The sequence below is a fragment of the Cryobacterium sp. TMT1-19 genome, from assembly GCF_004403055.1.
In the GTDB taxonomy this organism is placed as follows: Bacteria; Actinomycetota; Actinomycetes; order Actinomycetales; family Microbacteriaceae; genus Cryobacterium; species Cryobacterium sandaracinum.
On record NZ_SOHB01000042.1, the window covers coordinates 1 to 55886 of the forward strand.

Sequence of the window (55886 nt, forward strand, 5' to 3'; positions counted from 1 at the left end):
GAGTTCGTGCTCTCCACCTTCGACTCCATCACCGGACCCCGCCGCGGCGGAGTGCGCTTCGTCGACCCGGAACGCGCCGCCTGGGCCCAGAAAATGCAGGACGACCCGCGCAGCACCGAGCAGATCAACGCGGACTCCCTCGTGCAGCTGCTGAAGATCGCCGGCGAAGCCGACCCCGGCCGGGTCTTCGGCGGACGCCGCCCGGCGGTGCGCGTGATCGTGACCGAGAAGGCGCTCACGGCTGAGACCGGCGAGCCGGGTCCCGCCGAACCCGCCGCTCACGGGCAGATCGAGGGCAACCCGGTCCCGATCTCGCAGGAAACCATCGACCGGTTGCTCTGCGAGACCGGCACCCGCGGCATCAAATTCGACGACATCGGCCAGATCATCGACGTCGGCCGTGACGAACGACTCTTCACGGAGGCACAGCGCGCCGCGATGGGAGTGCGCGATGGTGGATGCCTCTGGGTCGGCTGCGACCGATCACCGGCCTGGAGCGAAGCCCACCACATCAACGAATGGCTCACAGACAGTGGAGACACCAACCTCGCCGACGGAGTGCTGCTCTGCCACCCGCACCATCTGCTGCTGCACAACCAGCACTGGAAGATCACCCGCACGAGAACGCAATACTGGCTGCGGCCACCGGTGGAAAACGATCCGGAGCAGACACTGATCGCACTATCGAGCAAGGCGGTGGGGCTGTAGGGCGTGGCTCTGGTCCCGGGTCTTGACAGGCTCGACCACCGGCAGGGAACCTCCGAGGGGCGGGTCGCCGGGACTGGGCAGGCTCGACCCCCCCCCCCCCCCCCCCCCCCCCCCCCCCCNCCCCCCCCCCCCCCCCCCGCGGGCTTGACCGTTGGGGGCGGGAAAGAGGCACTCCGTGGAGGGCGATGGGGTTTGGCTCGGGGGAGCAGACCCCAGCCAGATGCGAATCCGACTGGGGTTGCGTTGGTCCCCGGGTCCCCCTGAATCCTCCCGGTCAGTCGAGAACTGAATCTCACCCGGGGACTTGTACGATCGTACAGCACTCTCAGGTGAAGGCGTCCCGGCCCGATGGTTAGGCTGGTATATCGCACCATTCGGTCGAACGGTGACGATTCCCGGAGGTGCTGGTGGCTGGAAGTGATGCTCGCAGGATCGAGGCGCGTGAACGCATCCTGGCAGCGGCGGCAATCGAATTCGCCGACCGCGGCTACGCGGGCACCTCGATCGGCCTGGTTGCCGAGAAGTCGGGCACCGGCAAGGGGTTGGTACAGTACCACTTCAAAGCCAAGTCGGATATGGCGCTCGCGCTCGTGCATTCCTCGTTTTCGCGGGCTCCGTTCGCCAACGTACTGGGCGATGCGTCACCCATGCGCGGGATCGAGGCCATCGTGGCGTCGATCCGCGGGGTTGCCGGCGCTTTCCGGAACGACGTGCGCGTGCGGGCCTCGGTGCGGCTCGTGCGGGAATATCACCTGATCCCGGCAATCCTGCCGACCCCGTACGTGGGCTGGGTCGCGCGCATCGCGATGCTGCTTCGCGAGGCCGAGGCAGCGGGGGAGATCCCGTCCGGACTCGACCACGACCGCGAGGCCTGGCATCTGGTGGCGTACTTCAGCGGCGTTCAGGAGGTATCGAACCGGCTTGCCGAACGGGAGGACCTACCAGAACGGATCGAGGAGATGCTTGCACGGTCCCTGGCTACGCTGGGTGTGGTGGACCTCGACCGGTTCCTTTGAGAGCCTGGCCCCGCGCTGCCGTTGCGACAATCAGTCAGATCTCGTGTCTCACCGTCTCTCACAGACGGGCACCACCGCCGTTCACCCGCCCGCCGGCACGGGGTGACCCGCCGCGGGATACAACAACCGTTCCGGCGCTGGTTTCGGTTGCGCCTGAGGATCCTCCTTCGGTGCTGCGGTCCGCGCCGGTGGTCACGTCCGCCCCGACCCGCTGCCGGCTTCGCCCGTCGCGGCGTAAATTCGGCGGCCACTCGGTCTACTCTGTCTCCGACCGATCGGGGCCCACCGAAGGTTCGCCGGCTCACGACCAGACGAGAGACAACGAATGCTGTCGAGCTACCTGATTCGCCGAATCGTACGGGCGCGTCCGCGGAGTCGTGCACGCCGTGCTCAAGGATGCCGGTGCGGAGCTGCTGAACCTCCGGCCCGTCCCGGAGGCGAACAGCATCGCGTCGCTGATCCGGCATCTGACCCGGGCGCAGGACGACCACCTGTCCGAGATCATGAAGGAGGAGCTCTGAAACAGCTACCCGAACGGTTCACCGGCGCCAGACGTATTCGTTCTCTGGCCGCCCCGGCGTGCCGTAGCGCGGCGACCGCTCGAGCGAGCCGGTGTCGGCCAGATGCTCAAGGTAGCGCCGGGCGGTCACCCGCGAAATGCCGAGCTGCTCCATGACCTCGCTGGAGGAGACCGGAACGGTCTGCAGCTTCAGGAACTCGATCACCGCGCCCAGGGTGCCCTCGGACAGGCCCTTTGGCCGCGGCAGCTCGGTGGGCGTGCGCAGGCTCGCGAACGCCAGGTCCACGTCGGTCTGGCTGGTCATCGCGGACAGGCCGCCCAGCTGAAGCCGAAAGTGCCGATACTGCACCAGCTTCTGCGCGAAGGTCGAATAGGTGAACGGCTTGATCAGGTATTGAACAATGCCGGCCGCCACGGCGCCGCGCACGATGTGCAGTTCGCGCACCGCCGTGATGGCGATGATGTCCGTGGTCAGGCCGGCCGCGCGCATCCGTCGGCTCACGTCGAGGCCGTGCAGGTCGGGCAGGGTCATATCCATCAGCACCAGATCGATGGGCTGCCCGGCGGTGACGGCCGTAGCCAGGGCGCGCAGGGCGGAATGGCCGTCGCCGACGGTGCCCGCGTGCACGAAACCGGTCAGACGCCCGAGGTAGGCGGCGTGCGCCTCGGCCGCAATGGCTTCGTCTTCGACGACGAGCACCCGGATGTCCCGGTCAGTCATGCGATCCGCCCATCATCGCCGCGAGGTCGCGTTCGATGCCCGCGGCGGGCTGCTCCGGCTGCCGGGGGAGGGTGACCGTGAACACGGCCCCCTCGCGGCGGGTGATGCTGAGGCTGCCGCCGAGCCGGTTGACCGTCTGCCGCACCAACGCCAGTCCGAGGCCGCGGCCGAAACTGCCGGGCTCCTTGGTGCTGTAACCGCGGCGGAGGATGTCCGTCACGGCGTCCGGGTCGACGCCGGGCCCGGTGTCGGCCACCTCGATCGCCACCGACGAGGGCGTGGAGCCGACTGAGAGGTGCACCCGGCGGGGTGCCTCGCCGCCGGCGGCCGCGTCGAGCGCGTTATCGACCAGGTTGCCCACGACCGTGACCAGGTCCTGCGCCGTCAGGCCGGAATCGGCGAGGGTTCCGGCCGCCTCAACCGTGAGCAGCACGCCCAGCTCGCTGGCTTGGGCGAACTTGCCCATCAGCAGGGCGCTGAGCACCGGTTCGTCCACCGAGTCGAGCATGTCATCGGTGAGTTGCTGGCTGAGCTCCAGGTCTTTGGTGGCGAAATCGAGGGCCTCGGCGCTGCGCCCGAGTTCCATCAGGGACACGATGGTGTGAAGCCGGTTGGCGTGCTCATGGGTCTGGGCGTGCAGGGCATCCGAGAGGGTGCGCATCGACCGGAGCTCGCTGCCCATCGATTGCAGGTCGGTGTGGTCGCGGATGGTCGCAACCCAGCCCATCGGCGCGGGTTTGGTGCGGCCGCTGCCCGGTTTCAGTGCCGGCAGCTGGCTGACGACCAGCACGCGCGTGTCGGTGACGTGGATCTCGTCGGTGGCGGGGCGGCCGCTCTTCAGTAGCTCGGCGAGCGCCGGGGGAAGGTCGAGACGGTCAAGGCTCTGCGTGGCGGCGGAGGATGCCCGGCCCTCAGTCGGTGAGCGCGGCGGCAGGCCCAGCAGCCGGGCAGCCTGATCGTTGTAGAGCACGACCTCGCCCGTGAGAGTGACGAGCACGAGACCCTCCCGCACCGAATGCAGCACCGAGTCGTAGTAGACGAAGAGCTGGGCGAGCTGCTCCGGTCCCCAGCCGAGCGTGACCCGGCTCAGATAGCGACCGAGCAGCCAGGCGGCGAGGGTGCCCGTGGCTAGCAGCATCAGGGCCACCCCCAGCACGGCCGGCAGCCGCGCGCTCAGCGCGATGGAGAGGTTGCTCGTCTTCACCCCCGCAGCCACCAGGCCCTGAACGGCTCCCTGCTCGTCGGTGATCGGAACGACGGCCCGCACCGAGGGTCCGAGCGTGCCCGTGGTCACCTCGGTGAACGGTTCCCCGGCCAGGGCGGGCGTGACGGTACCGATGTAGGGGCGGCCGATCTCCAACTCGGTCGGGTGGGTCCAGCGGGTGCGGTCGGGCGCCATGATCGTGATGAAGTCGAGGGTGGCGTCGGCGGTGACCCGCTCGGCGTACGGCTGGAGCACCGCGCTGGGATCGGCTGAGCGGCTGGCCTCCAGTACGAGCGGGTTGTCGGCGATGGCGCTGGCGACGGACAGCATCCGTTCCTCGGCGGCGACGAAACCGCGGTCGCGGGCGTCCACGAAGGCCGCGGTGCCCGCGAACACGGTTATCGCCATGATGACCAGGGCGTTCGCCAGGAACAGGCGGCGCGCAATGCTCCAGCCTTGCCCCATCGCATCCTTCTTCCATTTGCGCGACCGTGACCAATATGACCGCAACAGTGACGCGGGCGCCTCGGTCGTCCAGTGTGAAACACACCACGGATGGTCCGGGCGCACCAGCGCCTCACCCCAGCCTAGTTACTAGACAAAGGAGTCTTTTATGGCATCACTGCCTCGCGCTCGCGCTGCACAGCCCGCGAAGAAGTTTGACAAGTCCCACTACCTGTACATGGCGGTCATCGTCGCGGTGATCCTCGGCGTCATCGTCGGCCTGCTCTTCGGCGGCACAGGCGGATTCGCCGTCTCGCTCAAACCGCTCGGGGACATCTTCATCGCCCTGATCAAGATGATGATCTCGCCGATCATCTTCTGCACGATCATCCTCGGCATCGGGTCCATCGCGAAGGCCGCCACGGTCGGCAAGATCGGCGGACTGGCCCTCGGCTACTTCCTGACCATGTCCACCTTCGCCCTGGCGATCGGCCTCGTCGTGGGCAACGTGATCAAGCCCGGCTCAGGGCTCGATCTCACCGCGACCACCTTCGTGCCGCCGGAAGCCGCCGAATCGAACTTCTTCCTCGGCATCATCCCGACCACACTGTTCTCCGCACTGACCGCCGGCAACATCCTGCAGACCCTGCTGGTGGCCCTCATCGCCGGCTTCGCGCTGCAGAAGATGGGAGCCGCCGGCAAGCCGATCCTCGAGGGCATCGCGCACGTGCAGGCCCTGGTCTTTCGCATCCTGATCATGGTCATGTGGCTCGCGCCGATCGGCGCCTTCGGTGCGATCGCCGCCGTCGTCGGTGCCACCGGCTTCCAGGCCGTTATCAGCCTCTTCACCCTGATGGGCGCCTTCTACCTGACCTGTGTGCTCTTCATCGTCGTCATCCTCGGCGGGTTGCTCAAGATCGTCACCGGCATCAGCATCTTCAAGCTGATGCGCTATCTCGGCCGAGAGTACCTGCTGATCTTCTCTACCTCCTCCTCCGAGGCGGCGCTGCCGCGCCTGATCGCCAAGATGGAGCACCTCGGCGTCTCCAAGCCGGTCGTGGGCGTCACGGTTCCCACCGGATACTCCTTCAACCTCGACGGCACCGCGATCTACCTGACCATGGCGTCGCTCTTCATCGCCACGGCCATGGGTCAGCCGCTCGCCCTGGGCGAGCAGATCGGGCTCCTCGCCTTCATGATCATCGCCTCCAAGGGTGCCGCCGGAGTGTCCGGTGCCGGGATCGCGACCCTGGCCGCCGGCTTGCAGGCCCACGCCCCGCAGCTGCTTGAAGGAGTCGGCTTCATCGTGGGCATCGACCGCTTCATGTCCGAGGCCCGCGCGCTCACGAACTTTACCGGCAACGCCGTCGCCACCGTGCTGATCGGATCCTGGACCAAGGAGATCGATCGTGCCCAGGTCGACCGGGTGCTCGACCGTCACGAGCCGTTCGACGAGACCACGATGATCGCCCACCACGGTGTGCCCAGCGCCGCCGAAACGGCCGCCGCGACCGAGAAGTCCGCGCAGATCGCGGCGCTCAAGGCCTGAGTCCGGCCCGGGTCGTCGAACGCGACCCGGCACGGATGCTCCGCGGCGACTGTCTCGCGGCCTGCGGTAGGGCTGGTTCTCCCCGCTACCCGAAACCGTCGAAATCGCTGCTTCTGCGACGCAAATACCCCCGTGTTAGGGTAGCTGCTGGTCTTACGACCCTTCACCAGGACGCGAATGTACAGCCACGGCCCCATCGGTACGGCGCTTCGTATGGTGAGGCCATGACGGATGCGATCCCCATGATCGTTCCAGCCCACGCTTTCCATCGCGTCGAGGCCGGTCACGGCCTACCCGTCCGACACAGCGTGCATCCGTTCCGTCGGCCGTGATTCGGCCCCGCCCGGCGTGCACCGGGAGAATCCGTGACCGACACTATTGCCGTGAAGGCAGATCGACTGTACAAAGCGTTCGGGCGTCGTCCGCACGAGCTCGTCAAGAAGCTGACCGCGGGAGCCAGCCGCGATGAGGTGTCCTCGCTGGGCACCGCCGCCGTTATCGACGCCTCATTCGAGGTTCACCGCGGCGAAATCTTCGTGGTGATGGGGTTGTCCGGTTCGGGCAAATCCACCCTGATCCGCATGCTCAACGGGCTACTGGACGCCACCTCCGGCAGCGCGACGGTGGCCGGCCAGGCCATCACCGGCATCTCCGCCGCCGCGCTGCGCGAGGTGCGCCGCACCAATATTTCCATGGTGTTCCAGCACTTTGCCCTGCTACCGCATCGCACCGTGATCGACAACGTCGCCTACGGACTCGAGGTGCAGGGCATGGGCCGCGAGGAGCGGCTCGCCAAGGCGCGCACCATCATCCGCCTCGTCGGGCTCGACGGCTGGGCCGACAGCCTGCCGTCCGAGCTTTCCGGCGGAATGCAGCAGCGAGTCGGCCTCGGCCGGGCCCTCGCCGCCGACACCGACGTACTCCTGATGGACGAGGCGTTCTCGGCCCTTGACCCGCTGATCCGCCGCGAAATGCAGGAGCAGCTGATCGAGCTGCAGGCCGAGCTCGGCAAAACCATCATCTTCATCACCCACGACCTCAACGAGGCCATGTTCCTCGGCGACCGCATCGCGGTCATGCGCGACGGTCGCATCGTTCAGATCGGCACCCCCGAGGAGATCCTGACCGACCCGGCGAACGACTACGTCGCTCAGTTCGTGCAGGATGTCGACCGCGCCCGGGTGCTGACCGCGGCCAGCGTGATGGAGCCCGTGCGCTCCGTGGTCACGATCACCGGCGGTCCCCGAGCTGCGCTCCGCACCATGCGCGACCTGCAGACCTCCGCCACCTTCGTGCTCAACCGCGACCGCACCTTCGCCGGTGTGGTGCGCGATCGCGACGTGCTGGGGCAGGTCAAGGCCGGCGAGACCGATCTGCGCGCGATAGTGCGCACGGATGCGATCTCCGTCAACCCGGACACCCCGCTGGTCGACCTGGTCGAACCCTCGGTCGGCAGTGACCTGGCCATCGCCGTGGTCGATGAGAAGAACCGTCTGCTCGGCGTCATCCCGCGGGTGACCCTGCTGGCCGCGCTCGGCAACGTGAGCACGAATACGGGGGACGTGCCCGTGATCGAGCCCGCGGCCACGATTTCCATCAGCGTGATCACCGAAACCCTCCGCGACACCGCTCTGGAAGGAGCCGACCTGTGAACGACTTCCGACTTCCTCTGGGTACCCTCGTGGAGGGGTTCATCGACTGGATCACCGACACGTTCGGGTTCTTATTCGACTTCATCCGGGCCGTCTTCGACGGTGCCTACGAACTGGTCGACTTCCTCCTGGTGGCGCCGCCCTTCTGGGTGATCATCGTGCTCTCGGCGGGGCTGGCCCTGGCCACCCGCGGTTGGAAATTCATGGTCGGTACCGTCCTCGGTCTGATCGTCGTCGTCGGCGTCGACCAGTGGGAGAACGCCATGGACACCCTCGCACTGGTGTTGGTCGCCAGTGTGCTCGCGATCGCCCTCAGCCTGCCGCTCGGCATCCTGGCGGCGAAGTCCGCGGTGGCGTCCAACATCATCCGGCCGATTCTCGACTTCATGCAAACCATGCCGGCCTTCGTGTACCTGATTCCCGCGCTGATCCTGTTCCGCGTGGGCGTCGTGCCCGGAATCGTGGCCACCATCATCTTCGCGATGGCTCCGGGAGTCCGCCTCACCGAGCTGGGCATCCGCGGGGTCGACCGAGAAGTGGTTGAGGCCGGACAGGCCTTCGGCGCCTCGCCCTGGCGCATCCTCCGGCAGATCCAGCTTCCGCTGGCGATGCCGACGATCATGGCGGGTATCAACCAGGTCATCATGCTCTCCCTGTCGATGGTCGTCATCGCCGGTATGGTCGGTGCCGGGGGGCTGGGAGCGGATGTCGTCGCCAGCCTGAACCGCATCGACGTCGCACTCGGTTTCGAAGCCGGCCTCGCCGTGGTGATCCTCGCCATCTTCCTTGACCGCCTGACCGCCGCACTCGGCACCGGCGACACCCCGCTCGGTCGAATCATGTCGGCCCGCAAGCGCCGCGCCCAGCAAGCCCTGGCCGCCTGAGTCAGTGCGCCGCGCACACGACCTCCTGATTTCTGATTCTGCCCCGGTCGCCCACCAGGCGACACGAAAGGAAACAATATGAAAAACCGATCACTGTCCCTCATCGCCCTCGGAGCCGTTGGGCTCCTCGCACTCAGCGGCTGCGCCTCGGCCGAGGCCGCCGTCGTCGGCGACGGGAACAAGGACCAGAAAGACATCACCATCGCCGTGTTCAACGGCTGGGATGAAGGCGTCGCGGTCTCCGAACTGTGGAAGGCCATCCTCGACGAGAAGGGCTACAACGCGGAGTTGGAATACGCCGACGTTGCCCCCGTCTACTCGGGTCTCTCCACCGGAGACTACGACATCAACATGGATGTCTGGATGCCACAGACCCACGCGTCCTACGTGAAGGAGTACGGCGATGACATCGTCGACCTCGGCGCATGGAACGAGGAATCCCGCCTGACCATCGCCGTCAACAAGGATGCCCCCATCGATTCCCTCGACGAGCTGGCCAGGAACGCCGACAAGTTCGGCAACCGCATCGTCGGAATCGAACCCGGAGCCGGCCTGACCAAGGCCACCACTGAGAAGGTCATCCCGGCCTACGGCCTCGACGACATGGAATACCTGACCTCATCGACCGCAGCCATGCTCACCGAGCTGACCGCGGCCACCAAGGCCGGCGAGAACATCGTCGTCACCCTGTGGGAGCCGCACTGGGCCTACGGTTCGCTGCCGATCAAGACCCTCGAGGACCCCAAGGGAACCCTGAAGAACACCGAGTCGCTCCACAGCTACGCCAAGTCCGACTTCGCCGAGGACTTTCCGCAGGCCACCGAGTGGATCAAGGGCTTCGACATGGACCTCAACAAGCTGTACTCGCTTGAGAAGGCCATGTTCGTCGACTACGACGGCAAGGACTACGAGCCGATCGTGGCGAAGTGGATCTCCGAGAACCAGGAGTACGTGGACTCTCTGACCACCACGTAACACAGAACACAACACGAGAGCGGCAGGAGAGGCCCCGGTCAAGGAGACCCGGGCCTTTCTTGCACCTCAGCGGGGCAGCACGGATGTGCGCCCCCGGGTGTCGAAGGCGGCCGACCGCGCCCCGCAGGGTGCCGGGGCGACGCTGGGCGAGGAAGGCCTGCAGGCGCGGCGAAGGTTTCCAGCCCACGACCGCGCTGTCGACGGGAACTGCCCTGGTGCCGTCGCCGAGCTCGACGGCGATTGTCTGGGCAATGGTTGCCCTGGTTTTGGAGGTCGAATCGAAGATGACCAGGGTGCTCACGCCGTGCTCCAACGATCGGGTTCGTCAGGTGCCGGCCGCTTCAGTGCACCGCAACCGCGGACCGGGGAAGGTTGCCGACTACGGGGTTGTCTGTGTCAGGAATTCAGTGAGCTCGCGAGTGATTTCGGCGGCAACGGCATCCGTTGACATGGTGGCAACACCGTCGCCGTTCTCGACGCCGTAGTCGCCGAACCGCGCATGGTTGGCTCCTTCGATTTCGACGAAACGGGTGTCGGGCACAAGTAGATCTGCGCTGTCGGTGATCTTCTCCGGGGTGCTGAGGCCGTCGGCGCTCCCGCTGAGGCTGAGGGCCCGCAGATCGGTGCGCTCCGGCGCGGCCGCACAGTAGCTGCCGAACAGCACCAGCCCGGCCACCGCGGGATCGTCCGCCAGCATGCAGGCTCGCACGCCGCCGATCGAGTGGCCGCCCACGAACCAGGTGGAGACGTTGCGGACGGCGTCGGTGAAAGTGGACAACGTCCGGCGGTCGAAGATGGCGAGGTTGAGCACCGGCTTGGTGATCACAACGGTCACCCCGGTGTCTTCGACCGTGCCCGCCAGCTTGTAGAGGTAGGCATAGGGGTCAACCCGGGCACCGGGAACGAAGACCAGGCCGATGTCGCCGGCGTCGTCGGCGGGCGCGAGGACGACCGACGTGGGGGTGTCGGTGACGGTCACGTTCGGGTTGGCGAAGACCTCGTCCGCCGCGGCCCGATCGGCCACGCGCACCGTGTTCGCCCAGGCCAGGAACACGATCACGACGAGTGCGAACGCGGTCAGGCTCCACCAGCCGCCGGCCCGGATGCCGCGCCGCAGCCGTCCTCGTCGCCGTGCCTCGGTCGTGCCGCCGGGCTGGGTCATCGCGCTCCGCTCCTCGCCTGTCCGGTCGGGGTGAGACCGGAAACCGCTGGTGGTCTCAACCTAGCCGCAACCGACCTGCCGGGGCCGAACCGCTCCGGCCTCAGTCGTCGAGACCGCGGGCGGCCAGAGCCTCGCCGATCGCATCCGCGGCGTAGAGCGAGCGCACGACCACCGGCACGGCCAGGGCGAGCAGCGAACCCTGGGTGCCGCGCGCCCGACGGGCCTCGATCACCTCGGACACGATCTCGGTGACGAGCGGGATGCACCGCAGGGTGAGGGCGAGGAGGAGGCCGACCCGGTCGGCGTCGACCCAGCGACGGAACGGTCGCAGAAGCTTCTGAAAGCCCTCGAGCACGGCCGTGACCGTGGTCGTCACGGTGAACAGCGCCGCCAGCGCCACGGCGATCAGCAGCCGCCCGGCCATCAGGCCGGCCGTGGTCCAGCCGGCGAACAGCGCCTGAAGTGGAACGGCGATCACCAAAATCCACAGGAGCGGGCCGATCTGCTGCCACGCCGCGCCCAGCGGCACCCGCGCCGCCAGGAACAGTGCGGCGACCCCGAGAAGGCAGGCGCCCAGCTGCCAGAGCTCGCCGAGCGAGCCGACGAGCAGCACGGCGAGCGAGAGAAGCACGAGCTTGAGCAGCATCGGCGTGCGGTGGATCAGCGAGTGGCCGGGGTGATAGAGCCCGATCATGCCGGCCCGATCATGCCAGCAGCTCCCGGTACGCGCCGAGCGCGGCATCCGGTGCACCGTCGGCGACCACCCGGCCGTCCTCGATCACAATCACGCGGTCGAAGGCGGCGAGCAGGTCCAGCTGGTGGGTGACCACGATGACCTGCTGGCTCAGGCCGAGCAGAAGTTCGGTGATGCGCCGGGCATTGCGTGCGTCGAGCAGGGTGGTCGGCTCGTCGGCGACCACGATCTCAGGCTCCGCCACGAGCACGGCCGCCAGCGCCAGCAACTGCTTTTGGCCGCCGGACAGCCGGTGCGCCGGATGGTCGGCGTGCTGCTCGAGCCCGAAGCGCTCGAGCGCCGCCCGCGTGCGGGTCGAGATCTCGAGCGGGGTCAGCCCGCGGCGGCGTAGGGTGAAGGCGACGTCTTCGGCCACGGTGGGCATCACGATCTGGTTGTCCGGGTTGGTGAAGATGAAGCCGACCTGCCGGCGCACCGCCTTGGCGTTCCGGGCCACGTCGAGGCCGCCGACGCTCACGATTCCGGTGTCGGGCTTGATCAATCCGTTGATCAGGCGCACGAGGGTGGACTTTCCCGAACCGTTCGCCCCGACAATGCCGATGCGCTGTTCGGTGAGGGTCAGACGGATGTCCCGCAGCACCATCCGTTCACCGAACGCATGCGAGACACTGTCGAAGTCGATCCTGCTCATGATGCAGGCGTGACTGCTCCGGCGGTGACGTCGGCGGCCTCGGGCGCGGGAGCGGCGCTGCGGCGCGGCGGGATCAGACCCGGGTAGGCCCTGTGAACCTGGCGGGCCACCAGTACGGTCACGACCACCTTGATCAGGTCGCCGGGCAGAAACTTCGCGGCGTCGACGAGAGCAACCCAGAGCGGCAGGCCCAGGTTGATCGCGGTGACGGGCACGCCGATCAGGTAGACCACGACGATGCCGCCGAGGGTGGTGGCGCCGAGCGCCGCCCAGAGCCGGTAGCGGGGGAGGAGCAGGCCGGTCAAGTAGCCGATGACCAGGGCGCCGAGCAGCCAGCCGTAGAGGTAGCCGGCGGAGGGTGAGGTGGTGAACCAGACGATGCCGCCGCGCCCGCCAGACAGCAGCGGGAGGCCGGCTGCGGCGAGGGCGAGCAGGAGGAGCACGGCGAAGAAGCCCTTGCGCGCCCCGAGGATCGCCCCGGCCAGCATCACCCCGAGGGTCTGGAAGGTGATCGGCACGGCCACCGCCCCGATGCTCAGGGCGCCGGGCAGTCCGAGTGCGGCGATCAGGGCGGCGAAGATGGCGATCTGCGACAGGTCGCGCACGCTCATGATGCGGGGTGTCGGGGTGCGGGCGATGCGGGTGCTGGAAGTCATGTTCTTCAATCTAGAATTCCGCGGCAGGGCGAGTCCGAAGAAGACCTACAAAGAATGCGGCGGAACTCTATACGGGCGCGTCCGGCAAGCTCCTCGGCGCAGGGGTGTCTCGGGGTTTCTGCCGGTAGAGCGTTTCCCCGCGTTCGAGCATGCCGATGTAGGTCGCAATCTTCGCGGCGCGAGCCTCGGGCTGCTTCGCGCCGTCGAGGCGGAACGGGATCGCGAAGCGGTTCTGGGACGTGAGCGCCGGGAAGAACCCGGCGGGACGCATCCGCCCCTCCGCGATGAGGGTAAGGGCTGAGTCCCGGTTGAGCTGTGACCACACGCTGCGGGCTCGGCGGGGAGTGAAGGCCTGCGACAAGTAACCGTCGAGAGAGTTCACTTGCCCGTCGATCCAGCCGAAGCACAACGCGATCTCGAGCGCCTGGGATGGGTGGTCTCCGGTGCCGCAGGGCGTTTCTTCCGCAGCTGCAAACGGATGCGCTCGTCCGACGGAGTACTGCTGTGCCATGCTCACCCTTTGCTCCTGCGAAACAAGCACTGGACGATCATCCGCACCGGAACTCAGTGCCGACTGCGGTCACCGGTGCAGGTTGACCCGGAGTGGACGGTAATCGCGTTGCCGAGCGAGCGAGCGAGCGAGCGAGCAAGCAAGCAAGCAAGCGTGCGGGGCCGAGGGTCAGGCGACGAGGCGGGCGTTGTCCGTCGAAGCAGCGGCGGAGAAGCGCGGAAGGGTGGCCGTCGGCGCCCGCTCCGGTTCGGCCCAAACGGAGATCGGGGCGGGAATGAAGGGGAGCGCGGTGGGCTCGGCGGTGACCTCGCCGCGCAGAACGGCGGTCTCGGTGCGGAGCACGGAGGCCAGGGACGAGGCAATCTGATTCGCCTTCAGATCGTGGAAGATCACGTCGGTGTCGTCACTGCTGCGGGGAACCAGAGTCCACTGGCCTTGGGCGCCGACGAGACGAGCGATTTGGGTGTGCAGGAGCTCGAATACCTGAGCGTCGCTGAGCTCGGGAACGGGCGGGGGGATGACCGGTGCGACCGGTGCGACGCGACGTCGTCGACCAAACATCGGGATCCCCTTTCGGCTAACGTGCCCGTGAGCTCTTCAGTTTGCCGTGCGGCGCGCTACGGCCCGCGCTGACACGCCGACAGCGGAGGACTTAGTCCTCGATTCGGCGATCGTCGGCATCCTGGATGACGGTTCCGATGGCGACGGCGGCGCTGAGCAGCCAGCCGACCCACATCAGCGCCAGGCGCCAGTCGCGCGGACCGGTGCGGGTGGCGCTCAGAATGTTCCAACCGCCGGCGAGCACGCCGATGATGGCACTGCTGAAAATGAACTTTCGCATGAAGACCTCCGCGTCTAACGCTACCCGGAAGTTGCCCGGCTGCGTGTTTCCCGACAATCTGACCGATCGGACAGGCTCTGACCGATCGGTCAGGCACCGTGATCGGGTGACTCCAGAGCCCGTTGTGCCCCAGCCCCCACACAACCGCCAGAGCACCAGCGTAGAACTGCGCGCGACAGCGCTGGAACAGTTCGCCTCGGTCGGGTTCGCCGGCACCTCGCTGCAGCAGATCGCCGACGCGGCCGGGTACTCCAAATCGAGCGTGCTCTACCACTTCGCCTCCAAGGAAGCGCTCCTCGACGAGGTGCTCACCCCGGCGGTGAACCGGCTGGAGGCCATTCTCGAACGGTTCCTCGCCACCGAGGAGAGCGCCCTGACCCGGAGCCGGTTCGTGAACGACTTCATCGACTTCATCCTCGAATTCCGCCTCGAGCTGCACACCTTCATCAACCAGTCTCAGTCGCTGCGCGGCATCCCCGTGATCGACCGGGCAGGAGTGGTGATCGTGCGCCTCTCCGACACGCTTTGCCACGGCGATGCGAGTACGGAGGACCGCATCCGCTTCGGTATCGCCCTCGGCGGCGCCGCCTACACCCTGGTGGCCGGCATGACGTTCCTCGGGGAGGAGATAGCCCCGGTGGAAGAGGTCCGACCGGCTCTCCTGACCGTCATCACCGAGCTGCTTGCCCCTGTCACCGTTCGCACCGCCCCGTCCCGGAAGTAGCACCACCCATGGCAACCCTGCTCTATCGAATCGGCCACTTCGCCTACCAGCGTGCGGGCCTGGTGCTCGGCATCTGGGCCATCCTGCTGGTCGGGATCCTCGGCTCCGGGGTGGCCCTCGGTGGCCAGACCCAGGAGTCGTACGCGATTCCCGGCACGGAATCACAGGACACCATCGACAAGCTCGGCGAGGTGTTCCCCCAGGCGGCCGGCGCCGCGGTACAGGTTGTCTACACGGCCCCGGACGGGGCATCCGTCACCGACGAGCCTTACCGCACGGCCATCGTCGACATGGCGGCCGAACTCGCGGACGTGCCCGGCGTCGACTCGGTGCTGACGCCCTATGACGAATATGCGTCGGGCGCGATCTCCGACGACTCGGAGAGTGCGTTCAGCCAGGTTCAGTTGTCCGGCTTATCAACCGACGTCACCGCGGAAACCCTCGACGACGTGACCGGGACGCGGGATATCGCCGAGCAAGCCGGCCTCGAGGTCGCTTTCGGCGGCCAAGTGTTCCAGGACAACACCTTCGGCATCACCATCTCCGAGGTGCTCGGCCTGATCTTCGCGGGCGTGGTGCTGGTGATCACCTTCGGTTCGCTCGTATCCGCCGGGATGCCGCTGCTGATGGCCCTGATCGGCGTCGGCGTCGCCATCGGCGGCATCACCGTGATTTCCGCATTCGTGCCGGTCTCGAGCACGGCCCCCATGCTCGCCCTGATGCTCGGGCTCGCCGTAGGCATCGACTACGCGCTCTTCATCCTGTCGCGGCACCGCACGCAGCTCGCCAACGGGGTCGAACCACACGATTCGGCCGCCTCGGCCGTGGCCACCGCCGGCAGCGCCGTCGTCTTCGCCGGGATCACCGTGATCATCGCCCTGCTCGGGCTGCTCGTGGTCGGCATCCCGTTCCTCAGCGTGATGGGGCTGGGCGCCGCCTTCGCCGTGCTGGTCTCGATCTTCGTGGCGGTCACGCTCCTCCCCGCCGTTCTCGGCCTCGCCAAGGGGCGCCTCACTCCCAAGACGGGCAGCCGCGCGCACCACCGGGCCACCCGTCCAGACACCGGCCGGCCCACCCTCGGCAACCGCTGGGTCAACCTCGTGCTCAGGGCGCCGGTCGTGGCCGTGCTCCTCGTGGTGGGCGTGCTCGGCACGCTGGCGATCCCGGCCCTCAGCCTCGACCTGAACCTGCCTGACGGGGCGTCCGAGCCGGCCGGTTCGACGCAGCGAGAGGCGTTCACCATGCTCGAAAAGGGCTTCGGTCCGGGCTACAACGGTCCGCTCATCGTCGTCGTCGACATCACCCAGACGACGGGTATCTTCGGTGACCTCGACACCATCGGCGCGGCCCTGCGCACCCTGCCCGACGTGGCCTTCGTCGGCAAGGGCACTCCGAACCCGACCGTCGACACCGCCATCATCCAGGTCATGCCGGACAGCGCGCCGAACGCGCCCGAGACCAAGGCGCTCGTGCAGGCCATCCGCGATCTGGCACCATCGATCGACGACGACTTGGGCACCCCCATCGCCGTGACCGGCGCGACCGCCGTGTCGATCGACATCTCCAACCGCCTCAGCAACGCGCTCGTGCCGTTCGCCCTGATCGTGGTGGGGCTCTCGATCATCCTGCTGACCATGGTGTTCCGGTCGATCTTCGTGCCGATCAAAGCGGCCCTCGGGTTCCTGCTGTCGGTGGCCGCATCGATCGGCGCGACCGTGGCGATCTTCCAGTGGGGCTGGTTCTCCGAGCTGCTCGGGGTGGAAACCCCCGGGCCGATCCTGAGCTTCCTGCCCATCCTGCTGATGGCCGTGCTCTTCGGGCTGGCCATGGACTACGAGGTGTTCCTCGTCTCCGGCATGCGGGAGGAGTTCGTGAAGACCGGCCTGGCCCGCGAATCCATCGTGCACGGGTTCTCCCACGCCGCCCGCGTGGTCACGGCCGCCGCCCTGATCATGTTCTTCGTCTTCTTTGCCTTCGTGCCCGAGGGCACCGGGGCGATCGAGGCATCGCGTTCGCCCTCGCCGTCGGAGTCCTCCTCGACGCGTTCCTGGTGCGGATGACATTGGTCCCGGCCGCGATGGCCCTCGCCGGCGATGCCGCCTGGTGGCTGCCACGCTGGCTTTCCCGCATTCTGCCCAACGTCGACATCGAGGGTGAGGGTCTGCGCCGGCACCTGGCCGACAAAGAATGGGCCATCAGCCAGCCGCACGCCATCACGGCCGAGGGAGCCGTCTTCGGGCTGCCGGAGAGCCCCTTCGGGCCGCTGGACCTCACCATCGACGCCGGCGCGGTGGTGGTACTGACCGGCTCCGCCACCCACCGCCGCGTCGTCGCCGCCACCCTGGCCGGCCGGCTCGACCCGGTGTTCGGCCGCCTCCAGGTCATGGGCTTTCCGGTGCCGTCCGAGCGCAGCCGCGCCCTCTGCGCGGTGGCGCTCGCCGACGTGGGCGACAGCCGCGACAATGGGCTCACCGTGGGGGAGTTGCTGGCCGAACGGCTGGACCTGGCGCATCCGTGGTACCGCGCCGCGTCGCGCCGCTCGCTTCTCGCGGGGTGGATCGCGCGTCTGAACAGTGCGCTCGGCACCCCGTCGAGCGGCCGGGACGCCGGCCCGATCGTGGCCGGCACGACGGTATCGTCCCTCTCCGCCCTGGGCCGTGCCGCGGTGCTCGTGACGGCGGCGCTCACCGAGACCCCGGGAGTTGTCATCGTCGACCTCGGCGAGGGACTGCCCGTCGACCCGGCGGGGCGGGACCTCGTGCAGGTGCTGGCGATCCTCGCCCCGGCGTCAACCGCCCTCATCGTCGGTGCCGCCTCCTTCCCCGAGGCGATCGCGGTCTACCGCGGGGCCCGCCCGCTGCAGACCCTCGAACTCGATTCCCGTGACCGAAAGGCCCTGCAGCGATGAGCACCAGGCTTGAGAAACTGTTCAGCCGCACGCCCGGGCAGCGCCGAGGGGCCTTCGGGGCCCTGCTGGCGGGCCTGATCGTGGTGCCGCTGGCGGTTGCCGGACTCTTCGCCGGGGCCCTCGCCACCGCCGATCAGCGCGTGGACACGCTGCCGGCGATCGTCGTCAACAACGACGAGATCGTCACCACCACCCTGCCCGACGGCACCGAGCAGCCGGTGCTCGCCGGCCGCCTGCTCGTGACCGAACTCACCAAGCCTTCCGACGACGGGTCCGAGGCCACCGGGTTCGACTGGACCATCTCCAACTCCGCGGATGCCGCGGCGGCCCTGGCCTCCGGCGACGCCTACGCGGTGCTCACGATCCCGAAGGACTTCTCGGCGTCGGTGACCTCGCTGGGCGGGGCGGCTCCCACCCAGGCCGACCTGGGCATCCGCACGGATGACGCGCACTCGTTCCTGGCCGGATCGGTGGCCCAGTCGGTGGGCACCGCCATGTCGGGCGTCTTCGGCCGCGAGATCACCTCGCAGTACCTCAACGGGCTCTACACCAACCTGGCCATGCTGGGCGAGTCCCTCACGCAGGCGGCGGATGGCGCCGCGCGGGTTTCGATCGGGGTCACCGGCGTGGCCACCGGACTCGATTCGCTGGCCGGCGGCACGGCCGCCGCGGCATCCGGGGCTTCATCCGCCGCGACCGGCGCCGCCAGCTTCTCCTCCGGCGTCACCGAGTACACCCAGGGCGTCACCGGACTGAGCGACGGCCTGACCCGGCTGAGCACGGGCGCGGCCGGGCTGGCTCCGCTCGCGACCGGCCTACCGGCCTACGCGGCCGGGGTGCAGGCCAACGCCGACGGTTTCAGGCAGCTGAACGCGGCCATGCAGAGCGACCCGCGGGTCGCCGACTACGCGCCGGCCCTGCTGCAGCTCCAGGGCGGACTCGACGCCCTCGCCGCGCAGAGCACCGGCATCAGCCAGGCGGGTACGGGCCTCGAAGGCGTGCTCGATGGGGTGTCTCAGAGCGCCAACGGTGCGAGCCTGCTCTCCGCCGGTGGCAGCGACCTCCGCGGCGGTGCCAGCGACCTCGCCACCGGAGTTGCCGGCATCTCCACCGGCCTCTCGCAGCTGGTCACCGGAACAACGGATGCCGCGGCGGGCGCCCGCCTGCTCGAATCGGGCGCGGTCGAACTCGCCAGCGGACTGCAGGACGGCGCGGACAGCGCGGCCCCGCTCACCGACACCGACCCGGTGACGACCGCGGCGGTCGTCTCCGAACCGGTCGGCATCACCGCGGAGCGCGACAACGCCTTCGCGTCGATCGGCCCGGTCATCGGCATGGTCTTCGTGCCGATCGGCCTGTGGATCGGTGCCCTGGCGATCTTCCAGGTGATGAAGCCGCTGTCCGCGCTCGCGCTCGCGTCGACCGCGTCGACCGGCAACCTCGTGGCCCGCAGCCTCGGCCGTGCGTTCGGCATCGCTGCAGCGCAGGCCGTGGTCGTGGTGTTGTTGCTGCACAGCACGCTCGGCGTCTCGTGGTCGATCCTGCCGTCGACCCTGGCTTTCACGGTGTTCCTCGCCTTCGTGTTCGCGGCGGTGCACCACTTCCTCACGGCGGCGTTCGGCCGGGTCGGAATCGTGGTCTCCCTGGTACTGCTCGCGTTGCAGCTCACCGCGGTGGGTGGGCTCTACCCGATTGAGCTGGTGTCGGCGCCGTTCCAGATGATCAGCCCGTTCCTGCCGCTCACCTGGGCGGTGCGGGGCATGCAGGCCATTGTCTCCGGGGGAGGCGGCAGCGCCGGCGGGCCCGCGGCCATCCTGCTGATCTTCGCGCTGGTGAGCGTTCTGGCCTCGTACTGGACCGTCGCCAGCCGGCGCGGCGCCCGCTCGTTCGGCCTGGCGCAGGCCCGCAGCTGATGCGGGGCATCTGTTCCCGGAGGGAACGTGTGCGCGCCCGCGTGAGGTTGCGCCCCGTGCGCCGCACGAATTCGCCGGAGATTTTGGCTCACCCGAGCAACCGTAATTCAGGTCAGGTTCAGGCTCAGGCTCAGGCTCAGGGGAGCTTGCGTGCGTGGCTGACTCAGGACATCCGTCGCCCAAATTCTTCAGTCGGCGCGGACCAGTGCGGAACGGGTGCGGATACCCGGCTCGGCCCGGCCTGATCTCCTGAGGTGGCCACATCTCCCGCCTGATGCGCCGAAGTGCCTGTGCGGTTCGGGCATGCACCTCGCGCTTTGTTCTGCCCCGCAGCGCGAACGAATTCGACGGAGATTTTGCCAAGATAGGTCCAGGATGCCCCGGAAAGTAGCGTTTCCGCCAAAATCTCCGTCGAATTGGTTCGACGACCTGGCTCAGAGTTGGTCGACGACCAGGATCAGGGGAGAGGCGGGCCCTCGCCGATACTCAACCAGGCGTCGGTTCCTCCGCGAGCGTTCGGGCCGGGGCCCCGGTCCGTGGCGCGGGCCTCCTTCATCGTTTGAAGCTGGCGGTCGACAGCCGCTCTGGTCGCCCCCGCCGAGAGCTGCCGCTCGAGGTCCGCGTCGAGCGGGGCCGTGACATCGTTCAGAGCGCCGCTGGAGAGCAGCTCGTCGGTGGCGGCGGCGCGGGCCTGCATCTGGGTGACCCGGTCCTTGGCCCGGTCGAGGTCGGCACCGACCGTGCCCAGTTGCGAGCCGATGCCGGACGCGGCCTCGTTGGCCTTGACCCGAGCCTCGGAGGCAGCGTAGGTGGCCTTGATGGTCTCCTTCTCCGTGCGGAAAGCGGCGACCCGTTCGGCGAGGCGTCGTTCGTTGTCCTGCAGTTGCGCCTGCTGCTGCGCCAAAGCGAGGTACTGGTCACGGATGGCTGCCACCTGGCCCTCGAGGAGCGACCGGCGTTCCAGCGCCGTGCGGGCCAGATCTTCCCGGCCTTGGTTCAGCGCCTCCTGGGCCTGGTCGGCCAGCCGCTGGTAGCGGCCGCCCATGTCCTGCCCCTGCAGCTCAATTCGCTTCCTCGCCGTTGCGACCTCGGCCAGCCCCAGGCGCACCTGCTGGAGCGACTTCACCTGCTGCTCGTAGCTGTCGTCGAGGGCCTCGCGGGGGTCTTCGATCCGGGTCAGGGCCCGGTTTGACTTGCTGCGGAGGATGACGCGCAGCCGCGAGGTGAGGCTCATGATTCAGTCCTTCTGTTGAAAGTATTCATGGGCAGGGGCCGGCGCGGATCGGAGAACCCGTCGTTGCCGTTATGGGAGTGGCCGTTGAGGGAGTGGCCGTTGAGCGAGCGGCCGTTGAGGGAGCGCAACTCATCGACCCCAGCCCGGAGCGCGGCCACCTCGCGGTCGACCTCGGAGCGAAGGGCCGTGAGGGTGTCATCGGTGAGCTCTCCGAGACCGGCAGCGACGGCCGAGCGCAGCCGGCGCACCAACCCGGCCACTTGGTCGACACGGCGGCCGGCCACCGACAGCGCCTCGGCGAGCACGACAGGATCGGTCTCGCTCGTCAGCAGCCGCAGCTGCGATTGCAGCGTGACGCTTTCGCCCTGAATGCGACGGAAAAGTCGCGGAAGCTCGCCGAGCGGGCCCTGGCTGCTCCGGGCCAGGTCGACGGCTGCCTGACCACTGTCGAGAGATTCCATCAGCCGCAACTGCAGCTTCAGAACCTCGTGTTGCGGGCCCCAACTCAGGATGGTTCGAGAACGCAACACCGCGCCGGTCAGCCTGCGGCTACGGCGAATGCGCCGGTACAGCCTCCGCACCAGAACGAAGAACGAGACGAAGACAACGAGGCTGATGGTCGCGAGTGAGATCGACACCCAGCTCAGCAGTGAATTCAGGTCCATGGGTCCGCCTCTTTCAAACAGTCAGCCGGGGTCGCGCCACACCCGGACACAATCCAGGGGTTAAAGTACGCGCGTTACCTCAAAGTTGTCCCCATGTCGGGCGACCGTGGCCGAGGGGCCAGCCCGGCCACCGCTTTCGGCCCACTGGTAGCCTTAGGAGACCACCAAGGCGTCGCTCTGCGCCCGCCGGAACGGACGATCCCATTACCTCTGCAGCCGAACCCACGGCATCCGCCGCCCCGGACTCCACCTATTCGCTGGTCGTGGTCTCCAACCGCCTCCCGATCGAGATCGAGGTTTCCGAAGACGGAACCGAGGGCTGGCGCACCTCGCCCGGCGGCCTGGTCACCGCCCTTGAGCCCATGATGCGCAGCTCCGACGGCGCCTGGGTGGGCTGGCCCGGCATCGCCGACCGCTCGTTCGACCCGTTCGAGAACGACGGCATCTCCATCGTGCCGGTGCGGCTCAGCGAGTCGGAGTTGGAGGATTACTACGAGGGCTTCTCCAACGACACGATCTGGCCGCTTTACCACGACGTGATCGCGCCGCCGCGCTACCACCGCGAATGGTGGGAGGCCTACGTTCGGGTGAACCGCCGCTTCGCCGACGCCGCCGCATCCGCCGCTGCGCCCGGCGCCACGGTGTGGGTGCACGACTACCAGTTGCAGCTCGTGCCACGGATGCTGCGCGACGCGCGGCCCGACCTCGTGATCGGGTTCTTCAACCACATCCCTTTTCCGCCCTACGGGATCTATGCCCAGCTACCCTGGCGCAAGCAGATCCTCGACGGACTGCTCGGCGCCGACCTGATCGGTTTCCAGCGCCTCGCCGACGCCGGTAACTTCTCCCGAGCCGTGCGCCGCCTCTACGGCTATCCGACCCGCGGCGTCGCCATCGATGTGCCCGCACCCGAGGGCAAGCATCGCCGGGTGATCGCCAAGCACTTCCCGATCTCCATCGACGCCGCCGCCTACGAGGAACTGGCGCGGCGCCCCGAGATCCAGGAGCGGGCGCGCCAGATCCGGGAAGACCTCGGCAACCCCCAGACGATCATGCTGGGCGTGGACCGGCTCGACTACACCAAGGGCATCGCCCACCGCATCAAGGCGTTCGGCGAGCTGCTCGCCGACGGCAGCCTGAGCGTGGAGGACGTCACCCTGGTGCAGGTCGCCAGCCCCTCCCGGGAACGCGTCGGCCCCTACATCGCCCTGCGCGACGAGATCGAACTGGCCGTCGGCCGCCTCAACGGCGACTTCTCCACCATCAGCCACACCGCCATCAGTTACCACCATCACGGCTACCCGCGCGAGGAGATGGTGGCGCTCTACCTCGCGGCCGACGTGATGCTCGTGACCGCGCTCCGCGACGGCATGAACCTCGTCGCCAAGGAATACGTGGCCGTGCGCTTCGACCGCGACGGCGTGCTCGTTCTGAGCGAGTTCGCCGGCGCCGCCGACGAGCTCAAACAGGCCGTGCTGATCAACCCGCATGACATCGACGGCGTGAAGGCCGCCATCCTCAGGGCCGTCGCGATGCCCCGCCAGGAACGGCTGCGACGCATGCGCGCGCTCCGCCGCAAGGTCTTCGACAACGACGTCGACGCCTGGTCCTCTTCCTTCCTCCGAACCCTGACCGAAGGAGCCGGCGTGCGTCCCGGGATCCCCGACACCCTCGCCGGTGCGCTGAAGGATCTCAGCCGCGCCGACAACATCCTCGTGGCCCTCGATTTCGACGGGACGCTTGCCCCGCACGTCGACAAGCCCGAAGACGCGCGCGCAGTGGCAGGCACCCGCGAGGCCGTGCAGCGCCTGCTCGACCTCGACGGGGTGCGGGTCGCGTTCGTCTCCGGCCGGGCCCTGGTCAGCCTGCGGCACGTGTCGCAGCCGCAGACCGATGTGCTCCTCACCGGCTCGCACGGGATCGAGGTGCAGCTGGACACCCCCGAGATCGAACTCGACCTCGTCACCGAGGAACTCGAGCAGCTCGACGCCCTCGCCCGGGTGCTTGAGCGCATCTCCGGCAGCATCGACGGAACCTGGATCGAACGCAAGCCGGCCGGTCTGGCCCTGCACACCCGGCTGGCGACGCCTCGGAAAGCGGCGGCCGCCCTGAAGGCCGCACGCGAGGAGCTGGGCACGCTGCTGCCCGGCCTGACCGTGCGGGACGGCAAGGACGTGATCGAATTCGCGGTGCGTGCCAGCACCAAGGGCGACGCCCTTGAGCGGTTGCGCCGGCACGCGGGGGCCGACCGGGTCTTCTACGCCGGCGACGACACCACCGACGAAGACGCCTTCGCCGTGCTGCGACCCGGCGACGTCGGCCTCAAGATCGGGGCAGGCGACTCGCTCGCCGGCTACCGGGTGCGCGGCCCCGAAGACGTGCCGCTGGTGCTGGGCCTGATCGCCGATGCCCGCGCGGCCGTCGCCGCGGAGCGTGAGGCCGCCGCCGGAGCATGACCCCCGGGCGACGTTCCGCCTTCAGCGGACGTTTAGACTCAGTGCATGACTGAGATCGATATGAAGCCTCGCAGCCGCGACGTCACCGATGGAATCGAAGCCACCACCTCGCGGGGGATGCTCCGGGCCGTCGGTATGGGCGACGCCGACTGGGAGAAACCCCAGATCGGCATCGCAAGTTCGTGGAACGAGATCACGCCCTGCAACCTCTCCCTGGACCGCCTCGCGCAGGCCGCCAAAGAAGGTGTGCACGGCGGCGGCGGCTACCCGCTGCAGTTCGGCACCATCTCCGTCTCCGATGGCATCTCGATGGGCCATGAGGGCATGCACTTCTCCCTCGTCTCCCGCGAGGTCATCGCCGACTCGGTTGAGGTTGTCATGCAAGCCGAGCGCCTCGACGGCTCCGTGCTGCTGGCGGGCTGCGACAAGTCGCTGCCCGGGATGCTGATGGCCGCGGCCCGCCTCGACCTGGCCAGCGTTTTCCTCTACGCAGGATCGATCGCTCCCGGCTGGGTCAAGCTTTCCGACGGCACCGAAAAAGACATCACCATCATCGACTCCTTCGAGGCGGTGGGCGCCGTCAAGGCCGGGCGGATGTCCGTGGCCGACGCCAAGCGCATCGAGTGCGCCTTCGCTCCCGGCGAGGGTGCCTGCGGCGGCATGTACACCGCCAACACCATGGCCAGCGTGGCCGAGGCTCTCGGCATGAGCCTGCCGGGATCGGCCTCCCCGGCCTCCGCCGACCGCCGCCGCGACTACTACGCGCACCGCTCCGGCGAGGCCGTCGTCAACCTGCTGCGTCTGGGGATCACGGCCAGGGACATCCTGACCCGCAAGACCTTCGAGAACGCGATCGCCGTGGCGATGGCGTTCGGCGGCTCCACCAACGTGGTGCTGCACCTGCTGGCCATCGCGAACGAGGCCGAGGTCGAGCTCACCCTCGACGATTTCAACCGCATCGGCGACAAGGTGCCGCACATCGGCGACCTGAAGCCGTTCGGCAAATACGTCATGAACGACGTCGACCGTCACGGCGGCGTGCCGGCCGTGATGCGGGCCCTGCTCGAGGCCGGCCTCATCCACGGCGACGCGCTCACCGTGACCGGCAAGACCGTGGCCGAGAACCTTGCCGAGATCGACCCGCCCGAACTGGACGGCGAGGTGCTGCGCACCCTCGACAACCCGATTCACGCCAGCGGCGGAATCACCATCCTCAAGGGCTCTATCGCCCCCGAGGGTGCCGTCGTCAAAACCGCCGGCTTCGACTCCGACATCTTCGAGGGACCCGCGCGCGTGTTTGAGCGTGAGCGCGCCGCCATGGACGCTCTCACTGCGGGGGAGATCCAGAAGGGCGACGTCGTCGTCATCCGCTACGAGGGACCCAAGGGCGGGCCCGGAATGCGGGAGATGCTCTCGATCACCGCCGCCATCAAGGGCGCCGGGCTCGGCGCCGATGTACTACTCTTAACGGACGGTCGATTCTCAGGCGGCACAACCGGACTGTGCATCGGCCATATAGCACCCGAAGCGGTGGACGAAGGTCCAATCGCCTTCGTGCGCGATGGTGATCTGATACGGGTCGATATCGCAGCTCGCACGCTCGACCTACTGGTCGACCCTGATGAGCTGACCGCCCGGAGTGTTGGCTGGGCACCTCTGCCTCCGCGCTACACCCGGGGCGTTCTCGCAAAGTACTCGAAGCTTGTCCAGTCTGCGGCCGTCGGCGCCGTCACGGGCTAGAACTCACTATTCGTCATCGAACTAGGGAACTGATCACATGACCGCGGAAACACCCGTGCCATCACCGTCGCCCTCGCCTGCCGCGGCCGCCGGGGCGCCCGACTCGGGGGCGCCGGAAATCCTCACCGGTTCCGGTGCGATCATCCGCTCGCTGGAGCTGCTGGGCGTCACCGACGTCTTCGGTCTACCGGGCGGCGCCGTCATTCCGCTCTACGACGAGCTGATGAGCCAAACCGTGATCCGGCACATCCTGGTGAGGCACGAGCAGGGTGCCGGCCACGCCGCGGAGGGCTACGCCTCGGCGAGCAACCGCGTCGGGGTGGCCATCGCCACCTCCGGGCCCGGCGCCACCAACCTTGTCACCGCCATCGCCGACGCGTACATGGACTCGGTGCCGATCCTTTGCATCACCGGCCAGGTCTTCTCCACCCTGATGGGCACGGATGCCTTCCAGGAGGCCGACATCGTCGGCATCACCATGCCGATCACGAAGCACTCCTTCCTGGTCAAGCGTCCCGAGGACATCCCCGCGGCTATCGCGTCGGCTCACCTGATCGCCTCCACCGGCCGGCCCGGCCCGGTCCTGGTGGACATCACCAAGGACGCCCAGCAGAAGAGCGCCCCGTTCATCTGGCCGCCCAAGCTCGACCTGCCCGGCTACCGGCCGGTCACCAAGGCCCACGGCAAACAGGTGCAGGCTGCGGCCCAGCTGCTTGCCGAGGCCAAGAAGCCCGTCCTCTATGTGGGTGGCGGTGTCATCCGTGCCCGCGCGTCGGAAGAACTGCTCGCGTTCGCCGAACTCAGCAAGACGCCCGTCGTCACCACGTTGATGGCGCGCGGCGCGTTCCCGGACTCGCACGACCAGCACCTGGGCATGCCCGGGATGCACGGCACCGTGTCCGCGGTGCTCGCGCTGCAGGAGGCCGACCTGATCATCGCGCTCGGCTCCCGCTTCGACGACCGGGTCACCGGCAAGGTCTCCGAGTTTGCGCCGCACGCCACGATCGTGCACGTCGACATCGACCCCGCGGAGATCGGTAAGATCCGCGCCGCCGACGTTCCCATCGTCGGTGATGCCAAGGAGGTCATCGCCGAACTCACCATCGCCTACGCGGCCGCCATCACCACGACGACGCCCGACGTCAGCGTTTGGTGGACCTACCTCAAGGGTCTGCGGGAGGAGTTCCCGCTGGGCTATTCCGAGCCGACCGACGGCCTCATGAGCCCGCAGTTCGTGATCCAGCGCATCGGCGAGCTGACCGGGCCGGAAGCCGTCTATGCGGCCGGTGTCGGCCAGCACCAGATGTGGGCGGCCCAGTTCATCAAGTACGAGCGGCCCAATTCCTGGCTGAACTCCGGGGGCGCCGGCACGATGGGCTACTCCATCCCCGCAGCGATGGGCGCCAAGGTGGCCGAGCCCGACCGGGTGGTCTGGTCGATCGACGGCGACGGATGCTTCCAGATGACCAACCAGGAACTGGCCACCTGCACGATCAACAACATTCCGATCAAGGTCGCCATCATCAACAACTCCTCGCTGGGCATGGTGCGCCAGTGGCAGACCCTGTTCTACGACGGACGGCACTCCTTCACCGATCTGCACACCGGGCACGGGTCCGCCATGGTGCCGGACTTCGTGAAGCTGTCGGAGGCCTACGGTGCCCTCGCCATCCGGGTCACCAGCCCCGATCAGGTCGACGACGCCATCAAGCTGGCGTTGGCGACCAACGACCGGCCCGTGGTGATCGACTTCATCGTGAGCCGAGACGCCATGGTCTGGCCGATGGTGCCGCAGGGTGTCAGCAACAGCTATGTGCAGTATGCCAAAGAGCACGCACCGACCTGGGAAGAGGAATAACCCGTGAGCACCCACGTTCTGAGCCTCCTCGTCGAGGACAAGCCCGGCCTGCTCACCCGGGTCGCCGGCCTCTTCGCCCGCCGCGGTTTCAACATCGAGAGCCTCGCCGTCGGCCACACCGAAATCCCCGGGCTCTCCCGCATCACGATCCTCGTCGACGTCGAAGACGCACCGCTGGAGCAAGTGACCAAGCAGCTGAACAAGCTGATCAACGTCATCAAGATCGTCGAACTCGACCCGGCCCAGTCGGTGCAGCGCGAACACCTGCTGGTGAAGGTGCGCGCCGACAACACGACCCGGTCGATGGTGCTCGAAGCCGTGACCCTGTTCCGGGCCCGGGTCGTCGACGTGTCCGTCGACGCGGTCGTGATCGAGGTCACCGGGGACTCCGGCAAAACGCAGGCGCTGCTGCGCGTGCTCGAGCCCTACGGGATCAAGGAAATCGCCCAGTCCGGCCTGCTCGCCATCGGCCGCGGGTCGAAATCGATCAGCGAGCGCGTCTTCAAAAACTAGAGCTCGACCACCGACTACAACAACAAGGAGAACATTTACTCGTGTCTGAGATTTACTACGACAAAGACGCCGACCTGTCGATCATCCAGGGCAAGAAAGTAGCCGTCATAGGCTATGGCTCGCAGGGTCACGCCCACGCGCAGAACCTGCGCGACTCGGGTGTCGAGGTCGTCATCGGCCTCAAGGAGGGCTCGAAGTCCAAGGCCAAGGCCGAAGAGGCCGGCTTCACCGTTCTCAGCACCGCCGAGGCATCCGCCTGGGCCGACGTCATCGTCATCCTGGCGCCCGACCAGGTGCAGCGTCACCTGTTTGCCGACGACGTGCTGCCGAACCTCGCTGCGGGCAAGGCCCTTGTCTTCGGACACGGCTTCAACATCCGTTTCGGCTACATCAAGGCCCCCGAAGGCATCGACGTCACCATGGTCGCCCCCAAGGGACCGGGCCACACCGTGCGCCGCGAGTATGAGGCCGGCCGCGGCGTTCCCGTGATCGTCGCCGTCGAGAAGGATGCCTCGGGCGCGGCCTGGCCGCTCACCCTCAGCTACGCCAAGGCGATCGGTGGCCTGCGCGCCGCCGGCATCAAGACCACCTTCACCGAAGAGACCGAAACCGACCTGTTCGGCGAGCAGGCCGTGCTCTGTGGTGGCGCGTCGCAGCTGATCCAGTACGGCTTCGAGGTTCTCACCGAGGCCGGCTACCAGCCGCAGGTCGCCTACTTCGAGGTGCTGCACGAGCTCAAGCTTATTGTCGACCTGATGTGGGAGGGGGGCATCGCCAAGCAGCGTTGGAGCGTCTCCGACACCGCCGAGTACGGCGACTACGTCTCCGGCCCGCGCGTCATCGACGCCCACGTCAAGGAGAATATGAAGGCCGTTCTCGCCGACATCCAGAACGGCGCCTTCGCGGCCCGGTTCATCGCGGACCAGGACGCCGGAGCACCGGAGTTCCTCGCTCTGCGCAAGAAGGGCGAAGAGCACCCCATCGAAGCCACCGGCCGTGAGCTGCGCAAGCTGTTCGCCTGGAACGCCTCCGCCGACGACGACTACACTGACGGCGAAGCCGCGCGCTAACACCCGAGCTCGCATCGGCAGCGGGGCCAATCCACTGGATTAGCCCCGCTGCCGCGTCAACGGCGCTGATGCTCCCGAGGATGCGTTCGGGGTGCTTGCCACGCCCGGTCCGGGTGTTCACCATTGATGCCCGTGGATGAACCCGGCCTGCCGGTTCGCACAGGACACGACCCCCATTCGCAGCCGGTTCATGGCAGCCCCGACGGCCCGGCGGGGGAGACGGTCACGGCCGCGAAGCTCGAGCGCGCCTCGGACCCGGACACCGTCTTCCGGCTCGTCGCGCAGAAGAAGATCCCAGCCGACAAGCTGGCCACGCATCGGTTCCGGATGGACCAGATCCTCGAGGCGTACGACACCTTCTCCCGCGCGGCGGAAACCAAGGCACTGAAAGTCGTGATCAGCCGGTAGTGTGCGCCGCCCAAGCGGCGCCTCGGTACGCTGGACTCATGACTTCTGGACACTCCGGTGACGACAACCGGGACGACGCCCTGGGCTGGGCCGGCGACGACGACCCCACGCTCGTCTCCGGCGGCGAGTCTGGCGCGACCGCACGGCCCGCCGAGCCCGATTCGGGTGCTTTCGTCACGACCGGCGACGGCTCCGGCTCCGGCTCTGAAACCGACACCGGCACCGGCACCGCGGCCGGTACCGAGACCGGTTCCGTCGCGCCGCCGGAGGGATGGACCGTGGCCGGTCCGGCATCCGCTGTCGCGGCGAAGGCGGCGGCCGACGCCGCCCTGACCCGCACGGCCACGAGTTCCCTGGCGCTTGTCTCGCTCGGAATCTTCGGCGGAATATATCTGCTCTATACGGTGGGCTGGTTCATCGGCGTGGGCCGCATCCAGACCCCGCCCGCCGACGGGTTGTCCGAGTTCATGTTCTCCCTAGGTCTCTGGCTGGCCGTGGCCGCTCCCGCGGTCTGGTTCGCGGTGACGTTCTGGCTGACCAGAACGCATCCCCGAGCCCGGATCGGCTGGCTACTCCTCGGAGTCGTTCTGCTCGCCCCGTTGCCGTTCATCTCCGGACCGGGGGTCATCGCATGACCGATTCACCGGTGACCACGCCCGCGACCGTCCCCTCATCCCGGCGGCGCACCCCGCGCTGGCTGTCGACGGGCATCGCGATCCTGTTCGGCCTTTGCTATGCCTACGACATCTGGGAGGGCGTCGGCAACCTCGTCGGCCTCAACATCCTGGCTCAAAGCCTCGACACCCAGCTGAGCGGACTCGGTATTTTCGTGCTCCTCGTCGGCATCCTGGGCCCGCTCCTCGTCTTCGTGCTTGCCGCATGGATCGGGCGCTCACGCGGACCCGCCGCGCAGGCTGCCCTGTTCCTGGCCGGCCTGGGTCTGAACGCCGCGATCGCCGCCAACATCTTCACCCTCGGCGCGGGCAGCCTGCTCGCCTAGCCCTGCCTGCTCGCCTGGCCCTGCCTGCTCGCCTGGCCCTGCCTGCTCGCCTGGCCCTGCCTGCTCGCCTGGCCCTGCCGCTCGCCTGGCCCTGCCGCTCGGTGTCCCGAACGAATTCGACGGAGATTTTGCTCTCAACAGCGCGTTTGGGTTCAAAAACGGGTGTTTGACCCAAAATCTCCGTCGAATTGGTTCGACACCGGGCAGGGCGCTCCGCCTGTGTTGCACGGCGTCGCCTAGCGCTCAGGCGATCGCGACGACGATCAGCCCCATCAGCACGAGCTGCCCGGTCAGCCGCGGCACGAGGGGGATCGCGGCCACGCCGAAGCGGTCCGGGTAGCGCGCGGCGAAGGCGTTGGCCGGGAAGATCGCCGCCAAGAACACGATCAGGCAGACGCCGGCCCTCACCATCGTGGGTGGATACAGCAGTCCGAGCCCGCCCGCGATCTCGCAGACTCCGGTGAGGATGACGAGGTTGCCGGGGCGAAGCATCCCGGTCGTTCGCAGCCGTGGCGGGATCATCGCCCTCATCGTGCGCGCCACACCCGGCACGAAATGTGTGATGCCGGCGCCGATGAAGACCACCGCCAGCACGATGCGCACGGCGAACTGGAGGTCGGGGAATGTAACGCTGCTCATGGCTCTATTCTCCAGCCGATAGAGTGATTTCACATCTGGCGCCCCACGGTCGCGGCGCAAGCCATTTTTCTGCTGCAATCGGAGGATCCGTTTTCGTGTCAAAACCTGTTGTCCTAATCGCTGAAGAATTATCGCCTGCCACCGTCGACGCCCTCGGGCCCGACTTCGAGGTTCGCTCCGTAGACGGCACCGACCGGGTCGCGCTACTCGCCGAACTGGCCACGGCGCATGCCGTTCTGGTGCGTTCCGCCACGAAGGTGGACGCGGAGGCAATCGCCGCCGCACCGTTACTGAAGGTCATCGCCCGCGCGGGCGTCGGCCTCGACAACGTCGACATTAAAGCGGCCACGGCTGCGGGCGTCATGGTCGTCAATGCCCCGACATCCAACATTATTTCCGCCGCAGAACTGACCGTCGGGCACATCATCAGCTTGGCCCGTCACATCCCGGCCGCCCACGGCGCGCTGGCGCAGGGGCAGTGGAAGCGCTCCAAGTACACCGGCGTCGAGCTCTACGAAAAGACCATCGGCATCATCGGCCTCGGCCGCATCGGTGCCCTCATCGCGGCGCGGATGCAGGCCTTCGGCACGAACATCATCGCCTATGACCCCTACATCACCTCCGCCCGCGCCCAGCAGCTCGGCGTGGTTCCGGTCAGCCTCGATGAGCTCCTTGCACAGTCGGACTTCATCACCATCCACATGCCCAAGACGCCCGAGACCAACGGCATGATCGGCGCCGAACAGTTCAAGCTGATGAAGCCCACCGCGTTCGTCGTGAACGTGGCCCGCGGCGGCCTCATCAACGAGGACGACCTCTACGACGCCCTCACGGCCGGCACGATCGCCGGCGCCGGCCTCGATGTGTTCGTCAGCGAGCCGCCGACCGGGTCGAAGCTGCTCGGCCTCAACAACATCATCACCACGCCTCACCTCGGCGCCTCCACGGACGAAGCCCAGGAAAAGGCCGGCGTCTCCGTCGCCAAGTCGGTTCGCCTCGCCCTGTCGGGGGAGCTCGTCCCCGACGCGGTCAACGTCGCCGGAGGCGTTATCGACCCCTACGTGCGCCCCGGCATCCCGCTGGTGGAGAAACTCGGCCAGGTCTTCTCCGGTCTCGGCGCCCACAGCCCGCTGACCAGCGTCGACGTCGAGGTGCGCGGCGAGCTCGCCGACTATGACGTGAGCGTGCTCCGGCTCGCCGCGCTCAAGGGCATTTTCACCAATGTCGTCAGCGAGACCGTGTCCTACGTCAACGCGCCGTTGCTCGCCGAGCAGCGCGGCGTCGCGGTGCGCATGATCACCGACAAGGAGTCGCCGGAGTACCGCAACGTCATCACGCTGCGTGGCGCCCTCGCGGACGGCTCGCAGGTATCGGTGTCCGGCACCCTGACCGGCACCAAGCAAATCGAGAAGATCGTCGAGATCAACGGCTACGACGTCGAGGTTCCGTTCGACGACCACCTGATCGTGATGCTCTACACGGATCGTCCGGGAATCGTGGCCGTCTACGGCCGCGAGTTCGGCGACGCCCAGATCAACATCGCGGGCATGCAGATCGCCCGCCACGTGGCCGGCGGCAAGGCCCTGAGCGTACTGACGGTCGACTCGCCCGTTCCGGCGAGCCTGCTGGCCACGGTGCGCGACGCGATCTCGGCCGAGGCCATGATCGAAATCTCCATCACCGAATAGCAGTTCCGTCGGTCATCCGCCCGATCACCGCGAGCAACCGGTCCAACCTCGTCGTCGATGTGCCATCGACGGCAGGCTGGCCGGGGCTCGCGAGGGTGGATTCGTAGTACAGCCCGTCACTGACGAGCATGATCACCTCGGCCACGTCCGGGTCTCCCACCGCCTCCTCGATGACGCTCAGCCACTGGCGCCGAGTTGCGGCCAGGGCCGCATTGGCCAACGGATGTGCCCCCTGCGCCAGTCTGACGGCCGCACCGATCGACTGGTCGAGCACCGTCCCCTCGCTCATCGACGTGCGGATCAGGTAGTCGACCGCTCCGGCCGAGGCCGCTCGAATTTGTTCGACATCGTCGGCGACGAGCGCGTCGAGCCGGGCCAGGAGTCCCTCCACGAGCGCGTCTTTCGACCCGAAGTGGTAGAGCAGGCCGCCCTTGGACAGGCCGGCCGCCACCGCCACCGCCTCGAGGGTGGCCGCCCGCTCGCCCTGGTCGATCAGGAGGTGCGCGAACGCGTCCAGGATGCGATCGCGCGTGGGGGAGAGGCGGGGCACGTTCCGGGTCGGGGCTGCGGTATCAGAGCTCATGGTGCTACTATACCGTCTGGACGGTTTACTTTACCGTCTGGACGGTACAGCATCCGTCCCTGGAGCCGAAAGAAGTCGTTCCCGTGTCGAATACCGTCCGAGAGACCACCCCCGTCATCGCCGTCAGCCGTGCGATCAGCCCCCGCCGCCGGTGGTGGGCGCTCGTCGTGCTCATGCTGCCCGTGCTCCTGGTTTCGATCGACAACACGGTGCTCAACCTCGCCCTGCCGGCCATTTCCGAGGACCTGCGGCCGACCGGCACGCAGCTGCTCTGGGTAATCGACATCTACCCGCTCATGCTCGCCGGCCTCCTAGTGGCCATGGGCAGCCTCGGTGACCGGATCGGGCGCCGCCGGCTGCTGCTGATCGGCTCCGCCGGGTTCGGCGCCGTTTCCGTGGTGGCCGCCTTCGCCCCAAGCGTCGAGTGGTTGATCATCGACCGCGCCGTGCTGGGCTTCTTCGGCGCCATGCTGATGCCGCCGACGCTGTCGCTGCTCCGCTCCGTCTTCACCGAGCGCAACCAGCGGCGGCTGGCGATCGCGATCTGGGCGAGCGGTTTCGCCGCAGGCAGCGCGCTCGGCCCCGTGGTGGGCGGCGTGCTGCTGGAGCACTTCGCCTGGGGCTCCGTCTTCCTGCTCGCGGTGCCGCTGCTCCTGCCGCTGCTGGTTCTCGGGCCCCTGCTCGTGCCGGAGTCCCGCGACCCGAACCCCGGATGCATCGACGCCCCGAGCATCGCGCTCTCGCTGGCGACCATGCTGCCGATCGTCTACGGGATCAAGGCCCTGGCGGAGCACGGACCCACGCCCTTCTCGCTCGGCCCGATCGTGCTCGGACTCGCCGCAGGCGTGCTCTTCGTGCGCCGCCAGCCCCGGCTGACGCACCCGATGATCGACCTCGGGCTGTTCCGCCAGGGGGCCTTCAGCGGGGCGATCGGCGTCAACCTGCTGAGCGTCGTGGCTCTCGTCGGCGGCCTGTTCTTCGTCTCCCAGTACCTGCAGCTCGTGCTGGCCCTCTCGCCTCTGGAGGCGGGGCTGGTGCTCGTGCCGGGACTGGCGGCAATGATCGTGTCCGGCCTCGTTATCGTGCCCATCGCCCGGCGCGTGCGGCCGTCGATCGTCGTTCCGGTGGCACTGCTGATCTCGGCCGTCGGCTACGCGGCCGCCGCCCTGGGCGGGGGAGACCTCGACGCGGTCGGCATCGCGCTCGTCTTCGTGGCCCTCGGGATCGGGATCGGCGCGGCCGAGACGGTCTCGAACGAACTGATCGTGGCGAACGCCCCGGCGGACAAGATGGGGGCGGCATCCGCTGTCGGCGAAACGGCCTATGAACTGGGCGCCGTGCTCGGCACGACCATCCTCGGTACCATCCTGACGGCGTCGTACCGCAGTGCGGTCGTGTTGCCGGAGGCCCTCACCGCGGCGCAGAGCGCGGCGGCGGCGGAGACCCTCGGCGGTGCGGTGGCCGTGGCCGACGGGCTGCCCTCCGGCCTGGCAAACGTGCTGCTCTCGTCGGCCCGCGATGCCTTCACCGGCGGAATTTCGCCCACGGCCTGGATCGGAACCATTCTGGTGCTGGCGGCGGCGTTTGTGGCGCTGGTCACCCTGCGTAAGGCGACCTGATCACCTGAGCCGCCGCCGGCGCAGGCCGGTGCCGGGGCGCGTGTCGACGTCGACCTCGACACGGGCCCCGGCACGACGGACGTCGACCTAGACGTCGTCGACGGAACGCTTCTGCGACGTGACCTGTTCCCCGCTCGCCTGGTCGACGGCGCTGCGGGTCGTGGTGATGCTGCTGCGCTTGCGGGTCAGCAAGACGATGCCGATGACCATGATGACAGCACCGGCGCCCATCAGGATGTAGCCGACCAGCTCGATGTCCATCCACTCGACGGTCACGTTCAGGGCGAACACCATGATGGCGCCGACGACAAGAAGGAAGATTCCCAATCCGAGACTCATGCGGAACTGCTTTCTATTGGTTGTCAGGAGTTGACCAGCTTAGACACTCGTTGCGTCGCAGTAGGGTTTATCTACAGCCAACTTTCAGACATACGGAGTCGAATGTCCCCTCTCATCAAGCTTGCTGTCATTCCCGGCGACGGGATCGGCCCCGAGGTCGTCGCCGAAGCGGTCAAGGTTCTCGAGGCCGCCACGTCTGCCGACGACGTCACCTTCGACGCAACCTGGTTCTCCCTCGGCGCCGCACGGTTCCTGGAAACCGGCGATGTGCTGACCGATGACGACCTCGCGGCGATCGCCGGCCACGACGCCATCCTGCTCGGCGCCGTCGGCGGCGTGCCGGGGGACCCCCGCCTCGCCAACGCGAATATCGAGCGCGGCCTGCTGCTCAAGTTACGCTTCTCGCTCGACCACTACGTGAACCTGCGCCCGAGCGTTCTCTTCCACGGCGTGCCCAGCCCGCTGGCGTCTCCGGGCACCGTCGACTTCGTCGTCGTGCGCGAGGGCACGGAGGGTCCCTACGTGGGCAACGGCGGAGCGATCCGCCAGGGCACCGCGCACGAGGTGGCCAACGAGGTCTCCGTCAACACGGCCTTCGGCGTTGAACGCGTGGTGCGCTACGCCTTCGCCCAGGCCCAGGGTCGGCCCCGCCGCCACCTCACACTCGTGCACAAGACCAATGTGCTCGTCTTCGCCGGCAGCCTGTGGCAGCGAATCGTCACCGCCGTCGCAGCCGAATACCCCGAGGTGACCGTCGACTACCTGCACGTCGACGCGGCCACGATTTTCCTGGTCTCAAATCCGAGTAGATTTGACGTCATCGTCACGGACAACCTCTTCGGCGACATCCTCACCGATCTCGCGGCGGCAATCAGCGGCGGCATCGGCCTTGCGGCCTCCGGGAACATTAACCCTGAGGGCAGGTTTCCCAGCATGTTCGAGCCGGTACACGGTTCGGCACCGGACATCGCGGGCAAACAACTGGCTGACCCCACGGCGGCCATCCTGTCGGTGGCGCTACTCCTGGAGCACTTCGGACTCACGGATGCCGCGGCCCGGGTGACTGCCGCCGTGACCGCCGACATCGTGGCCCGGGCGGCTCTCGGCACACCCCGGAGCACCAGCGCCGTGGGCGACGCCATCGTGACTCGACTGACAGACAAGGGAATCCAATGAGCCAGCCAGCGCCCCCGACGACATCCGGCACCGCCACCTTCCCGCTGAGGTTCAGCCTGACGCCGTCGACCACGGCCCGCACGAAGATCGAGCGCGAAGAGATCCTCGTCGATCCCGGCTTCGGCAAGAAGTTCACCGATCACATGGTCGCCATCGACTGGACCCTCGACGCGGGCTGGCACAACGCCCGGGTCATGCCCTACGGTCCGCTGCACCTCGACCCGGCCTCCTCGGTGCTGCACTACGGCCAGGAGATTTTCGAGGGGTTGAAGGCCTACCGTCACGCCGACGGGTCGATCTGGACCTTCCGCCCGGAGAAGAATGCAGAGCGCCTGCAGCGCTCCGCACGCCGCCTGGCACTGCCGGAACTCTCCGAGGCCGACTTCATCGAATCGATCCGGCAGCTCGTGGCCGTGGACGGCGACTGGGTGCCCTCTGCTGCGGAGACCAGCCTCTACCTGCGCCCGTTCATGATCGCCAACGAGAGCTTCCTCGGCGTGCGGGCCGCGCACCAGGTCGGTTACTACGTGATCGCCAGCCCGGCCGGCGCCTACTTCGCCGACGGTGTGGCCCCGATCAAGATCTGGCTCTCGACCGAGTACTCCCGCGCCGGCCGCGGAGGCACCGGCGCGGCCAAATGCGGCGGCAACTACGCCGCCAGCCTGCTGCCTCAGATGCAGGCTTATGACAACGGCTGCGCCCAGGTGCTCTTCCTCGACGGGGAAACCAGCAGCCGCATCGACGAACTCGGCGGCATGAACGTGTTCTTCGTTCATGGCACCGACACGCTCGTCACCCCGCGCTTGACCGGCGCGATCCTCGAGGGCGTTACCCGCGACAGCATCATCCAGCTCGCCCGGGACCGAGGCCTGACCGTGGAGGAGCGCGACGTGACCCTCGGCGAATGGCAGGACGGTGTCGCATCCGGTGCCATCACCGAGGTGTTCGCCTGCGGCACGGCTGCCGTCGTCACCCCGATCTCGCAGCTCAAGGGCCCGAACCTCTCCATCGGCGACCCGGATGGCCCGGCCGGCCAGATCACGATGGCGCTCCGCCAGGAGCTGACCGACATTCAGTACGGCCGCCTGCCCGACCGCCATGGCTGGCTCACCCGGCTCGACGCCCCGGTGGGACCCGCGTGAAAATCGCACGGTTCAGTCACGAGGGACGCATCTCGTTCGGCATCGTCGACGACGACGAGATCGTCGTTTTAAAGGGCGACCCGATGTTCGCGGGCTATGACCCGTCCGGGGAGCGCGTGGCCCTGCGCGACGTGAAGCTGCTCGCCCCGGTGATCCCGCGGTCGAAGATCGTGGGCATGGCGTGGTCCTACTTCGCCGACGCGGCCGAGCAGTCCGCCGCGGCCCGCTCGCCCGGTGAGCCCAGGTTTTTCCTCAAGCCGAACACCTGCGTCGTCGGCCCCGGCGACCCGATCACCGTGCCGGCGTCCACGGACAACGTGCACGTCGAGGGCGAGCTCGCGATCGTGATCGGCAAGATCACCCGCAACGTGTCCGTCGACGCCGCCGAGGACTCCATCTGGGGCTGTATGGTAGCGAACGATGTCACCGCCCGCGATCTGCAGGAGCGCGACGGCGACCTCACACGGGCCAAAAGCTTCGACTCGTTCTGCCCGCTCGGACCGGTCATCGACACCGAATACGATTGGACCACGCTGACCATCGAGTCCCGCATCAACGGCGAGGTCTTCCAGAAGGGCAATGCGACGCTGCTCAAGCACACCGTTGCGGAGATGATCTCCTTCGTCTCCAGCGTGTTCACCCTGCTGCCGGGCGACGTCATTCTGACGGGTGCCCCCGACCGGTCCGCCTCCGTCGTGCACGGCGACGCCGTGCAGGTCGAGATCGCCGGCATCGGCGTGCTGGCGAACCCGGTGCGGCGCGCCTGATCGTCAGGCGTCGGTCGCGGCGTGCACGGGAAACCAGGACCGGATCTGCTCCGTCGCCGTGTCCAGCAGCGCCACCGATTCGGTCGCGTTGACCCGGGCGAGCAGCATGGCGCTCATGCCGAGCGAAGCCAGGGTGCGGGCGCGTTCCGGCGCGCGGTCCGGCGCGCTTCCTCCGGCCGCCCGGAGGGCGTCCTGCAGGGTGTCCTTCAGCTCGGACCGGTAGCCGTCCACGACCTGGCGGGCCAGGTCGTCGTGCCCGGCGAGGCCTGCGGCGCAGTTCACCAGCAGGCAGCCGCGGCGCGGGGAGTCCTCCGGCAGGGCGGAGACCGCCGACCTGAGTTCGCTGAAGTAGGCCAGCAGCGAGGCCCGGCCGATCCCCGGCCCGGTCAGGATCCGCAATCTCGGGCGGATGACGGAGGCCTGGTAGTCCTCGACGGCGGCGTCGAAGAGGCCACGCTTACTGCCGAAGGCGTGGTAAAGGCTGGATCGCCGGAGACCGGTCGCAACTTCGAGGTCGGCGAGCGAGGTAGCCTCGAAGCCCTTGTCCCAGAACAGGTCCCTGGCCGCCTGGACGACGGTTGTGCGCTCGAAACTCTGCAGCCGTCCCATGGTGTTTCCTCCGTTTTCGCTGTGAGTGGTTTTGTGTATCGATCAGTACACAATATATTAGACTATCCGTTACAAAAAAGCAGAGGAGCCGCCATGGCCTCGTCCATCACCAGCACCCAGATCCAGCTTGTCGCCCGCCCCACCGGCTGGCCAACGGATGCCGACTTCGGCACCATCCGCATCGACCTGCCCGAGCTGACCCCCGGTCAGGTTCGCGTGGCCAACGAGTTCGTCTCGGTCGACCCCTACATGCGCGGCCGGATGAACGACGCCAAGTCCTACTCCGCCCCCTACGCCCTCAACGAGACGATGACGGGCGGGGCCGTCGGCCGCGTCGTCGCATCCGCCTCTGACGCGGTTGCCGTCGGCGACGTGGTCGTGCACCAGTTCGGCTGGCGCGACCTGGTTCAGGAGGAGGCCGCCGGCTTCCGCGTCGTCCCGGAAATCCCCGGCGTGCCTCTCTCCGCCTACCTCGGCGTGCTGGGCATGACCGCACTCACCGCCTACGTGGGCCTGCTCGAGGTGGCCGGGCTCTCGGAAGGCGACACCGTTTTCGTTTCCGGCGCGGCCGGGGCCGTAGGCAGCATGGTCGGCCAGATCGCCCGTCTCAAGGGCGCGAAGCGCGTGATCGGTTCCGCCGGGTCGGCCGAGAAGGTTGCCCTGCTGACCGAGAAGTACGGCTTCGACGCCGCCTTCAACTACAAGGACGGCGACATCGCCAAGCAGCTCGCCGCCGCGGCTCCGGACGGCATCGACGTCTACTTCGACAACGTCGGCGGCGAGCACCTCGAGGCGGCACTGGCCAGCTTCAACGACGGCGGACGCGCCGCCCTCTGTGGCGCGATCTCCGTCTACAACAACACCGAGGCGACCGGCGGCCCGCGCAACCTGGCGAACATGATTGGTCGCGGGCTGACCCTCAAGGGCTTCACCGTGGGCAACTACGTGCAGCATTTCCCCGCGTTCTCGGCCGACATGGCCGGCTGGCTCGCCGCGGGCGACGTCGTCTTCGACGAGACCGTGGTCGACGGGATCGACCACGCGGTCGACGCCTTCCTAGGCCTCATGCGTGGCGAGAACACCGGCAAGATGGTCGTCCGCACGAACGTCTGATTTTCCCGACAGCATCCATTTCACACGATCACACACTCTGGAGAACCCATGAATTCCGTACTTTTTGTCGTCAGCGCCGCTGATCACTGGACCCTCAACGACGGCAGCCTGCACCCCACCGGCTACTGGGCCGAAGAGCTCGCCGAACCGCACCGCCTGTTCACCGAGGCCGGCTGGCGGATCACCATCGCGACGCCCGGCGGCGTCGCCCCCACCATCGACGCGGGAAGCCTGGCACCCCAGGCGGCCGGCGGGGAAGACCGGGCCGCGGCCATCGTCGCCTACCTCGACACCATCGGCAGTGAACTCGACGAGCCCCGCTCGATCAGTGACATCACGGTCGCCGACTACGACGTCGTCTTCTACCCCGGCGGCCACGCCCCGATGGAGGACCTGGCCGTCGACGCCGACTCCGGACGCATCATGACCGAAGCCCTCGACTCCGGAACGATTCTCGGCGTGCTCTGCCACGCCCCGGCCGCTCTGCTCGCCGCCCAGCGGGCCGACGGCAGCTGGCCCTTCACCGGCTACCGAATGACCGGCTTCACCGACGAGGAGGAGACTCTCGGTGGCCTCGCCCCCAAGGCGCCGTGGCTCGTACAGAGCCGCCTGGTCGCGCTGGGCGCCGACTTCGTCGCCGGCGCACCCTGGGCCGAGCACATGGAGATCGACCGCAACCTGTACACCGGCCAGAATCCGGCTTCCTCCGCCGCTCTCGCCGGCGCGATCATCACCGCCGTCACCTCCGTCACCGCACAGAAGTAGTCGAGTCGCCGCGAGGCCCTGTGGCCGAGCAAGCCCTGCGGTCAGGCCCGTCGAGACCCGGCTATGTCCGTAGGGCGCGCAGGGCGTCGGCGACGTCGTCCTCGTCATTCCACAGGTGGAAAGCGACGCGGGCCCGCCCGGCCCTGCGCGACGCGGTGAGACCTGCCCGGGTGAGGCGGTCAAGGTCGGTGCCGTCGGCATCCGGCCAGGTCACGATCGACTGCCCGGCCGGGGCGAGCCCGAGCCCGGCGCAGAGCGCGTCGCCCAGCGCCACCGCGTGGTCGCGCACCGTCGACAGGTCGAGCCGCCCGAAGAGCTCCAGTGCGGGTTCGGCGCCCACCCAGGCGTTCCAGGCCGGGGAGACGTCGAATCGGCGCGCATCAGCCGCGAGGTTCATGTCCGGTCCGTAACAGGAGGCCCACGGGTCCCGGCCGGCATACCAGCCCGCCTGCACCGGGTGCAGCACTACGGCCAGCCGCTCGGCCACGGTCAGGAAGGCCACGCCGCGCGGGGCGCAGAGCCACTTGTAACTGTGGCAGATAGAGGCGTCGAAGACGGATGCGTCCACCGGCATCCACCCGGCTGCCTGCGTCGTGTCGCAAACGGTGAAGCACCCGTGAGCACGGGCGGCGGCCACGATCCCCGCGGTGTCGGCGACGGCACCGGTGGCGGACTGCACGAGCGAGAACGCCACAAGCCAGGTGTCGGCGGTGATCCCGACGGCCAGCTCGGCCAGAGGCAGGTGCCGCACGGTGACCCCGCGGTGCGCCTGGCTGAGGAACGGGAACACCATCGAGCTGAAATCGCCGTCGACGCAGAGCACCTCGGCGCCGTCGGGCACGCTCGCGGCGAGCAGACCGGCCAGCACGGATGCCTGAGACCCGATCGCGACCCGGCTCACCGGAACAGCGACGAGTCTGGCATACGCGTGCCGGACCCGTTCGACCACGGCGGCATACCCCGCCGCCGACGCGGTGCCCAGCGCCCAGGCGTCGGCGTCCACGCGCAGGGCCGCTTCCGTTTCCCGGGTTGGCAGCCCGAGCGTGCAGGCTGCCAGGTAGCCGCGGCCGCCACGGAACCGCTCGCGCGCCTCGCGCACGCCGATGCGGGCCGGCAGCGTCGAACGTGACGCGGAAGAGTCGCTCTGGATCATTTCTCCAGCATGCGACCGGCCTATTCATTTGACAACAACCAGTAGCTGAGGCAATCCATAAGCATAAGTTATGATCACTTCGTGCCCGCCATCGCCCAGCCCGAACTCGACTCCACCATGCTGCGCGTCGTGGGTGCGCTCGCCGACTACGGCTCGATCACGGCGGCCGCGGCGGCGCTCGGCTACAGCCAGCCCGCCGTGAGCCAGCAGCTCAAACGGCTCGAGCAGCGCATCGGGATGGCCGTGATCGAACGCATCGGCCGCGGCGTGCGGCTCACCGAGACCGGCCGGATGCTCGCCCGGCACGCCGCCACCGTGAGCGGGGCCCTGGACGCCGCCGCGGGGGAATTGTCCGAACTTCGCGGCCTGCGCGCGGGCCGGGTGCGTCTGGCGGCGTTCCCGTCCGCCTCGGCGACCATCGTGCCGCGCCTGCTCGCTGACCTGCAGCGCCGCCATCCGGGAGTCAGCGTCACCTACCTCGAGGCCGAGCCGCTCGAAGCCGTGGCCCTGGTGCGCCAGAATCAGGCCGATCTGGCGATCACGTTCAGCTACCCCGGCGACCGGGTCGACCCTCACCGGGACAGCGCCGAGGGCCTCGTCGTGACCCGGCTCCGCCGCGACGAGATGATGCTCGTGCTGCCGGCCGCACACGCCCTGGCCAGAGACAGCGCAGTCGACCTCGGCGACCTAGCCGAGGAGAATTGGATCGGCGGATGTCCTCGGTGCCGCGGCCACCTGCTGGAGCTCTGCGGTCACAACGGTTTCACGCCCCGCATCTCCTATGAGACCGACAACGCGGCCGCCGTGCTCGGCCTCGTGGCGGCCGGCATCGGGGTGGCGATGCTGCCCGCGCTCGCCCTCGACTTCGTCGGCGCGCAGCCCCTCGTCGCCATCCGGCCCACGCGCGGCCGCGACCACCGCACCTTGCACACGGTCACGGTCACCGGGGCCGCGGGCGTGGCGGCCATTGCCGTCACCCTGCGCCGGCTCGCCGCGCTGGCCGGACCGGACGCGGCACCCGCGGCACCACCTATATCCCCACGCGCGCCCTCACCCGGAGGCAACTAGAATCGGGGATGATGTCTGAGACAATTGCGCACCCGTTTTCCACTGCCACCGGCACCGACGTTCGCGTTCGGTTCTGCCCCTCGCCGACCGGAACGCCGCACGTCGGCCTGATCCGCACGGCGCTCTTCAACTGGGCTTACGCCCGGCACACCGGCGGCACGTTCATCTTCCGGATCGAAGACACCGATCCGGCCCGCGATACCGAGGAGAGCTTCGTGCAGCTCCTCGACGCGCTGCACTGGCTGCGCCTGGACTGGGACGAGGGCGTCGAGGTCGGCGGACCGCACGCTCCCTACCGCCAGTCCGAGCGCTACGACATCTACCGTGACGTGATCGAGCAGCTCAAGGCGTCCGGTCACATCTACGAGAGCTTCGCCACCGGCGAGGAAATCGAGGTGCGAAACGTCGCCCTCGGCCGCGACCCCAAGGCCGGATACGACAACTTCGAGCGCGACCTCAGCGACGAGAAGAAGGCGGCCTTCCGTGCCGAGGGCCGCTCGCCGGCGCTCCGCCTCAAGGTGCCCGACACGGACATCTCCTTCGACGACCTGGTTCGCGGCGAGATCACCTTCCCGGCCGGCTCGTTCAGCGACTTCGTCGTCGTGCGGCCCAACGGGCATCCGTTGTACCCGTTCGTGAACCCGGTCGACGACGCCATGATGGGCGTCACCCACGTGCTGCGCGGCGAAGACCTGCTCTCCTCCACGCCGCGCCAGATCGCCCTGTACCACGCGCTGATCGACATCGGACTGGCCACGTTCGTGCCGCGTTTCGGGCACATGCCCTACGTCATGGGCGAGGGCAACAAAAAGCTCTCCAAGCGCGACCCCGAGTCCAACCTGTTCCACCACCGCGCCCGCGGCTTCGTTCCCGAGGGACTGGTCAACTACCTGTCGCTGCTCGGCTGGTCCCTCTCCAGCGACCGCGACGTGTTCACGATCGATGAGATGATCGCCGCGTTCGACGTCGTCGACGTGCTGCCGAACCCGGCCCGCTTCGACCTCAAGAAGGCCGAGTCGCTCAACGGCGACCACATCCGGCTGCTCGACCCGGCCGATTTCGCCGCCCGGGTCATCCCGTACCTGGTGGCCGCCGGCGACGTGACCGAACCACTCAGCGAGGTGCAGCAGGCTATTCTCGAGTCCGCCGCACCGCTCGTGCAGGAACGCATCGCCCTGCTCGGCGAGGCACCCGGCATGCTCGGTTTCCTGTTCATCGGCGGCGACTCGCTGGCCTACCAGCCGGATGCCCTCGCCTCGCTCCCGCAGAACACGCGCGAGATCCTCGCCACGTCCACGGCAGCGCTGCTCGACATTCCCGAAGCGGAATGGACGCACGACCGCGTGCACACCACCCTGACCGAGACGCTGATCGACGGGCTCGCGCTCAAGCCGCGCGTGGCCTTCGGCCCCCTGCGGGTCGCGGTCTCCGGCCGGCGCATCTCGCCGCCGCTGTTCGAGTCGATGGAGATCCTGGGCAAGGCGGAGTCCGTGCTGCGTCTTGCACGTCTGGCTGCCACCACTCTCGAGTGACTGGCCGCGCGGGGCCGGGCCCCTCGGGGTCTGCCCCGGCAATCGGCTCGAGCCGGCGGCGATTTCGGCCCTGGGTTTGTCCCGGCCCTCTGAGTGGGTTAGAGTTACGAGTCGGTCCGTTCTGAGGAACAGGCATTGGGGTATGGTGTAATTGGCAACACGACTGATTCTGGTTCAGTTGTTCTTGGTTCGAGTCCAGGTACCCCAGCAGTAGCAGGTGCAGGATTCCGCGGTGAAATCACCCATCGCCCATCTTTGGGGCCCGAAACGGGCCCGGTGTCCAGAACCAATACCACAAGCGCCATGCGGGGCTACAGCGGCGCTGCCCGGGTTGATTCGCTCTCGTCACTACGCAACTGGGCTGACACTCGACGCCGTTCGGCGTTCAGCCCGCGCCGCCAAGGTGCACACTGCGATGTCTTTCCTGGCTCGTCCGGATGCGGTGGACAATCTGATTTTCAGACGACGACTCGAACAGTTGACGGATGGTTTGCCGCACCGTCGGTATCAGGAAGCGACGCATAACAACCGTCGGCATGCGCTTTGCGGCTTGGTATGAGCCTGGCCAGCGCGTTTCATCAAACCTTCACATGCTCGGGGGCTGGAGCTTCATGCGCGGTCTGCATGCTGGTGTGTAGACACCAACCTGGTGGCTGAACGTGAAAGGTGTTGAGACTGATGAAATTCAATCGGAAGAACATGACCGCTGGTATTGCGGGACTCGGGCTTGTCGGAGCGCTTGTCACGGGCGGTGTTGCCGCGGCGCAGGCATCTACCGGTGATGGGGCCATTTCCCAGCCACCATCGACGACCTCGTCGTCAGTTTGCGACCACCGGTCAGGCCACTTGGCCGGCATAGCATTCGGGCAGAGTTCGCCCATGGTCGCGATCGCGAGCTACCTCGGCTTGAGTCGGACGGAGCTGCAGGACCGGCTGCAGTCGGGTGGGTCCCTCGCGGATGTCGCTGAAGCCCAGGGCAAATCGGTTTCTGGGCTCAAAGATGCAATGGTCTCACAGCAGAGGACCACGCTCGACTCCAACAGCACTCTGTCATCTGATGACAGGGAGTCAGCCGTAGAACAGATGAGGAGCCGCATTGACCCGATGCTGAACGCGACCCACACCCCAGGTGAGGGGAAGGGCATGGGTTCGGGAGTCGGTATGCACTCGGGCGCAGGGACGGGCACAGGGATGGGCTTGGGAATGGCGACGACCTGACCGTCTCCTGAACAGGCAGACCGGTCCACGGGCTGCCTGGATGTACGAAAATATACACGAACTGAAGGAGCAGAAGAAATGATGTGGGGAAACGGATACAACATGACGTGGGGATGGCCGGTAGGGCTGCTCATGCTCGTCGCAGTCATCCTCCTTGTTGTCTGGGTCGTGCGGGCTTTTGATGGCGGAACTGAACGCGGTGGGTTCCGCGGGACTACTCCGCTGACCCGCGGACAAGGCGAGCGCAGTCAAGCGCGTCAAATACTCGATGATCGCTTCGCGAAGGGTGAATTGAATGAAACGGAATACCGAGAACGGTTGCAGGTGCTCGAGAGGTAAGGCCTGAGGAGGTCCTCCCTCGCCGAGTCCCTGGGGCGCAGTGCAGAGACCGTGCCGCCGGACGGCGATAATCAGAAGAAAAGGGTTGAGCGATGCAGAAGGTCCTGGTTGTCGACGACGAGGCGCAGATCAGGACGGTCCTGCGCGGCTACCTGGAAGCGGAAGGTTATGACGTAGCGGAGGCCGCGGACGGCGCCGAGGCGCTTGCGGTACTCCATAAGGACCCTCCCGCTCTCGTGCTGCTGGATGTAATGCTGCCGGGGATCGACGGGCTGGAGGTTCTCCGGCAGTTGCGAGGCTTCAGCGACGCGTACGTGATCCTCGTCACGGCCAGGGCGGAGGAGGTCGACAAGCTCGTGGGGCTCGGTGTGGGTGCGGATGACTATGTGACCAAGCCATTCAGCCCGCGCGAGGTGACGGCTCGAGTGAAGGCAATGCTCCGTCGTGACAATCGGGATGAGCGGACCGACAGAGACGCCCTGCTTCGCTTCGATGGCTTGTCCATCAAACCCGCCCACCGAGAGGTTGAGGCGAATGGAGTCTCCGTGGGGTTGTCGAGCCTGGAGTTTGACCTTCTCACCGCACTCGCGACCGAGCCCGGGCGGGTGTTTTCCCGGGCACAACTGCTTAAAAAAGTCTGGGGCTACGATTTCTACGGCGACGAACGGGTCGTCGATGTCCACATCCGCAGTTTGCGCGCACGACTCGGCGACGATGCCGGCGATCCACACCTGATCGCCACGGTGCGGGGCGTGGGCTACAAGTTTGTGGCCGGGCCCAGATGAAGATGCGCCTCTCGCTGCGCCTGTTCATCTCCTATGCCGCTATTGCCGTGGTCGGCGGCGTGGTGGCTTATCTGACGATCTCGCTGCTTGCTCCTCGACTGTTCGAAGACCGGCTGGGGATGATGATGGACAGTGAGGGCACCGGAATGTCGATGGGGGCCATGGACGCGACCAGCGTGCGCTCCGCCTTCCTATCCGCGCTCACGACCTCGCTGATCGTCGGGGTACTGGCCAGCGTCATCGCCGCAGGTTTCGTCGCCGCGGCAGTCACGGGGCGCCTACTTCGCCCCCTCAACGCTGTGCGGGCCGCGACCAAGCTGATCGCTGCCGGAAAATACGGAGGCAGGGTTCCCGTCCCCTCCGAGCCGGAACTCGCAGCGCTGGCCACCGACGTCAACACGCTGGCCCAGGCCCTGGCCGATACCGAGTCCCGGCGAACCCGGCTGCTTGGGGAGGTTGCGCATGAAATGCGAACCCCACTGACCGTTCTGGACGGCTACGTCGAGGGGCTGATCGATGGCGTGTTCACCGCCAGCCCCGACACATTCGCCTCCCTCAGCGGGGAACTGCGCCGCCTGCACCGCCTCTCCGATGACCTGTCCAGCCTGTCGCGCGCTCAAGAACAGCGGCTCGACCTGCATCCAGTCGATGCCGACCTGGCCGATCTTGCTCGCCGCACGGCCAACCGGCTCGCTCCGCAATTCGAAGATTCGGGCGTGACGTTGACACTCAACGTCGCCACGCCGCTGCCCGTGCACGTGGACCCGGACCGGATCACCCAGGTTCTGACCAACCTTTTCGGCAACGCTCTGCTCGCCACCCCGGCGGGCGGTGCGGTCACGATCACGACGCACGGCGCCGACGGCCGTGGTGAGGTCGTCGTGATCGACACGGGAGTGGGCCTGGCCGAGGAGGACACAGACCGTGTTTTCGAGCGGTTCTACCGTGTGCCCGGACAGGCCCGCCGCTCCGCCGGATCAGGGATCGGTCTCACGATCGCCCGGGAAATAGCGCGTGCGCACGGCGGGGACGTGACGGCCTCGTCGGGAGGGACCGGGCAGGGAGCCAGCTTCGCGGTCGTGGTACCCCTGCGCGCCGTCGCCAGATCAGGCTGAAACTCCGACGTCATTCCCTGCTCCATCAGTCAAGGTGGTGGCCGATGTGCTCTCGGGCTGTCGCGGGAGGCGCAGCCGCTTGAGCAGCAGCGCGTTGACCGCGACGATGACGCTCGAGCCGGACATGGAGATGGCGGCGATTTCCGGACTGAGCCGGATGCCGAATGTCGGAAAGAAAACGCCCGCGGCAATGGGAAGCGCGATCGCGTTGTAGCCGACCGCCCAGCCGAGGTTCTGGCGCATCTTGCGCACGGTGCCTTTCCCGATGCGCAGGGTGATGGGGATGTCGAGGGGGTCGGACCGCATCAGGACCACGTCCGCCGTATCGATGGCGACATCCGCTCCTGCCCCGATGGCGATGCCCAGGTCCGCCTGTGCCAAGGCCGGAGCGTCGTTGACTCCGTCGCCGACCATCGCGACTCGTTTGCCGGAGGCCTGCAGCTCCTTGATTTTCGCGGCTTTGTCTTCCGGGAGCACCTCGGCGATCACGACATCGATGTGGAGCATGGATGCGATCCGCTGCGCGGTCGCCTCATTGTCGCCGGTGAGCATGACGACCTCGATGCCCGTTTCGTGAAGAGCGACAACGGCGGCCGCCGCGGTCTGTCGAACGGCGTCAGCCAGGGCGATGACCCCAGCGGCCTTCCCGTCGACGGCGACGAGGACCGCCGTCCGTCCGGTCGCGGCCAGCGTCTGACGCTGGGCGGACACCGGATCAATATCGATGCCCTGGGCAACCATGAGTTTGCGGTTGCCGACGAACACCTGGCGTCCTGCGACTGTGGCGCCGGCACCATGTCCCGGAACATTGCGGAACGCAGATGCTTCCAACGCTTTCGCGCCGCGCCCGACGGCGTAACTGACGACGGCTGCGGCGAGCGGATGCTCGGACTCCCGTTCCACTGCAGCGACAAGGGCCAGCAACTCGACCTCATCCATCCCGACAGCTATGAAGTCCGTCACCTCTGGTTCGCCCCTGGTCAGAGTTCCCGTCTTGTCCAGGACGACCGTGTCGATGCGAGCCGAAGTCTCCAACGCGGTCGCAGTTTTAAAGAGGACACCGCGTTTGGCGCCCAGACCGGTGCCGACCATGATGGCGGTCGGTGTCGCCAGGCCCAACGCATCCGGGCAGGTGATGACGACGACGGTGATCGCAAAGAGGATCGCGGTAGGAAGGCTCGCGCCGGCCAAGAGCCACGCACCCAGGGTGGCGCTGCCGCCAATGAGGGCTACGAGCACAAGCCAGAAGGCCGCGCGGTCGGCTAGCCGTTGTCCGGGGGCCTTGGAGTTCTGTGCTTCCTGAACCAGGGCCACGATCTGCGCGAGTGCGGTATCGGCGCCGACTTTGGTCGCCCGCACACGAAGGGTTCCGGTGGTGTTCACTGTGGCGCCGATCACGGTCGATCCGATGCTCTTGGCGACGGGAAGGCTCTCCCCGGTGACCATGGATTCGTCGATGTCGGACCCACCGTCTTCTACGACGGCGTCAGTTGGAACTTTTGCTCCGGGCCGAACCAGGAGGAGGTCGCCCGGGACAACCTCCGCGGTCGGGACCTCAACCGGTTCCCCGTCGCGGATGACGAATGCCATCGACGGTGCCAACTCGAGCAGCGTACGGATGGCGTCGTTTGCGCCGCCCCTGGCACGCATTTCAAACCAGTGGCCCAGGAGGACGAAGCTGGTCAGAACGGTCGCAGCCTCGTAGAAAACTTCCCCACCACCGGTAAGGGTGACAGACAGGCTATAGAGCCAGCCCGCTCCAACACCGACGGCTACCAGAACCATCATGTCCAGGGTTCGGGCCCGCAGCGCCCGGAAGGCCCCATCGAAAAAGATCCAAGCCGAATAGAAAATGACCGGCAGAGACAGGATCAACGCGAAAACGTCATCCCGCAGCCCGAACGGGGCAGGAATCGCGAAACCGAAAACGTCCCGGCCGATCGGCGACCACAGGGTGATCGGAACTGACAGGATCGCCGCCACCATGAACCGGTTGCGCATGTCCCGGATCATGCCGGCCATGGACATGTCGCCGTGCGCGCCACCATGCCCCATGGTCTCCTGCATGGTTCGAGGCGGTTGTCCGGTCTTCATTTCATGTTCGGTGTGGTCGGTGACGGATGACGCCATCGGATCGCAGATGTGATCGGGCACGGAGCGTCCAGCGCAGTGGTAACCGCATTCCCGGACCCATGCCGCCAGATCAGTGACGGAGGTCTGCCTGGGATCGAAGGTCACGCTCGCGGTTTGCGCTACCGGATTCGCATCAACGCTCAACACGCCGGGGCGGCGGGCGAGCACCGACTCGACGATCGCTCGCGAGGATGCCCATTGAACGCCCCGCACTTCGAGGACAGTAGTTTCGGCTTCCTGAGTCATGTGAATCTTCCATTCTGAAGAATCGGCCTCACAGCGACAATCTCCGTGTCGAACACTCTCACCCTATACCCATGGGGGGTATACGATCGGGGCGATCCACCTCGTCGGTGGGAGGCTGTCGTAGGGCCTCTGGGTCGTTAATCAGGCAACGCTACTAGGATAGATAGTATTCCGGAATGCTTCTACCGGCTCACGGCTCGCTTGTCGTTCGTTGCTCGCCGTGACGGCTTGAGGCGCACTGAACGACTACCCCTTCCGGGAGGATGCACCGCCTGAAAAAGGGGAGTGGTGCACGCCGTTTGATTGTCCAAAATACCCCAAGGGGTATGCTTGCGGCAGTGTCTATTCTCGAAATATGAGTCGAAGGAGTCGGATCATGATGTGGGGCTATGGAGGAAGTATGGGGCTGTACTGGCTCTTCGGGCTGCTGACAATTGTCGGTATCTCGTTGCTGGTCGTGCTCATGGTTCGGCTGTTTTCTGGAGATCGTAGTGTCGGGCCGAAGCAGGGGGGAGAGGTTGGGCCTGGCCGCGCGCGCCAGATACTGGATGAACGTTTCGCCAGGGGTGAGCTGACCGCGGAGCAGTACCGCGAACAGCGCGCAGTCCTGGGCGAGGGTAAGTGGTGAAGCCTCTCAGCCGTCGAAGCGCTCTCACGCTCGGTGGCCTCGGGCTGGCGAGCACGGTTGCCGGGGGAGCGGGACTTCTCTGGAGCCAGCAGACAGCATCGCCTTTGGCCACCGGCTCAGGCTTTGGGGCGCCCTCCGGGGATCCACTGGTTCAGCCGCCCGAGTTGCGTAGCGCCGATGGCCGCCTCAAGGTACGCCTGGATGCTGCACCGGGGGACGTGAAGATTTCCGGTCGCGGTGCCACCGTGCTGAGCTATAACGGGGGCGTGCCGGGGCCTACCCTACGCGTTCAGGCGGGCGACACGCTCAGTGTGCGCCTGCACAACGGCCTCAACGATCCGAGCAACCTGCACGTGCACGGATTGCATGTTTCTCCGTCGGACAACGGCGACAACATGTTCGTGACCGTGAAGGCCGGAGACTCATTCGACTACGAATATCAGCTGCCGCCTGATCACCCGCCGGGAGTGTACTGGTATCACCCGCACTACCACGGGTTCGTCGCCGATCAGGTCTTCGGCGGCCTTTACGGGGCCATCATTGTCGAGGACCCCACGCCTATCAGGGCAACGCGAGAGCGCGTGCTCGTCATCTCAGACATCACACTGGACAGCCTGGGCCGCATCCCTCCCGTCACGCCGATGGAACAGACGGCGGGACGGGAAGGACAACTCGTTCTGGTCAACGGGCAGGTGAATCCGGTCATGACCGCCCGTCCGGGGGAACGCGAACGTTGGCGCATCGTCAACGCCTGTGTGTCCAGGTATCTGCGGCTGCGCCTTGACGGGCAGCAGCTGCAACTTCTCGGCATCGACTCCGGGCGGTTCCAGACCCCCGGCGACGTCGACGAGGTGGTGCTGCTTCCCGGCAATCGAGCGGACCTGCTCGTTTCCGCTATCGCAGGAACGTCCATCTTCCAGGCCTTGCCCTACGACCGCGGCAGCGCGAACGGAATGATGGGCGGGATGATGGGCGGCGGCGCTGGACCCAGCGGACAGGACGCTCAGGCCAACCCTCGCGGCGTTTCAGTGGCGACGCTGACGGTGTCCGGTGATGCGGTTACTGCTCTGTCCGCAGTCCCCGAGCAGGCCGCGCCCTCCGATCTTCGTTCGCGGCCGGTGACGGCTCGTCGCGAGCTCACGTTCGGGATGGGCATGGGCGGAATGAGGGGCGGCTCGATGATGAGTTTCACCATCAATGGGGAGGTGTTCGACGCGGCTAGAACGGACACCACGGTTCAGTCCGGCAGTATCGAAGAATGGACCCTGACCAACCCCACCCAGATGGACCACCCCCTGCATCTTCACGTGTGGCCAATGCAGCTCGTTGAGGAAAATGGCAGGGCAGTCGAGTCTGTGGTTTGGCAAGACGTCCTAAACGTTCCGGCAGCGGGGCGGGTGAAGGTCCGCGTTGCCTTCGACGACTTCGCCGGACGGGCTGTCTATCACTGCCACATCCTCGATCACGAGGACAACGGGATGATGGGCGTCATTGAAGCAAAGTAACAACGACCGCTGACAGGGACTTTCCTGTGTGACCGCGGTTCACTGGGACGGGAGCCAACCCCGGCGACTACTATGAAAGATAGTAGACAAAGAAGGAGGCGCTCATGCGCTCACGAATCTGGATCATCTCCCTGGCCGCTGGTGCGTTGCTTGCAGCAGGCACCGTCGCTCCGGCCAACGCGGCCGAGGGCAGCAGCCCTCCGGCCCCGGCGGGTCAGGCCGAGGATAGCGCCCGCGGACACATGGCCGCGATGCACAGAGCACCCGGTCTGGTGAAAATGCACGAACAGATGATGGCCGGGATGTCCGACACGGCTGACATGACGGCCGGTGCACCCGGCATGGCGAAAATGCACGAAGAGATGATGGCCCATCACCCGGCTGGCGACGCTTCGTCGGAGGCTGGCAATAAAAGCCCGGAGGCGTCACGGTGAGTACGGCGCTCTATGGTCTGGCCCTCCTGGCCTGCCCAGTGGCTATGGGCTCGATGATGTGGTTCATGATGCGAGGGAAGAAGACAGCTGATGCGCCGAAGTCGCTGTCGGCGGCCGATGAAATGGAGTTGACCACACTGCGCGCGGAGGTGGACACGCTGCATCTGCCGAATTGAGGTTCTTTTTCAGCCTCAACACTTGTTCGATGGCCGTCAGTGCGGTTGCAGTGTGAGATCCGGGCTTCCGGGGGGAATGCGCAGCGTCGATCACATGGTCAAGGACTGCTCGTCCTCCGGGCACGGGTCCATTGTTCCCGCTGCGGATGCGGGGGCGATGGCGAGGAACAAGGGCAATGCGATCAACAATCCCATAGTTAAAGCAGCGACGGTTGTCTTCCCGGCGCCGAGGGGCCGAACCGGTGAAATGAGTCTCCTGACTCGGCTGGAAGCTGACTCTCCCCCAGCGCCGAGGGCCGCCGCCGGGGTCAGACCGTGTTCAGCCAGGCGCACCAGGGCGGTGGCCACTGTGGTCCGGTCGCTGTGTCTGCCCGCACTGTCATCGGCCAGCATCTCGACGAGCCGGCCGAGTTCTCTGCGTGCGGTTCGAAACGCTGTGACGCGGGGGAACGCATGCTGCAGCGCGTCGGATGCCGCGAGGATGAGGTCGTGGCGTCCTCGCAGGTGCGCCCTTTCGTGGGCCAGAACGGCGAGGAGCTGATTGTGATCCAACGCCGACAGGGCGGCGCTGGTCAAGACGACCTGGTGAATCCTGCCTGGTAGGCAGTACGCGGCGGCGGCCGGATGGTCGACGACGAGAGCGTCGTATCGGAGGTGGGGTCGCGCAATGAGGGCCAGGGCGTCCAGTTGCACTTTCCTGTTACGGGCTGCGATTGCCCGGTCCGCGGCCAGGCAATAGGCGACCCGGACGAGGATGGCACTTGCGGCGGCAGCGCCGGTGGCGCTGACCACGGCACCGCCTGGCGTGGAGTATTGCGCGAGGAGGGCCATCGCGCAGGTTCGGATCCAGTCGGCGAGGTTGATGGTCCAGGGAATCTCGGGGATGGCCAGGCTCGAACCGGCAAGCAGCACCGCCAAAACAATTGAGACGCTCAGCGTTTGCCAAGCAGCGATCCCGATCCGGGGAGACCGCTCGAGCCACGACATCCGGCGCAATAGGGCCGGCCCCAGGACGGCCAGAATCACGGCGAGGACCGTCAAAACAGCTGGAGCAATCATGGCGCGGTGCTTGTGCGACCCTGAAGGTGCTCGTCAAGGGCAAGACGGAGGCTGGCGACTTCCTCTGGCGGAATATGGTCGAGGAAGTGCAAAAGTGTCACCGAAGTGTCAGCTCCTCCGGCAAGGACTTCCCCCATGAACGCGGCAGTGTGCTGCTCACGAGTCTGCGCAGGTCGGTAAAGATACGCACGGCCGTCCTTCTCCCGGGTCAGCAAGCCTTTGCGGCGCAGGTTGTCCATAACCGTCATTACCGTTGTGTAGGCGAGTGTGCGCTCGCGTTGGAGATCCTCCAGCACCTCGCGAACGGCGACCGGGCGCCCCCAGGACCAGATGCGATCCATGACGTGCTGTTCCAGCGTGCCGAGTGGGCGCACCATGGGTTGCTCCCTTCTACGCTCTAATGGAAACGAAAACCCCTAATCAACTACCTTCCATAGTAACGTACGGTCCCTGCTGCGCCCGCGGGTTCCTGTGCTGATCAGCCCTGGACGCCACCAGAGCAGGGTGCGCCGGGTTCGGGTGTCTGTGGCCCCTGTAGGTAGGTCTGCAGGAACAACTGCAGGCGCGGGTCATCCACGCTGTCCAGTTGCAGTTGTTTTCCCCAGGCGCTGGCGATAATCGGGGCGGGGAGATCGGGATACGGGCTCAAGAGTTCGTATGGGTTCGACTCGGCATCAGCCGTCAGAGTGTCGATCTGCTCTTGCGGCAGATCGGATCGGTAGGTGACCCACACCGCGCCATGCTCGAGCGAGTGCACGGCCCGCCAGGTGTCTACCGGCTTCGTATACACGCCGCAGTTTGTCAGCTCGGCGGAATGTTCTCCGCCGACGGGGGGAAGCGTTGGAAACGCAACCTCGTTGACCACGTGGTCGCGGCTCAATCCATCAGAACTCTCCACGCCGCTGATTGGCTTGTCTGCTGCCGATCTGGCCGCGTCCTGGTCTTTCTGGTTGACGATGAAGATGGAGACAACGGTTGCCACGAGGGTGATTGCGACGACGGTGCCCAAGCCGTAGATCCAGAACCTCCGACGCCGCTCGCCCCGCTTCAGCTCCGCTCGTGCGGCCGCAACGATCGCCTGCCGATGTGCTCTGTCCTCTGTGTTCGGGTGTTCCATTTGGACGGTCCTCTCTATTGCTGTTCTGCATTGTGATGTACGGCAACGCCCTGTGAGCTGCCGTTCGAGCCCGGCTGCCCCTGGGCGGCTACGTCGGGGCGGGACAGGTGGTGCCGCAGCTTCTTCTCCGATAGCCCGTAGCTGAATATGACGTCGTCGATCAGGATGCTGGGGGCAAAGATGATGCCGTTCCGAGCGGCCAGAGCCCGGCCTTCATCGGT

At 67.2% G+C, this 55886-nt stretch carries 56 protein-coding genes and 1 tRNA gene (1 of these 57 running past the window's edge); 36 read left to right on the forward strand and 21 right to left on the reverse strand.

What is annotated here, in order from left to right:
- The 3 genes from E3T40_RS11330 to E3T40_RS11345 form a co-directional block, all read left to right on the forward strand.
- The coding region (locus tag E3T40_RS11330) for a DUF222 domain-containing protein (protein WP_134543572.1) at positions 1–708 on the forward strand (708 nt) is incomplete at its 5' end.
- Between the two features lie 407 nt (positions 709–1115).
- Complete coding sequence (locus tag E3T40_RS11340; protein ID WP_158252068.1) at positions 1116–1724, forward strand: TetR/AcrR family transcriptional regulator; 609 nt, start codon at positions 1116–1118, stop codon at positions 1722–1724.
- Positions 1725–2101: 377 nt separating this feature from the next.
- Positions 2102–2245, forward strand: a complete 144-nt coding sequence (locus E3T40_RS11345) for a hypothetical protein (RefSeq protein ID WP_134543578.1) — start codon at positions 2102–2104, stop codon at positions 2243–2245.
- A gap of 18 nt (positions 2246–2263) precedes the next feature.
- On the opposite strand, the gene E3T40_RS11350 is transcribed toward E3T40_RS11345, so the two are convergent.
- Both E3T40_RS11350 and E3T40_RS11355 read right to left on the reverse strand, forming a co-directional pair.
- On the reverse strand, positions 2264–2965 hold the full coding sequence (locus E3T40_RS11350; protein WP_104195097.1) for a response regulator: 702 nt from the start codon (positions 2963–2965) through the stop codon (positions 2264–2266).
- On the reverse strand, positions 2958–4634 hold the full coding sequence (locus E3T40_RS11355; protein WP_134543581.1) for a sensor histidine kinase: 1677 nt from the start codon (positions 4632–4634) through the stop codon (positions 2958–2960). Before E3T40_RS11355 ends, E3T40_RS11350 begins: the two co-directional genes overlap by 8 nt.
- A 148-nt stretch (positions 4635–4782) precedes the next feature.
- On the opposite strand from E3T40_RS11355, the gene E3T40_RS11360 reads away from it, so the two are divergent.
- The 4 genes from E3T40_RS11360 (at position 4783) to E3T40_RS11375 (ending at position 9673) form a co-directional block, all read left to right on the forward strand.
- Positions 4783–6162, forward strand: coding sequence for a cation:dicarboxylate symporter family transporter (locus tag E3T40_RS11360; protein ID WP_134543583.1), 1380 nt, complete (start codon positions 4783–4785; stop codon positions 6160–6162).
- 365 nt (positions 6163–6527) lie between these two features.
- Positions 6528–7814, forward strand: coding sequence for a glycine betaine/L-proline ABC transporter ATP-binding protein (locus E3T40_RS11365; protein WP_134543586.1), 1287 nt, complete (start codon positions 6528–6530; stop codon positions 7812–7814).
- Entirely contained in the window at positions 7811–8698 is an 888-nt protein-coding gene (locus E3T40_RS11370) for a proline/glycine betaine ABC transporter permease (protein ID WP_104102826.1), read from the forward strand. Before E3T40_RS11365 ends, E3T40_RS11370 begins: the two co-directional genes overlap by 4 nt.
- A 78-nt stretch (positions 8699–8776) precedes the next feature.
- Positions 8777–9673 carry a glycine betaine ABC transporter substrate-binding protein gene (locus E3T40_RS11375; RefSeq protein WP_134543589.1) on the forward strand — a complete coding sequence of 299 codons (897 nt, stop codon included), beginning with the start codon at positions 8777–8779 and terminating at the stop codon, positions 9671–9673.
- Between the two features lie 379 nt (positions 9674–10052).
- Here the strand turns inward: E3T40_RS11375 and E3T40_RS11380 are convergent, their stop codons facing one another.
- From E3T40_RS11380 to E3T40_RS11410, 7 genes are all read right to left on the reverse strand, one after another.
- Entirely contained in the window at positions 10053–10835 is a 783-nt protein-coding gene (locus tag E3T40_RS11380) for an alpha/beta hydrolase (RefSeq protein WP_134543592.1), read from the reverse strand.
- 100 nt (positions 10836–10935) lie between these two features.
- A complete protein-coding gene (locus tag E3T40_RS11385) occupies positions 10936–11529 on the reverse strand; it encodes a CbiQ family ECF transporter T component (RefSeq protein WP_134543595.1) in 594 nt (197 codons plus the stop codon).
- A gap of 10 nt (positions 11530–11539) precedes the next feature.
- The gene (locus E3T40_RS11390; protein ID WP_134543598.1) at positions 11540–12220 is read right to left on the reverse strand and encodes an energy-coupling factor ABC transporter ATP-binding protein; all 681 of its coding nucleotides are present in this window, start codon (positions 12218–12220) and stop codon (positions 11540–11542) included.
- A complete protein-coding gene (locus E3T40_RS11395) occupies positions 12217–12876 on the reverse strand; it encodes a biotin transporter BioY (protein WP_104195102.1) in 660 nt (219 codons plus the stop codon). Before E3T40_RS11395 ends, E3T40_RS11390 begins: the two co-directional genes overlap by 4 nt.
- 67 nt (positions 12877–12943) lie before the next feature.
- Positions 12944–13387: a YdeI family protein gene (locus E3T40_RS11400; RefSeq protein ID WP_198411987.1), complete on the reverse strand. Its 444-nt coding sequence runs from the start codon at positions 13385–13387 to the stop codon at positions 12944–12946.
- Between the two features lie 168 nt (positions 13388–13555).
- Positions 13556–13948: a hypothetical protein gene (locus E3T40_RS11405; RefSeq protein ID WP_134543603.1), complete on the reverse strand. Its 393-nt coding sequence runs from the start codon at positions 13946–13948 to the stop codon at positions 13556–13558.
- A gap of 91 nt (positions 13949–14039) precedes the next feature.
- Positions 14040–14228, reverse strand: a complete 189-nt coding sequence (locus E3T40_RS11410) for a hypothetical protein (RefSeq protein WP_104195104.1) — start codon at positions 14226–14228, stop codon at positions 14040–14042.
- A gap of 106 nt (positions 14229–14334) precedes the next feature.
- Here E3T40_RS11410 and E3T40_RS11415 point away from each other — a divergent pair, with 106 nt between their 5' ends.
- The 4 genes from E3T40_RS11415 to E3T40_RS11425 are packed head-to-tail and all read left to right on the forward strand — an operon-like array spanning position 14335 to position 19773.
- Positions 14335–14952 (forward strand): TetR/AcrR family transcriptional regulator, encoded by a 618-nt coding sequence (locus E3T40_RS11415; RefSeq protein WP_241981752.1) that lies wholly within the window; start codon positions 14335–14337, stop codon positions 14950–14952.
- An 8-nt stretch (positions 14953–14960) separates the two neighbouring features.
- Positions 14961–17012 carry an MMPL family transporter gene (locus E3T40_RS11420; protein ID WP_241981753.1) on the forward strand — a complete coding sequence of 684 codons (2052 nt, stop codon included), beginning with the start codon at positions 14961–14963 and terminating at the stop codon, positions 17010–17012.
- The gene (locus tag E3T40_RS17110) at positions 17009–17860 is read left to right on the forward strand and encodes a hypothetical protein (protein WP_241981754.1); all 852 of its coding nucleotides are present in this window, start codon (positions 17009–17011) and stop codon (positions 17858–17860) included. The genes E3T40_RS11420 and E3T40_RS17110 overlap by 4 nt, the downstream gene beginning before the upstream one ends.
- Positions 17857–19773 carry a YhgE/Pip family protein gene (locus E3T40_RS11425; protein WP_134543608.1) on the forward strand — a complete coding sequence of 639 codons (1917 nt, stop codon included), beginning with the start codon at positions 17857–17859 and terminating at the stop codon, positions 19771–19773. The genes E3T40_RS17110 and E3T40_RS11425 overlap by 4 nt, the downstream gene beginning before the upstream one ends.
- A 457-nt stretch (positions 19774–20230) precedes the next feature.
- On the opposite strand, the gene E3T40_RS11430 is transcribed toward E3T40_RS11425, so the two are convergent.
- Entirely contained in the window at positions 20231–21007 is a 777-nt protein-coding gene (locus tag E3T40_RS11430) for a PspA/IM30 family protein (protein WP_134543610.1), read from the reverse strand.
- A complete protein-coding gene (locus E3T40_RS11435; RefSeq protein ID WP_134543613.1) occupies positions 21004–21672 on the reverse strand; it encodes a hypothetical protein in 669 nt (222 codons plus the stop codon). The genes E3T40_RS11430 and E3T40_RS11435 overlap by 4 nt, the downstream gene beginning before the upstream one ends.
- A 203-nt stretch (positions 21673–21875) precedes the next feature.
- Between E3T40_RS11435 and E3T40_RS11440 the strand changes: the two genes are divergently transcribed.
- The 8 genes from E3T40_RS11440 to E3T40_RS11475 all read left to right on the forward strand — a co-directional run bounded on the left by E3T40_RS11440 (position 21876) and on the right by E3T40_RS11475 (position 30717).
- Positions 21876–24128, forward strand: coding sequence for a bifunctional alpha,alpha-trehalose-phosphate synthase (UDP-forming)/trehalose-phosphatase (locus E3T40_RS11440; protein WP_134543729.1), 2253 nt, complete (start codon positions 21876–21878; stop codon positions 24126–24128).
- 45 nt (positions 24129–24173) lie between these two features.
- Positions 24174–25868, forward strand: a complete 1695-nt coding sequence (ilvD, locus tag E3T40_RS11445) for a dihydroxy-acid dehydratase (RefSeq protein ID WP_134543616.1) — start codon at positions 24174–24176, stop codon at positions 25866–25868.
- Positions 25869–25905: 37 nt separating this feature from the next.
- A complete protein-coding gene (locus E3T40_RS11450; RefSeq protein ID WP_104195110.1) occupies positions 25906–27726 on the forward strand; it encodes an acetolactate synthase large subunit in 1821 nt (606 codons plus the stop codon).
- A 3-nt stretch (positions 27727–27729) separates the two neighbouring features.
- Positions 27730–28239, forward strand: coding sequence for an acetolactate synthase small subunit (gene ilvN / locus E3T40_RS11455; protein ID WP_104102867.1), 510 nt, complete (start codon positions 27730–27732; stop codon positions 28237–28239).
- A 41-nt stretch (positions 28240–28280) separates the two neighbouring features.
- Positions 28281–29309 carry a ketol-acid reductoisomerase gene (gene ilvC / locus E3T40_RS11460; RefSeq protein WP_104102870.1) on the forward strand — a complete coding sequence of 343 codons (1029 nt, stop codon included), beginning with the start codon at positions 28281–28283 and terminating at the stop codon, positions 29307–29309.
- A 132-nt stretch (positions 29310–29441) separates the two neighbouring features.
- Positions 29442–29717, forward strand: a complete 276-nt coding sequence (locus E3T40_RS17630; RefSeq protein WP_104171615.1) for a hypothetical protein — start codon at positions 29442–29444, stop codon at positions 29715–29717.
- A gap of 38 nt (positions 29718–29755) precedes the next feature.
- Positions 29756–30352: a DNA polymerase III subunit gamma/tau gene (locus E3T40_RS11470; protein ID WP_104171616.1), complete on the forward strand. Its 597-nt coding sequence runs from the start codon at positions 29756–29758 to the stop codon at positions 30350–30352.
- Positions 30349–30717, forward strand: coding sequence for a hypothetical protein (locus tag E3T40_RS11475; RefSeq protein ID WP_104171617.1), 369 nt, complete (start codon positions 30349–30351; stop codon positions 30715–30717). The genes E3T40_RS11470 and E3T40_RS11475 overlap by 4 nt, the downstream gene beginning before the upstream one ends.
- A gap of 243 nt (positions 30718–30960) precedes the next feature.
- Here the strand turns inward: E3T40_RS11475 and E3T40_RS11485 are convergent, their stop codons facing one another.
- Positions 30961–31356, reverse strand: coding sequence for a DoxX family membrane protein (locus tag E3T40_RS11485; protein ID WP_134543621.1), 396 nt, complete (start codon positions 31354–31356; stop codon positions 30961–30963).
- 95 nt (positions 31357–31451) lie between these two features.
- On the opposite strand from E3T40_RS11485, the gene serA reads away from it, so the two are divergent.
- Positions 31452–33044, forward strand: a complete 1593-nt coding sequence (serA, locus tag E3T40_RS11490) for a phosphoglycerate dehydrogenase (RefSeq protein ID WP_134394217.1) — start codon at positions 31452–31454, stop codon at positions 33042–33044.
- Here serA and E3T40_RS11495 read toward each other — a convergent pair.
- Positions 33034–33627: a TetR/AcrR family transcriptional regulator gene (locus E3T40_RS11495; protein WP_104195115.1), complete on the reverse strand. Its 594-nt coding sequence runs from the start codon at positions 33625–33627 to the stop codon at positions 33034–33036. The two genes, serA and E3T40_RS11495, sit on opposite strands and share 11 nt — an antisense overlap.
- 83 nt (positions 33628–33710) lie before the next feature.
- On the opposite strand from E3T40_RS11495, the gene E3T40_RS11500 reads away from it, so the two are divergent.
- Positions 33711–35246: an MFS transporter gene (locus E3T40_RS11500; RefSeq protein WP_370287920.1), complete on the forward strand. Its 1536-nt coding sequence runs from the start codon at positions 33711–33713 to the stop codon at positions 35244–35246.
- Positions 35247–35333: 87 nt separating this feature from the next.
- Here the strand turns inward: E3T40_RS11500 and E3T40_RS11505 are convergent, their stop codons facing one another.
- Positions 35334–35585 carry a DUF6458 family protein gene (locus E3T40_RS11505; RefSeq protein WP_104102889.1) on the reverse strand — a complete coding sequence of 84 codons (252 nt, stop codon included), beginning with the start codon at positions 35583–35585 and terminating at the stop codon, positions 35334–35336.
- 102 nt (positions 35586–35687) lie between these two features.
- On the opposite strand from E3T40_RS11505, the gene E3T40_RS11510 reads away from it, so the two are divergent.
- The 3 genes from E3T40_RS11510 to E3T40_RS11520 are packed head-to-tail and all read left to right on the forward strand — an operon-like array spanning position 35688 to position 38670.
- Positions 35688–36761: a 3-isopropylmalate dehydrogenase gene (locus tag E3T40_RS11510; RefSeq protein ID WP_134543624.1), complete on the forward strand. Its 1074-nt coding sequence runs from the start codon at positions 35688–35690 to the stop codon at positions 36759–36761.
- Positions 36758–37903 carry a branched-chain amino acid aminotransferase gene (locus E3T40_RS11515; RefSeq protein ID WP_134543626.1) on the forward strand — a complete coding sequence of 382 codons (1146 nt, stop codon included), beginning with the start codon at positions 36758–36760 and terminating at the stop codon, positions 37901–37903. The genes E3T40_RS11510 and E3T40_RS11515 overlap by 4 nt, the downstream gene beginning before the upstream one ends.
- Positions 37900–38670: a fumarylacetoacetate hydrolase family protein gene (locus E3T40_RS11520; protein WP_134543644.1), complete on the forward strand. Its 771-nt coding sequence runs from the start codon at positions 37900–37902 to the stop codon at positions 38668–38670. Before E3T40_RS11515 ends, E3T40_RS11520 begins: the two co-directional genes overlap by 4 nt.
- 3 nt (positions 38671–38673) lie before the next feature.
- On the opposite strand, the gene E3T40_RS11525 is transcribed toward E3T40_RS11520, so the two are convergent.
- On the reverse strand, positions 38674–39279 hold the full coding sequence (locus E3T40_RS11525) for a TetR/AcrR family transcriptional regulator (protein ID WP_134543647.1): 606 nt from the start codon (positions 39277–39279) through the stop codon (positions 38674–38676).
- A gap of 93 nt (positions 39280–39372) precedes the next feature.
- On the opposite strand from E3T40_RS11525, the gene E3T40_RS11530 reads away from it, so the two are divergent.
- Both E3T40_RS11530 and E3T40_RS11535 read left to right on the forward strand, forming a co-directional pair.
- Entirely contained in the window at positions 39373–40392 is a 1020-nt protein-coding gene (locus E3T40_RS11530; RefSeq protein ID WP_104171625.1) for an NADP-dependent oxidoreductase, read from the forward strand.
- A 48-nt stretch (positions 40393–40440) separates the two neighbouring features.
- Positions 40441–41157, forward strand: coding sequence for a type 1 glutamine amidotransferase domain-containing protein (locus tag E3T40_RS11535; RefSeq protein WP_104171626.1), 717 nt, complete (start codon positions 40441–40443; stop codon positions 41155–41157).
- Positions 41158–41218: 61 nt separating this feature from the next.
- On the opposite strand, the gene E3T40_RS11540 is transcribed toward E3T40_RS11535, so the two are convergent.
- The gene (locus E3T40_RS11540; protein ID WP_104171627.1) at positions 41219–42310 is read right to left on the reverse strand and encodes an aminotransferase class V-fold PLP-dependent enzyme; all 1092 of its coding nucleotides are present in this window, start codon (positions 42308–42310) and stop codon (positions 41219–41221) included.
- An 81-nt stretch (positions 42311–42391) separates the two neighbouring features.
- Here E3T40_RS11540 and E3T40_RS11545 point away from each other — a divergent pair, with 81 nt between their 5' ends.
- From E3T40_RS11545 to E3T40_RS11570, 6 genes are all read left to right on the forward strand, one after another.
- Positions 42392–43378, forward strand: a complete 987-nt coding sequence (locus E3T40_RS11545) for a LysR family transcriptional regulator (protein WP_241981756.1) — start codon at positions 42392–42394, stop codon at positions 43376–43378.
- 11 nt (positions 43379–43389) lie between these two features.
- A complete protein-coding gene (gene gltX, locus E3T40_RS11550) occupies positions 43390–44910 on the forward strand; it encodes a glutamate--tRNA ligase (protein WP_134543649.1) in 1521 nt (506 codons plus the stop codon).
- A gap of 136 nt (positions 44911–45046) precedes the next feature.
- Positions 45047–45118: transfer RNA gene (locus tag E3T40_RS11555), tRNA-Gln, on the forward strand.
- Positions 45119–46206: 1088 nt separating this feature from the next.
- On the forward strand, positions 46207–46467 hold the full coding sequence (locus E3T40_RS11560) for an SHOCT domain-containing protein (protein WP_104195122.1): 261 nt from the start codon (positions 46207–46209) through the stop codon (positions 46465–46467).
- 92 nt (positions 46468–46559) lie between these two features.
- Entirely contained in the window at positions 46560–47252 is a 693-nt protein-coding gene (locus tag E3T40_RS11565; RefSeq protein ID WP_104102914.1) for a response regulator, read from the forward strand.
- Positions 47249–48367 carry a cell wall metabolism sensor histidine kinase WalK gene (locus tag E3T40_RS11570; protein ID WP_134543652.1) on the forward strand — a complete coding sequence of 373 codons (1119 nt, stop codon included), beginning with the start codon at positions 47249–47251 and terminating at the stop codon, positions 48365–48367. Before E3T40_RS11565 ends, E3T40_RS11570 begins: the two co-directional genes overlap by 4 nt.
- On the opposite strand, the gene E3T40_RS11575 is transcribed toward E3T40_RS11570, so the two are convergent.
- Positions 48359–50746 carry a cation-translocating P-type ATPase gene (locus E3T40_RS11575; protein WP_134543655.1) on the reverse strand — a complete coding sequence of 796 codons (2388 nt, stop codon included), beginning with the start codon at positions 50744–50746 and terminating at the stop codon, positions 48359–48361. The genes E3T40_RS11570 and E3T40_RS11575 overlap by 9 nt on opposite strands.
- A gap of 376 nt (positions 50747–51122) precedes the next feature.
- On the opposite strand from E3T40_RS11575, the gene E3T40_RS11580 reads away from it, so the two are divergent.
- The 4 genes from E3T40_RS11580 to E3T40_RS11595 all read left to right on the forward strand — a co-directional run bounded on the left by E3T40_RS11580 (position 51123) and on the right by E3T40_RS11595 (position 53489).
- Complete coding sequence (locus E3T40_RS11580) at positions 51123–51374, forward strand: SHOCT domain-containing protein (protein WP_134543658.1); 252 nt, start codon at positions 51123–51125, stop codon at positions 51372–51374.
- Positions 51371–52879 (forward strand): multicopper oxidase family protein, encoded by a 1509-nt coding sequence (locus E3T40_RS11585; RefSeq protein ID WP_134543735.1) that lies wholly within the window; start codon positions 51371–51373, stop codon positions 52877–52879. The genes E3T40_RS11580 and E3T40_RS11585 overlap by 4 nt, the downstream gene beginning before the upstream one ends.
- Before the next feature lie 104 nt (positions 52880–52983).
- Positions 52984–53313, forward strand: coding sequence for a hypothetical protein (locus tag E3T40_RS11590; RefSeq protein ID WP_134543661.1), 330 nt, complete (start codon positions 52984–52986; stop codon positions 53311–53313).
- Entirely contained in the window at positions 53310–53489 is a 180-nt protein-coding gene (locus tag E3T40_RS11595) for a hypothetical protein (RefSeq protein ID WP_104195126.1), read from the forward strand. Before E3T40_RS11590 ends, E3T40_RS11595 begins: the two co-directional genes overlap by 4 nt.
- A 90-nt stretch (positions 53490–53579) precedes the next feature.
- Here E3T40_RS11595 and E3T40_RS11600 read toward each other — a convergent pair whose 3' ends face one another.
- The 4 genes from E3T40_RS11600 to E3T40_RS11615 form a co-directional block, all read right to left on the reverse strand.
- Positions 53580–54548 (reverse strand): M56 family metallopeptidase, encoded by a 969-nt coding sequence (locus E3T40_RS11600; RefSeq protein WP_134543664.1) that lies wholly within the window; start codon positions 54546–54548, stop codon positions 53580–53582.
- A complete protein-coding gene (locus E3T40_RS11605; RefSeq protein WP_104171636.1) occupies positions 54545–54925 on the reverse strand; it encodes a BlaI/MecI/CopY family transcriptional regulator in 381 nt (126 codons plus the stop codon). The genes E3T40_RS11600 and E3T40_RS11605 overlap by 4 nt, the downstream gene beginning before the upstream one ends.
- A 101-nt stretch (positions 54926–55026) precedes the next feature.
- Complete coding sequence (locus E3T40_RS11610) at positions 55027–55665, reverse strand: DUF3105 domain-containing protein (protein ID WP_104195127.1); 639 nt, start codon at positions 55663–55665, stop codon at positions 55027–55029.
- 14 nt (positions 55666–55679) lie between these two features.
- Positions 55680–55886: the 3' portion of a thioredoxin family protein gene (locus tag E3T40_RS11615; RefSeq protein WP_134543667.1), read on the reverse strand. Its footprint extends 114 nt past the window's final position; the window shows 207 of its 321 coding nt (coding positions 115–321); its start codon lies beyond the right edge, outside the window; the stop codon is at positions 55680–55682.

Bases quoted from the DNA above. Each gene is read 5' to 3' on its own strand.
- E3T40_RS11380 (WP_134543592.1), bottom strand. From the start codon at position 10,835: ATGACCCAGCCCGGCGGCACGACCGAGGCACGGCGACGAGGACGGCTG.
- E3T40_RS11385 (WP_134543595.1), bottom strand. From the start codon at position 11,529: ATGATCGGGCTCTATCACCCCGGCCACTCGCTGATCCACCGCACGCCG.
- E3T40_RS11610 (WP_104195127.1), bottom strand. From the start codon at position 55,665: ATGGAACACCCGAACACAGAGGACAGAGCACATCGGCAGGCGATCGTT.
- E3T40_RS11435 (WP_134543613.1), bottom strand. From the start codon at position 21,672: ATGGACCTGAATTCACTGCTGAGCTGGGTGTCGATCTCACTCGCGACC.
- E3T40_RS11565 (WP_104102914.1), top strand. From the start codon at position 46,560: ATGCAGAAGGTCCTGGTTGTCGACGACGAGGCGCAGATCAGGACGGTC.
- E3T40_RS11495 (WP_104195115.1), bottom strand. From the start codon at position 33,627: ATGAGCTCTGATACCGCAGCCCCGACCCGGAACGTGCCCCGCCTCTCC.
- E3T40_RS11390 (WP_134543598.1), bottom strand. From the start codon at position 12,220: ATGAGCAGGATCGACTTCGACAGTGTCTCGCATGCGTTCGGTGAACGG.
- E3T40_RS11405 (WP_134543603.1), bottom strand. From the start codon at position 13,948: ATGTTTGGTCGACGACGTCGCGTCGCACCGGTCGCACCGGTCATCCCC.
- E3T40_RS11470 (WP_104171616.1), top strand. From the start codon at position 29,756: ATGACTTCTGGACACTCCGGTGACGACAACCGGGACGACGCCCTGGGC.
- E3T40_RS11600 (WP_134543664.1), bottom strand. From the start codon at position 54,548: ATGATTGCTCCAGCTGTTTTGACGGTCCTCGCCGTGATTCTGGCCGTC.
- E3T40_RS11410 (WP_104195104.1), bottom strand. From the start codon at position 14,228: ATGCGAAAGTTCATTTTCAGCAGTGCCATCATCGGCGTGCTCGCCGGC.
- E3T40_RS11355 (WP_134543581.1), bottom strand. From the start codon at position 4,634: ATGGGGCAAGGCTGGAGCATTGCGCGCCGCCTGTTCCTGGCGAACGCC.
- E3T40_RS11430 (WP_134543610.1), bottom strand. From the start codon at position 21,007: ATGAGCCTCACCTCGCGGCTGCGCGTCATCCTCCGCAGCAAGTCAAAC.
- E3T40_RS11570 (WP_134543652.1), top strand. From the start codon at position 47,249: ATGAAGATGCGCCTCTCGCTGCGCCTGTTCATCTCCTATGCCGCTATT.
- E3T40_RS11360 (WP_134543583.1), top strand. From the start codon at position 4,783: ATGGCATCACTGCCTCGCGCTCGCGCTGCACAGCCCGCGAAGAAGTTT.
- ilvD (WP_134543616.1), top strand. From the start codon at position 24,174: ATGACTGAGATCGATATGAAGCCTCGCAGCCGCGACGTCACCGATGGA.
- E3T40_RS11350 (WP_104195097.1), bottom strand. From the start codon at position 2,965: ATGACTGACCGGGACATCCGGGTGCTCGTCGTCGAAGACGAAGCCATT.
- E3T40_RS11575 (WP_134543655.1), bottom strand. From the start codon at position 50,746: ATGACTCAGGAAGCCGAAACTACTGTCCTCGAAGTGCGGGGCGTTCAA.
- E3T40_RS11450 (WP_104195110.1), top strand. From the start codon at position 25,906: ATGACCGCGGAAACACCCGTGCCATCACCGTCGCCCTCGCCTGCCGCG.
- E3T40_RS11400 (WP_198411987.1), bottom strand. From the start codon at position 13,387: ATGGCACAGCAGTACTCCGTCGGACGAGCGCATCCGTTTGCAGCTGCG.
- E3T40_RS11475 (WP_104171617.1), top strand. From the start codon at position 30,349: ATGACCGATTCACCGGTGACCACGCCCGCGACCGTCCCCTCATCCCGG.
- E3T40_RS11530 (WP_104171625.1), top strand. From the start codon at position 39,373: ATGGCCTCGTCCATCACCAGCACCCAGATCCAGCTTGTCGCCCGCCCC.
- E3T40_RS11425 (WP_134543608.1), top strand. From the start codon at position 17,857: ATGAGCACCAGGCTTGAGAAACTGTTCAGCCGCACGCCCGGGCAGCGC.
- E3T40_RS11535 (WP_104171626.1), top strand. From the start codon at position 40,441: ATGAATTCCGTACTTTTTGTCGTCAGCGCCGCTGATCACTGGACCCTC.
- E3T40_RS11540 (WP_104171627.1), bottom strand. From the start codon at position 42,310: ATGATCCAGAGCGACTCTTCCGCGTCACGTTCGACGCTGCCGGCCCGC.
- E3T40_RS11605 (WP_104171636.1), bottom strand. From the start codon at position 54,925: ATGGTGCGCCCACTCGGCACGCTGGAACAGCACGTCATGGATCGCATC.
- gltX (WP_134543649.1), top strand. From the start codon at position 43,390: ATGTCTGAGACAATTGCGCACCCGTTTTCCACTGCCACCGGCACCGAC.
- E3T40_RS11420 (WP_241981753.1), top strand. From the start codon at position 14,961: ATGGCAACCCTGCTCTATCGAATCGGCCACTTCGCCTACCAGCGTGCG.
- E3T40_RS11510 (WP_134543624.1), top strand. From the start codon at position 35,688: ATGTCCCCTCTCATCAAGCTTGCTGTCATTCCCGGCGACGGGATCGGC.
- E3T40_RS11590 (WP_134543661.1), top strand. From the start codon at position 52,984: ATGCGCTCACGAATCTGGATCATCTCCCTGGCCGCTGGTGCGTTGCTT.
- E3T40_RS11515 (WP_134543626.1), top strand. From the start codon at position 36,758: ATGAGCCAGCCAGCGCCCCCGACGACATCCGGCACCGCCACCTTCCCG.
- E3T40_RS11375 (WP_134543589.1), top strand. From the start codon at position 8,777: ATGAAAAACCGATCACTGTCCCTCATCGCCCTCGGAGCCGTTGGGCTC.
- E3T40_RS11505 (WP_104102889.1), bottom strand. From the start codon at position 35,585: ATGAGTCTCGGATTGGGAATCTTCCTTCTTGTCGTCGGCGCCATCATG.
- E3T40_RS11525 (WP_134543647.1), bottom strand. From the start codon at position 39,279: ATGGGACGGCTGCAGAGTTTCGAGCGCACAACCGTCGTCCAGGCGGCC.
- E3T40_RS17110 (WP_241981754.1), top strand. From the start codon at position 17,009: ATGACATTGGTCCCGGCCGCGATGGCCCTCGCCGGCGATGCCGCCTGG.
- E3T40_RS11560 (WP_104195122.1), top strand. From the start codon at position 46,207: ATGATGTGGGGAAACGGATACAACATGACGTGGGGATGGCCGGTAGGG.
- E3T40_RS11395 (WP_104195102.1), bottom strand. From the start codon at position 12,876: ATGACTTCCAGCACCCGCATCGCCCGCACCCCGACACCCCGCATCATG.
- E3T40_RS11580 (WP_134543658.1), top strand. From the start codon at position 51,123: ATGATGTGGGGCTATGGAGGAAGTATGGGGCTGTACTGGCTCTTCGGG.
- E3T40_RS11485 (WP_134543621.1), bottom strand. From the start codon at position 31,356: ATGAGCAGCGTTACATTCCCCGACCTCCAGTTCGCCGTGCGCATCGTG.